Here is a 56,314-nt window from a genome sequence, read left to right on the forward strand (position 1 = left end):
GCCCGGTTACATTCCGAACCCGGAAGCTAAGCCTTTCAGCGCCGATGGTACTGCAGGGGGGACCCTGTGGGAGAGTAGGACACCGCCGAACAATCTTTCAGGACCCCTGGTCCCAGCGTTCACGCTGGAACCAGGGGTCCTTTGTTTTTCCCCGAAATTCTGAAACGCGCGCCGGTGCGCCGGCTGCGCGAGAATGACTGCAGTACCCGAAGACAGGAGTCACGTCGATGTCCACCAACTCTCCCGACCACCGTCCGGAGCGCGACCCGCGCAACCGGGACGGCGGCGACCGGGGCGGCTTCCGTGGTCCGCGCCGTGACGACAACCGTGGCGGTGGCTACCGCGGCGGCCGCGACGACCGCCCGCCGTTCCGTCGCGATGACCGTCAGGACGACCGCGGCGGCTTCCGTCGCGACGACCGTCGTGACGACAACCGTGGCGGTGGCTTCCGTGGCGGCGACAGCCGTGGTGGCGAGCGCCCCCCGTTCCGTCGTGACGACAGCCGTGGTGACAACCGCGGTGGTGGCTTCCGCCGCGATGACAATCGTGGTGGCGAGCGCCCCCCGTTCCGTCGTGATGACAACCGTGGTGACAACCACGGTGGTAGCTTCCGTGGCGGCGACAGCCGTGGTGGCGACCGTCCGCCGTTCCGTCGTGATGACCGTCAGGACGACCGCGGCGGCTTCCGCCGGGACGACCGTCCGTCGTTCCGCCGCGATGACAATCGTGGTGGCGACCGTCCCCCGTTCCGTCGTGACGACAGCCGTGGTGACAACCGCGGTGGTGGCTTCCGCCGCGATGACAACCGTGGTGGCGACCGTCCGCCGTTCCGTCGTGACGACCGTCAGGACGACCGCGGCGGCTTCCGCCGTGACGACCGTGGTGGCGACAACCGTGGCGGTGGCTTCCGCCGGGACGACCGTCCGTCGTTCCGCCGTGACGACAGCCGTGGTGGCGACCGTCCCCCGTTCCGCCGCGATGACAGCCGTGGTGGCGACAGCCGTGGTGGCGAGCGCCCCCCGTTCCGTCGTGACGACAGCCGTGGTGACAACCGCGGTGGTGGCTTCCGCCGTGACGACAATCGTGGTGGCGAGCGCCCCCCGTTCCGTCGTGATGACCGTCAGGACGACCGCGGCGGCTTCCGCCGGGACGACCGTCCGTCGTTCCGCCGCGATGACAATCGTGGTGGCGACCGTCCCCCGTTCCGTCGTGACGACAGCCGTGGTGACAACCGCGGTGGTGGCTTCCGCCGCGATGACAATCGTGGTGGCGACCGTCCTCCGTTCCGTCGTGATGACCGTCAGGACGACCGTGGTGGCTTCCGTCGCGATGAGCGTCGTGACGACAACCGTGGCGGTGGCTTCCGCCGGGACGACCGTCCGTCGTTCCGTCGTGATGACCGTCAGGACGACCGTGGTGGCTTCCGCCGGGACGACCGTCGTGACGACAACCGCGGTGGCGGCTTCCGTCGCGACGACCGTCGCGATGACAACCGTGGCGGCGGTTACCGCGGCCGTGACGACCGCCGGGACGACAACCGTGGCGGCGGCTACCGAGGCCGTGACGACCGTTCCTCGTACCGCGGTGGTGACCGCCCCGACCGTGGCGGCGACCGTCCGCCGGTCAAGCGGCTGCCGATCCCCCCGGAGGTCACCGGTGAGGAGATCGACCCGGACGTACGCCAGGAGCTGATGAGCCTGCCCAAGACGCTGGCCGAGGACGTCGCCCGCAACCTGGTCATGGTCGCCCAGAACATCGACGAGGACCCGGAGAAGGCGTACGACTACTCCCGTGTCGCGCTGCGGCTCGCCTCCCGTGTCGCCGCCGTCCGCGAGGCCGCCGGCTTCGCCGCGTACGCGACGCAGAAGTACTCCGAGGCGCTGGCCGAGTTCCGGGCCGCGAAGCGGATGACCGGCGGTGTCGAACTGTGGCCCGTCATGGCCGACTGCGAGCGCGGTCTCGGCCGGCCGGAGCGGGCGCTGGCGATGGCCGGTGAGCCCGAGGTGCAGAAGCTGGACAAGGCCGGGCAGGTCGAGATGCGGCTCGTCGCCGCCGGTGCCCGCCGGGACATGGACCAGCTCGACGCGGCCATCGTGACCCTGCAGAGCCCCGAACTCGCCTCCAACGCCCACCACCCGTGGACCGCGCGACTGCGTTACGCCTACGCCGACGCGCTGCTCGCGGCCGGCCGTGAGGTCGAGGCGCGGGAGTGGTTCGCGAAGACGGCGGAGGCCGACAAGGACGGCTCCACGGACGCCTCCGACCGGCTCGCCGAGATGGACGGCGTCGAGTTCGTCGACGCGCTCGACGACTCGGAGGACGACGAGCAGGGCACCGACGCCGACCAGGCGGACGTGGTCGAGGCCGCCGACGAGGACGCTGACGCCGACTTCGACGAGGACGAGGACGACGCCGAGCCGGTCGTGAAGGCAGAGAAGGCCGAGAAGGCCGACGACGCCGACAAGGCCTGATGGCCTGATGTCCCGTAGGGGCATGCGTGCGTGAGCACGTGAGCGCGTGAACGAGTGAAGGGCGGCACCCCCAGGGGTGCCGCCCTTCGCCGTTTCCGGACTGTTCGCCGGCTCAGTCGAGTGCCAGGCTCCGCAGCACCAGGCCCGTCGCCGGCTTCGGGCCGAAGGAGGTCGACTTGCGGGGCATCGTGACGCCCTGGCGGGCCAGGTCCCGGACGACCTCCTCCTTCACCGGGTGCATCAGGACCGCCGTACCGCCGCGCCGTTCGGCCTGGGCGACGGCGGCGGCCGCGTCGTGGATGTAGGAGATGTCCTCCGGGTCGTCCGGGATGTGCCACACGTGCTCCAGGAGGGTGGCGTGCAGGACCGTGGCGTCCAGGGTGCGCCAGGCCTCCGGGCGGTCGGTGCGGATGGTGCGGGCGAGCAGCTCCGGATCGGGCCGGTCCAGGAGGTGGAAGGCGCCGTCGCCGGCGAGGACGAAGGCGTTGCCTTCGGCGGTGGCGGCGGCGAGAGCCTCCTGGGCGGCGGACAGCGGCCCGTCGATCCGGGTGACGCGGAAGCCGTCGCCGAGCACGGCCAGGGCCTGGGCCACCGGCAGCCGTTGGAGCAGCCGGTGGATGGCGCGGACCCGCAGCGGATAGCGCGCGGTGTCGACGAGCAGCACCAGGCCGCGGCTCCAGGGGTTGCCGGCCGCGCCGTGCTCGTCGCGCAGCCGCAGATACGTCGCCCAGCGGTGGTGGCCGTCGGCGATGAGGGCCTGGTGGCGGGAGAGCTCGGTGGCGATGGCGGTGAGGTCGGCCGGGTTGGTGACCGCCCAGAGGCTGTGCCGGAAGCCGTCCTCGGTGGTCGTGGAGAGCAGGGGCTCGCGCTCGGCGACCCGGTCGACGACCGCGCCCGCGCCGTCGCCCTCGCCCCGGTAGGTGAGCAGCAGCGGATCGAGATTGGCGGCGGTGGAGCGCATGAGCGCGGCGCGGTCGGCGACGACGTGCGGCATGACGTCCTCGTGCGGCAGGACGATGCCGTCGGCCGGGTCGGAGAGTTCGAGGGCGCCGATCAGACCGCGCTGGAGCAGACCGTCGCCGCGCTGCTCGTACACGTACAGGGCGGGCTCGGGGTCCGGGGCGAGGATGCCGTCGGCGAGCCAGCGGTCGAGGGTGACGGCCGCCTTGCGGTGCCGGGTGCCGGCGGTGATGGCCTGCGGAAGGATCAGCCGCACGATGTTGTGGGGGTCGGCGGACTCCAGGTGCAGCAGCCCGTCGGGCCGGACGACGACGTCGTACGGCGGGGAGGTCACGGCGGCCAGACTGCCGACGCGCTCGGGGACGTACCTGAGGCCCCGGAAGGGGCTCAGGCGGAGACCGGGGGCGCGGACATCGTCGGCCGCGTGACCTGAGGTGTTCATCTCGACATCGTAGGCGGTGGGCATGCGCGATGATCGGGAGAGCGGGGATTTCGCACGACGACTTTGAGGAGTACATGACGATGGCGGGACAGGGCCGGGGACGGCGGGACAGGAACCGGCCGGGCGGCAGCGCGGTCGCCCTCGACGAGGCGTACGACACGGCGCTGCTCGACCTGGACGGGGTCGTGTACTACGCGGGCGGCAACGCCGTCCCGCACGCGGTGGAGGCCCTGGGCGCGGCCCGGGCCGGCGGGATGCGGCTCGCGTACGTCACCAACAACGCCCTGCGCACCCCGGACGTGGTGGCGGCGCACCTGACGGAACTCGGGGTGCCGTCCGAGCCCGCCGATGTGATCACCTCGGCGCAGGCGGTGGCCCGGCTGATCGCCGACGAGGTGCCGCCCGGCTCGCGGATCCTGCTGATCGGCGGCGAGGGGCTGCGGGTGGCGCTGCGCGAGCGCGGCCTCGTGCCGGTGGAGTCGGCGGATGACGACCCGGTCGCGGTGGTGCAGGGGTACGGCGGGCCCGAGTTGCAGTGGGCGCGGTTCGCGGAGGCGAGTTACGCGGTGGGGCGCGGGCTGCCCTGGTACGCGTCGAACACGGACCGGACGATTCCGGGCGCGCGCGGGATCGCGCCGGGCAACGGCGCGGCGGTGGAGGTCGTCCGGATGGCCACGGGTGCGGAGCCGAGGGTGGCGGGCAAGCCGCTGCCGCCGATGCACCGGGAGACGGTGCTGCGGACCGGCGCCCAGCGGCCGCTGGTGGTGGGGGACCGGCTGGACACGGACATCGAGGGCGCGTTCAACGGGGAGGTGGACTCGCTGCTCGTCCTCACCGGGGTGACGGACGTGGCGCAGCTGCTCGCCGCGGTGCCCGAGCACCGGCCGACGTACGTGGCGGCCGACCTGCGTGGACTGCTCACGGCGCAGCCCGGGGTGACGGAGGTCCAGGGGTCGGAGGCCCAGGGCATGGCCGGGGCGTTCGCGTGCGGGGGCTGGACGGCGTCGGTGGGCGGGGGAGTGCTTCTCCTCGATGGCGCGGGCGAGGACCTGGATCCGCTGGACGGGGTACGGGCACTGTGCGCCGCCGCGTGGACCGAGGCCGGCGCCGGGGCGTGCGGACTGGACGCGGGCAAGGCTCTGGAGCGGCTCGGACTCGCGTGACGCGCGACCTGTGACGCGTGACGCGTGACGCGTGGCGGGTGACGCCTGGCGTACGGGGTGGGGTGCGGGCGGACGGACGTACGGACGTGCATGGGCACGGACGTATGGATCTGGAGGCCGTACCCCCGCGTCGTGAATGCAGGGTAGGCTAACCTAACTTCGTGTTGGTCGAGAGTTCCTCCCGTACGAGCGCGGAGCCGGTTTCCCCTGCCCCGACGCCACCGCGCCGCACCGCCCTGCGCGCCGCCGGACTGGTCGGGGCCGTCGGCGTCCTGCTGCTGGTCTGCGTCCTGAGCGTCATGATCGGCGCCAAGCCGGTGCCGCTCGCCGATGTCTGGCACGGCCTGTTCCACCCCACCGGGACCGGCAACGACATCGTCATCCGGGACGTCCGCCTCCCGCGCACCCTCCTCGGCCTGCTCGTCGGCCTCGCCCTCGGCCTGTCCGGCGCCGTCATGCAGGGCCTGACCCGTAATCCGCTCGCCGAGCCCGGTCTGCTCGGCGTCAACGCCGGCGCCGCCGCGGCCGTCGTGTCCGCGATCTCCTTCCTCGGCGTCACGGACGCCGACGCGTATGTGTGGTTCGCGTTCGCCGGCGCCGCCGTCGTCTCCGTCGTCGTGTATCTCCTCGGCGGCAGCCGCAGCGCCACCCCCGTACGCCTCGCGCTCGCCGGGACCGCGGCCACCGCCGCCCTGTACGGCTACGTCAACGCCGTACAGCTGCTCGATTCGGCAGCCCTGGACCGGCTGCGTTTTTGGACCGTCGGCTCGCTGGCCTCCGCCAACACGGACACCGTCGTCCGGGTCGCCCCCTTCATCCTCGTCGGCGCCGCCCTCGCGCTGCTCATCACGCGGCCCCTGAACGCCATGGAACTGGGCGACGACACCGCCCGCGCGCTGGGCGCGAACCTGAACCGCACCCGGATCGTCGCCATGGCGGCCGTCACCCTGATGTGCGGCGCGGCGACCGCCGCGTGCGGCCCGATCGTCTTCCTCGGCCTGATGGTCCCGTACCTGGTCCGCGCGCTCACCGGCCCCGACATGCGGTGGATCCTGCCGTACGCCGCCGTGCTCTCGCCGGCCCTGCTGCTCGGCGCGGACGTCGTCGGACGGGTCGTCACCCGGCCCGCCGAACTTCAGGTCGGCATCATGACCGCGCTCCTCGGCGGCCCCGTCTTCATCCACCTCGTCCGCCGCAAGAGGATGGCCCGGCTGTGACCACCAAGACCCTGCGCCCGCGCACCGGCGGCCTGTCCGTGCGGTACGCGCCGCGCACGCTCGTCTGCCTGCTCGGCCTGCTCCTCCTCGCCCTGGCCGCCGCGATCGTGCTCATCGGAAGCGGCGACTTCCCGGTCGCGCCCCGTGACGTGGTCGCCACCCTGTTCGGCGGCGGCACCGAGGTACAGCGGTTCGCCGTCATGGAACTGCGGCTGCCGCGCGTCCTCGTCGCCGTCTTCACCGGCGCCGCGCTCGGCATCGGCGGCGCCGTCTTCCAGTCCCTCTCCCGCAACCCGCTCGGCAGCCCCGACGTGATCGGTTTCGGCCAGGGCTCCACCGTCGGCGCGCTCACCGTCATCGTCCTCTTCCAGGGCAGCGCGTGGGCGGCGGCCGGCGGCGCGGTCGTCGGCGGACTCGTCACCGGCGCCGTGATCTACCTGCTCGCCTGGAAGCGCGGGGTGCACGGCTACCGGCTCGTCCTCGTCGGCATCGGCGCCGCCGCGATGCTCACCGCCGTCATCCACTACCTCCTCACCAAGGCGCGGCTCGCCGACGCGACCCGTGCCGTGGTGTGGATGACCGGGTCGCTCGACGGGCGCGACTGGGCCCAGTTCTGGCCGCTGTTCGGCGTCAGCTGTGTGCTGCTGCCGCTGCTCCTCGGACAGGGGCGGGCGCTGCGGATGCTGGAGATGGGTGACGACGCCGCCCACGCGCTCGGGGTACGGGTCGAGCGGACCCGGCTCCTGCTGATGGGCGCGGCGGTACTGCTCGTGGCGGTGGCCACGGCCGCCGCCGGACCGATCGTCTTCGTCTCGCTCAGCGCCCCGCAGCTGGCCCGCCGGCTGACCCGCGCGCCCGGGCCGAACCTGGCCGCCTCCGCCTGCATGGGAACGGCCCTGCTGCTCGTCGCCGACTGGACCGCCGCCCACGCCTTCGGCGAGCGGCAGCTGCCGGTGGGTGTCGTCACGGGTGTCCTTGGCGGCTGCTACCTGCTGTGGCTGCTCGTCAGCGAACGGAAGGCGGGACGCATATGACCAACCGGAACATCGTCGACGGCAAGGACAAGGGCAAGGCAACCATGGGCAGGGACGGGCACGGGCACGGGATCGAGCGGGAACAAGGGCAGGGGCAGGGCCGGGGCCAGGGGGCGGCGCGGCTCCGTGCCGACGGCGTCACGCTCGCGTACGACCAGCGGGTCATCGCCCGCGACCTGAGCGTCGAGATCCCCGACCGTTCCTTCACCGTGATCGTCGGCCCCAACGCCTGCGGCAAGTCCACTCTGCTGCGCGCCCTGTCGCGGATGCTGAAGCCTTCGCGGGGGCGGGTGCTCCTGGACGGGCAGGCCATCCACACGATGCCCGCGAAGAAGGTCGCCCGCACGCTCGGGCTGCTGCCGCAGTCCTCCCTCGCCCCGGACGGCATCACCGTCGCCGACCTCGTCGCCCGCGGCCGCTACCCGCACCAGAGGCTGCTGCGCCAGTGGTCGCCCGAGGACGAGCGGATCGTCGAGGAGTCGATGGCCGCGACCGGGGTCGACGGGCTGGCCGGACGGTTCGTCGACGAGCTGTCCGGCGGCCAGCGCCAGCGGGTCTGGATCGCGATGGCCCTGGCCCAGCAGACCCCGCTGCTGCTGCTCGACGAGCCGACGACCTTCCTCGACATCCAGCACCAGATCGACGTCCTCGACCTGTGTGCCGAGCTCCACGAGACCCAGGGCCGCACGCTCGTCGCGGTGCTCCACGACCTCAACCACGCGGCCCGGTACGCCACCCACCTCATCGCCTGCCGGGACGGCGAGGTCGTCGCCGAGGGCCCGCCCGGCGAGATCGTCACGGCCGCGCTCGTCGAGCACGTCTTCGGGCTGCGCTGCCAGGTCATCGAGGACCCGGAGACGGGTACCCCGCTCGTCGTCCCGGCCGCCCGCCGCGCGCGGGCGGAGCTGAAGGTCTGACCGAATTCGGTACGTCGGGACATCAGTGGATCTGGTGGACCGGCAGATCCGGTAGCCGGAAAGTCCGAGCCTTTACCTGAGCCTGAGCCTGAGACGTGGTCTCTTCGGTGAGGCGGCAGCCGAGGGTGCGGTCGAGGGCGGCGGCCCCGCGCGCCGTACCCCCCGCGAGGGAAGACCGGTCGTGCGGGAAGACTGTCCGAAAGTCTGCTTGGTACCGCGCGGCACCCCGTGATCGTCGCCCTCGCCGCCGACCGTACCCCGGCGCTTTCGCGATAGCGTCGGAGCATGAGCGACGCGACCCCCGAAGCCCCGCGCCCGGCGGAGCCCGCGCACCCGGACGGACGGGGCGAGGGCCCGGACGAGGCCGCCGGCGCCCCCGGCGAGGGCCCCCACGAGGACCCCCGGGAAGACCCGTACGAGGCCGCCGGACCCGCGCCCCTGGGGGTCGGACGGACCCCCACCGGGCGGCCCGCCGTCGACGCGCTCCTCGACCGGCTCGCCGCCGCGGACCACCTCACGGCGGACGGACACCTCGGCGTGTACGAGGATGTACACCGGAGCCTGCGCGCCGAGCTGACCGCGCTCGACGCACCGCGGGCCCCCGCACCACCCCGTCCGTACGACAACAGGAGCTGAACCGAACGTGGCAGGACCGGCACGCCGCCGTCTGGACGCCGAGCTGGTACGGCGCAAGCTCGCGCGCTCGCGCGAGCACGCCAGCCAGCTGATCGCCGCAGGCCGGGTGACCGTCGGCAAGACCGTCGCCACCAAGCCCGCCACCCAGGTCGAGACCGCGGCGGCCATCGTCGTCGCCGGCGACGACAACGACCCCGACTACGTCTCGCGCGGCGGCCACAAGCTGGCCGGCGCCTTCGCGGCGTTCGTGCCGCTGGGCCTCGTCGTCGAAGGCCGGCGCGCGCTTGACGCGGGCGCCTCCACCGGCGGCTTCACCGACGTGCTGCTGCGCGCGGGCGCCGCCCAGGTCGTCGCCGTCGACGTCGGCTACGGGCAGCTGGCCTGGTCGCTGCAGAGCGACGAGCGGGTCGTCGTCAAGGACCGCACCAATGTGCGCGAGATGACCCTCGACGACATCGACGGCGTGCCCGCCGACCTCGTCGTCGGCGATCTCTCCTTCATCCCGCTCGGTCTCGTGCTGCCCGCGCTGGTCGCCTGCACCGCGCCCGACGCCGACCTGGTCCTCATGGTCAAGCCGCAGTTCGAGGTCGGCAAGGAACGGCTCGGCACCGGCGGGGTCGTGCGCAGCGCCGAGCTGCGCGCCGACGCCGTGAAGAACGTCGCCCGGCAGGCCGGCGAACTCGGGCTCGGTGTCCTCGGCGTCACCGCCAGCCCGCTGCCCGGCCCGTCCGGCAACGTCGAGTACTTTCTGTGGCTGCGGGCCGGGGGGCCCGCCCTCGATCCGGCGGACGTCGACCGCGCCGTGGCGGAAGGACCTCGTTGACCACACCCTCGAGCACATCCACCGAATACACCCCTGACACCGCATGCGTCCCTGACACCGATGACGTCCCTGACGACGGCCGGGAGCGCGGCGAGCCGCACGGCCGTACCGTCTTCCTGCTCGCGCACACCGGCCGCCCGGCCGCCGTGCGCAGCGCCGAACTCGTCGTCCTCGGCCTGCTGCGCTGCGGCATCGGGGTCCGCGTGCTGGAGGCGGAGGCCGCCGATCTGCCGCTGCCGCCGTCCGTCGAGAGGGTGCCGGAGGGCTGCCCCGACGCGCTCGACGGCTGCGAACTCCTCGTCGTCCTCGGCGGCGACGGCACCCTGTTGCGCGGCGCCGAACTCTCCCGCGCCTCGGGCGTGCCGATGCTCGGCGTCAACCTGGGCCGGGTCGGTTTCCTCGCCGAGGCCGAGCGCGACGACCTCGACAAGGTCGTCGACCGGGTCGTCACCCGGGCGTACGAGGTCGAGGAGCGGATGACCCTCGACGTGGCCGTCTTCCAGAACGGCGACGTGCTGCACCGCGACTGGGCGCTCAACGAGGCCGCCGTACAGAAGGTGTCCCCGGAGCGGATGCTGGAGGTCGTCCTCGCCATCGACGGCCGGCCGGTGACCGGCTTCGGCTGCGACGGGGTGATCTGCGCGACGCCGACCGGGTCGACCGCGTACGCCTTCTCGGCCGGCGGGCCGGTGATCTGGCCCGAGGTCGAGGCGCTGCTCATGGTGCCGATCGGGGCGCACGCCCTGTTCGCCAAGCCGCTCGTCACCACCCCCGAATCGGTGCTCGCGGTCGAGGTCGAACCGCACACCCCGCACGGTGTGCTGTGGTGCGACGGCCGCCGTACGGTCGAACTCCCGGCCGGAGCCCGGGTCGAGGTCCGGCGCGGTGCCGTCCCGGTCCGGTTGGCCCGGCTGCACCATGCCTCCTTCACCGACCGGCTGGTGGCGAAGTTCGCGCTGCCGGTCTCCGGCTGGCGGGGCGGCGCGCCCCGCTGACCTCGGCCGGTCTCGGCCGGTTTTTCCGGGCGGGGTCTGGGCGGCGGGGCTGTGCGCCCTGCCGACGCGGACCGGGAAGCCGCTGTTCCGTGGCGGCTTCCCGGTCCGGCCCGGTCCGTTACCTGGCCGGAATCCGCCATTCCGCCGCGACCTTCCGGTCCGCCCGGCCCCCGGCTCCGCCGGAACCTTTCGTTCCGGTGGAGCCGGTCAATCCGGCTCCACGTATTCGCGGCCCACCTCCGCCCCGCCCACCTGCGGTTTCACCGCCGGGGCGGGGCTGCGTGGCACCGGGGTGGGAAAACCTCGTATGGTCGGGGACGTGCTGGAGGAGATGCGGATACGGTCACTCGGAGTCATCGACGACGCGGTTGTCGAGCTGTCGCCCGGTTTCACCGCGGTGACGGGAGAGACCGGTGCGGGCAAGACCATGGTGGTGACCAGCCTGGGGCTGTTGCTCGGCGGGCGCGCCGACCCGGCCCTGGTGCGGATCGGCGCCGGGGCCGCCGTCGTCGAGGGCCGCATCGCGCTGCCCCCGGGCGCGCAGGCCGCCGTGCGCGCCGAGGAGGCGGGCGCCGCGCTGGACGAGGGCGCGCTCCTCGTCACCCGTACCGTCTCCGCCGAAGGCCGCTCCCGCGCCCATCTCGGCGGCCGGACCGTGCCCGTCGGGCTGCTGGCCGAACTCGCCGACGAACTCGTCGCCGTCCACGGCCAGACCGATCAGCAGGGCCTGCTCAAGCCCGCCCGGCAGCGTGGCGCGCTCGACCGGTACGCGGGCGAGGCGGTCGCCGGACCGCTGGCCGCGTACGGCGTGGCGTACCGGCGGCTGCGGGCCGTCACCACCGAACTGGACGAGATCACCACCCGGGCCCGGGAGCGGGCTCAGGAGGCCGATCTGCTGCGCTTCGGCCTCGGCGAGATCGAGGCGGTGGAGCCGCGCGCCGGGGAGGACGCCGAGCTGGCCGCCGAGGCGGAGCGGCTCGGCCACGCCGAGGCCCTGGCCTCGGCCGCGGCCCTCGCGCACGCCGCGCTCGCCGGGCAGCCCGAGGACCCCGAGGCCGTGGACGCCACGACGCTCGTCGCGGGCGCCGGCCGGGCCCTGGAAGCCGTACGGTCGCACGACCCGGCGCTCGACGCGCTCGCCGAGCGGATGGGCGAGATCTCCATCCTGCTCGCCGACGTGGCCGGTGAACTCGCCGGATACGCCGACGATCTGGACGCCGACCCGCGCCGGCTCGCCGCCGTCGAGGAACGGCGCGCGGTGCTCACCCAGCTCACCCGCAAGTACGGCGAGGACATCGCCGCCGTCCTCGCCTGGGCGGAGCAGAGCGCGTCCCGGCTCACCGAACTCGACGGCGACGACGAGCGGATCGGCGAGCTGACCGCCGAGCGCGACCGGCTGCGCGACGAGTTGTCCGTACTCGCCCAGCTCCTCACCGACGCGCGGACGGAGGCGGCCGAACGGTTCGCCGAGGCCGTCACCGCCGAACTGGCCTCGCTCGCCATGCCGCACGCGCGGGTCTCCTTCGCCATCGGGCAGACCGAGGACCCCGAGGGCGTCGAGGTGGGCGGCCGCCGGGTCGCCTACGGGCCGTCCGGCGCCGACGAGGTCGAACTGCTCCTCGCCCCGCACCCGGGCGCCCCGCCTCGCCCGATCGCCAAGGGCGCCTCGGGGGGCGAGCTGTCCCGGGTGATGCTGGCGGTCGAGGTCGTCTTCGCCGGGACGGACCCGGTGCCGACGTATCTCTTCGACGAGGTCGACGCGGGCGTCGGCGGCAAGGCGGCGGTCGAGATCGGCCGCCGGCTCGCCAAGCTGGCGAAGACCGCGCAGGTCGTCGTCGTCACCCACCTTCCGCAGGTGGCGGCCTTCGCCGACCGCCAGCTGCTCGTCGAGAAGACCCACGACGGCTCGGTCACCCGCTCCGGTGTCACCGTCCTGGAGGGCGAGGACCGGGTGCGCGAACTGTCCCGGATGCTCGCCGGGCAGGAGGACTCGGAGACCGCGCGGGCGCACGCCGAGGAACTGCTCGCCACGGCCCGGACGGCGGACGCCTGATGCGGCTCACGACGGACCTCACGACACCGCTCTCGACGGGACTCACGACACCAATCGCGACAGGCCTCTCGGCGGGCCTCGCGGCGCGGCTCTCGACACGGCTCTCCGGTGCGGGGCGGGCCGCCCGCTTCGTCACCGCGTTCGCCGCGACCCGCGCCGCGCACCGGGCGATGAGCCCTCGGCCGCCGGGTGCCCCGGCGAGCTGGGAGCACGTCAACCACGCCGGCCGCACCGTCTCCGCGCTGGCCGGCGCCGCCGCGGCCGGCGGCACGGCCCTCGCCGCCCTCCCGGTGGCGCCCGCCGTGCTCGCCACCGCCGCCGGGGCCGTCTGTGGACGGTACGACGATCTGCGCGGTGACGAACGGCGCGGTTTCCGGGCGCATCTGTCGGCGCTGCGGGGCGGCGAGGTGACGAGCGGGGCCGTCAAGCTGCTCGGTGTCGGCGCCGCCGGGCTGGTGGCCGGAGCGCTGCTCAAGGACCGGCCGGTGGACAAGGTCCTCGCCGGGGTCGTCGTCGCGGGCACCGCGCATCTGGTCAATCTGGTCGACGTCCGTCCGGGGCGGGCGGGCCTGCTGGTCCTCGGGCTGGGCGCGCCGGGTCTGCTGCGCGGCTCGCTCGCCGCCGCGCCGATGGGAGCCGCTGCCGCGGTCCTCGCCGACGACCTCGCCGGGCGCGAGATGCTCGGGGACATGGGCGCGCACGCGCTCGGGGCCGCCCTGGGCACCGCGATCGCCTCGGCCAACGGGCGGTTCGGGCTCGCCGCGCACGCGGCCGGTCTGGTTGTGGCGGCGGCGTACGGGGACCGGGTCAGCGAGGTCGCACGCACGCTCGATCTCACTCGTGTGAGTGAATCCGGGGTCTGAGTTACGGCCGTGGACAGGGCCAGACCGCCTCTTCGGTGCCGGAACGCGCGTACGGGCTGGCATCCTTGAGCGCGTGACTCAGCTCCGTACGGTCCAAGTGCTGGGCGGTGGCAGCGCGGGAAGTGGCGCGCACGTCAGATCACTTGCCTCGGGGCTGGTGGCGCGGGGCGTGCGGGTGACCGTGTGCGCGCCGCCCGGACTCGACCATGTCTACGACTTCCTGGGCGCCGGCGCCGACGTCGTCCCGGTGCCGAGCGTGGCGGCCCTGCGCAACGCCTGCATCGGCGCCGACGTCGTGCACGCGCACGGCCTCAACGCCTCGGTGCGGGCCGCGCTCGCGCTGTCCGGCGGCCCCGAGCCCGGCACCCCGCTGGTGACCACCTGGCACACCCGCGGCCAGGCCGAGGGAGCCCGCGCCGGTCTCGTACGGATCCTGGAACGAAGGACCGTACGCGCGGCGGCCGTCGTGCTCGGCACCTCCTCCGAACTCGTCGACCGGGCCCGGCGGCGCGGCGCCCGCGACGCCCGGCTCGCGCCGGTGACCATACCGGCCGCGCACGCCCCGGTCTGTCTGCGCGACGGCCGGGCGCGGGCCGAACTCGGCGCCGTGGAGCGGCCGTTGCTGATCGCGGTCGGTGCGCTGCGGCCCGGGCGCGGCTACCGGACACTGCTCGACGCGGCCCGGCTGTGGCGGGACCTGGACCCGATGCCGCTCCTCGCCATCGCGGGGGAGGGTCCCGAACGGGCCGGGCTGCAGCGGCGGATCGAGACGGAGGACCTCCCCGTCCGGCTCCTCGGGCGCCGTGACGACATCGCCGAACTCCTCGCCGCCGCCGATGTCGCCGTCCTGCCGTCCCGCTGGGAGGCCCGCTCGCTGCTCGCCCAGGAGGCGCTGCGGCTCGGGGTGCCGCTGGTCGCCACGGCCGTCGGCGGTGTCCCCGAGCTGGTGGGCGACGCGGCCGAACTCGTCCCGTACGGGGACTGCGAGGCACTCGCCGACACCGTTCGCGCGCTCCTGGACGACGCCGACCGGCGGCTCGACCTGGCGGCGGCGGGGCGCGTCCAGGCGCGCGGCTGGCCGACGGAGGACGAGACGATCGCGCACGTCCTGAGCGTGTACGACGAGCTGACCGGGCGCTGAGGCCCGCGCCGTACGCGGGTCTGTGCCGTACGCGGGTTCGCGCGCTGTACGAGGGCCGGTGCTCCGTACGAAGGCCCGGGGGCCCGCACCGGCCCGGGCGGCCCGTGGGCCGGGCCCGGCCTCCGGTGCCGCGCGGCGGGACCGGGGCCCGGGGACGACTTCTCCGTCAGTTCGTGTGCCGTCTGGCCCGCAGCGCCAGGCTGAGGGCCAGCACCGTCTGCGGGTCGTCCAGGTCCGTGCCGAGGAGTTCGGAGATCCGGGCCAGGCGGTTGTAGAGGGTCTGACGGTTGAGATGCAGCTCGCGGGCGGTCTCGGCCTTGCGGCCCGCGTGCGCCAGATACGTCTCCAGGGTGGGCAGCAGCGGCGGCCGCGAGGTGCGGTCGTGGTCGCGCAGCGGGCCGATCGCGCGGTCCACGAAGGCGGCGAGGTCCGGGTGGTCCCGCAGCCGCCACAGCAGCAGGTCGGTGTCCAGGCGCCGGGCGTCGTACCACGGCCGGTCCGACAGGCCCTGGGCCGCCGTCGCCGTCTCGGCCGCGTGCCGCAGCCCCGCCGAGGCCGCCGCCCAGCCGCCCGCGACACCCACCACGACGACCGGCGGGGCGACGCCCGCGCGTTCGAGACCGGCCCGCTCGACCCCGGCGCGCAGCGCCGCCGCGACCCGGTCCGCGACCGCCGTACGTTCCGACTCGGCGCGCAGCCCGAGCAGCAGCGGCACCCGGCCCTCCACCGGACGCACCCCGAGCAGCACCGGCACCCCGACGGCCCCGAGCTCCTCCAGGACGGCGCGGGCGAGCAGCGCCCAGTTGCCCGAGGCGGCGAGTTCCGGGGCGAGCCGCATCACGACCGGCAGCAGCGGGCCGTCGCCGGGCCGGAAGCCCAGCACCCGGGCCTGGGCGGGGGCGTTCTCGGCCGTGACCCGGCCCTCGGCGAGGTCGGTCAGGAAGTCGCCCCGGCCGCGCGCCGCCAGCTCCTCCTCCTGCCGGGCCTGCATGAGGACGACGGCGAGCAGCCCGGCGGCCCGCTCGGCCGCCATCCGGTGCAGCGGTGTCAGGGGGGAGGAGACGGCGAGCAGCACCAGCCGGGCGCGTACGGAGGACGCCCCCGGCCCGCCGCCCGGCACGTCCACGAGGACCGCGCCCGTCGGCGGCCCGGACTCGCGCGCCGCCCGCTGGCCGCGCAGCCCCTCCCACACCTGGAGCGGGTCGGCGGGCGCGGATCCGGTGCCCGCCGCGTACAGCAACTGGCCGTCCGGAGTCTCCAGGAACACCGGATTGAGCGAGAAGTCCGCGAGGATCCGCAGCACCTGCGGCACCCCGCCGCCGTCGAGCAGCGCCTTGGTGCAGGTGCGGTGGACCTCCCCGGCCCGGCGCAGCAGGGCGTAGTGGCCATTGACGATCTCGGTGTGGATCTCCTCCGTCACGACGACGAAGGCCACCTCGCGGTGCAGCTGGACCAGGGGCAGTCCGGCCGTCCTGGCCGCCTCCACGACGGTGGCCGGCAGCCGGGTGAACCGCGACCCCAGCTCCACCACGAGCGCGGCGATGCCCCGCTCCGCGAGCCGCCGCACGAACGCCCGCTGCTCGGCCGGCCGGGTGCCGAGCCCGAGCCCGGTGGTGAGCAGCAGTTCGCCGCCCTTGAGCAGCGAGGCGATGTTCGGCGTCTCGCCCGCGTGCACCCAGCGCACCGTACGGTGCAGCCGGTCGGCGCCCGCCACGACCTCCGGAAGCCCACCGCGCAGCCCGGGCAGCTCCAGCGCCCGCTGCACGGTGATCCCGCCCTGACTGTCCATGGAGCCGGACGCTACCTGTGGTTCGCTTCCGCGTCACGTCTCGGAATCGTCTCGACATGCCCAGGTCAGGCGCGGGTCCGCCACGCTTCCGACCCGCGCCCGACGGTGGTAACGGGTGCCGGAAGAGGCACGGCCGGGGGCCGGACGCGTGCCCCCGTGCCAGGCCCCCCACCCCCGGACCCCCACGCCGGTCAGCCCCCGTACGCCCCCGAAGCCGTCAGCCGCAGGGCCGTGTCGATCAGCGGGACGTGGCTGAAGGCCTGGGGGAAGTTGCCCACCTGGCGCTGGAGGCGGGCGTCCCACTCCTCCGCGAGCAGGCCCAGGTCGTTGCGGAGCGCCAGCAGCCGTTCGAAGAGCTTGCGGGCCTCGTCGACCCGGCCGATCATCGCCAGGTCGTCGGCCAGCCAGAACGAGCAGGCGAGGAACGCGCCCTCGTCGCCCTCCAGACCGTCCACGCCCGCCTCCGCGCCGGCGGTCGGGTAGCGCAGGACGAAGCCGTCCTCCGTGGCGAGCTCGCGCTGGATCGCCTCGATCGTGCCGATGACCCGCTTGTCGTCCGGCGGCAGGAAGCCCATCTGCGGGATCAGCAGCAGCGAGGCGTCGAGCTCCCGCGAGCCGTACGACTGGGTGAAGGTGTTGCGCTCCGGGTCGTAGCCCTTCTCGCAGACGTCCCGGTGGATCTCGTCGCGCAGCGCGCGCCAGCGCTCCAGTGGTCCCTCGGCGTCGCCCGACTCGATCAGCTTGATCGTGCGGTCCACCGCCACCCAGGCCATCACCTTGGAGTGCGTGAAGTGGCGGCGCGGGCCGCGGACCTCCCAGATGCCCTCGTCGGGCTCGTTCCAGTGGGTCTCCAGGTACTTGATCAGCCGGACCTGGAGCGTGGAGGCGTAGTCGTTGCGGGACAGCCCGGTCATGTGCGCCAGGTGCAGGGCCTCGGTGACCTCGCCGTACACATCGAGCTGGAGCTGGTCGGCCGCGCCGTTGCCGATCCGGACCGGGCCGGAGTTCTCGTACCCCGGCAGCCAGTCCAGCTCCGCCTCGCCGAGCTCCCGCTCACCGGCGATCCCGTACATGATCTGGAGGTTCTCCGGGTCGCCCGCGACCGCGCGCAGCAGCCAGTCCCGCCAGGCACGGGCCTCCTCGCGGTAGCCGGTGCGCAGCATGGAGGAGAGGGTGATCGCCGCGTCCCGCAGCCAGGTGTAGCGGTAGTCCCAGTTGCGGACGCCGCCGATCTCCTCCGGCAGGGAGGTGGTCGGCGCGGCGACGATGCCGCCGGTCGGCGCGTACGTGAGCGCCTTCAGCGTGATCAGCGAGCGGACCACCGCCTCCCGGTAGGGGCCGTGGTACGTGCACTGCGCGACCCACTCGTCCCAGAACTCGGCGGTCGCCTCCAGCGAGCCGTCCGGGTCCGGCAGCGACGGCGCCTGAAGGTGCGAGGGCTGCCAGGAGAGGGTGAAGGCGATCTTCTCGCCCGGGGTGAGCGTGAAGTCCGAGTACGTGGTGAGGTCGCGGCCGTGGGTCTCGGCCTCCGTGTCGAACCAGACCGAGTCGGGCCCGGCGACGGCCACCGTACGGTCGCCGACCTTGTGCACCCACGGCACCACCCGCCCGTAGCTGAACCGCATCCGCAGCGAGGAACGCACCGGCACCCGGCCGCTGACCCCCTCGACGACCCGGATCAGCTGCGGGGCGCCCGAGCGCGGCGGCATGAAGTCGGTCACCCGGACGGTGCCGCGCGGGGTGTCCCACTCCGATTCCAGGATGAGCGAGTCGCCCCGGTAGCGGCGCCGGTCGGCGGGGGCGGGGGGCGTCCCCTCGGCGCCCGCCGGGCCGATCCGCCAGAACCCGTGCTCCTCGGTGCCGAGCAGCCCGGCGAAGACGGCGTGCGAATCGAAGCGGGGCAGGCAGAGCCAGTCGACACTGCCATCCCGGCAGACCAGGGCGGCGGTCTGCATGTCTCCGATGAGTGCGTAATCCTCGATGCGCCCGGCCACGTGCTTTCACTCCAGACAGAACGGCCACCTCCGCCGCCCCGCGGCACGGGGCGACGACGACAGGTCAGACGGCGGGTCGGCGGTCAAGGGACCGTTGACGGGTCTTGATTACCAGATTGGAGGCACCGCCCAGGCGGCGTTCCGGGGAAGGAGCCGGGGCGGCGCGCGGCCCGCCGGGCCCGGTGGTGGGTTTCCGAGCAGGATATGGCGGTGCCGGCGACCGGGGAGGCCGGGGGAACGGGATACCGGGACGATCACGAAGACTGCTCCGATCGGGTGAACGGTCTTGACTGAGGGAACCGGACGGGGATGGGCGGGAACCGGCGAGGAGCGGCGAGCGGGGACGTGTGACGGAGGTCCCCCGGCGCCCGTCCGCCGCGCCGGCCGGGCGGTGGCCCCGCCCCCGCCGCTTCCGTCCGCGTGCCCGCACCGCGGTGGTTTCATTCCGTTTTCATGCGGTTCCGGAGCCCGTAAAGCAGCAGTACCGCGCCCCGGCGGCGCCCGCACCCCGGCCCGCGGCGGCCCTCGCGCGCCCCGCTCCCGCGTGTGGCCGGAAGCGGTCTCCCGATGTCGCTGATACCCTGGTACCCCGTGGACCGGTGGTTGACGGCGAGAGCCGAGGACACCGAAACCGCAGCGACGGCGACCCCGGAATCCTTCCGGAGCGAACGCCGGTACGCACCCTCCAGAACGCGACCACGGGAGCCCCCTCTTGGCGATGCCGCCCAAAACCACGACGACCAAGCACATCTTCGTCACCGGGGGTGTCGCCTCCTCCCTCGGCAAGGGCCTGACCGCATCGAGCCTGGGCGCGCTCCTCAAGGCCCGCGGTCTGCGGGTCACGATGCAGAAGCTCGACCCCTACCTCAACGTCGACCCGGGCACGATGAACCCCTTCCAGCACGGTGAGGTGTTCGTCACGAACGACGGCGCCGAGACCGACCTGGACATCGGCCACTACGAGCGCTTCCTCGACGTCGACCTCGACGGCTCGGCCAACGTCACCACCGGCCAGGTCTACTCGCAGGTCATCGCCAAGGAGCGGCGCGGCGAGTACCTCGGTGACACCGTGCAGGTCATCCCGCACATCACCAACGAGATCAAGTCCCGGATCCGCCGCATGGCGACCGACGACGTCGACGTCGTCATCACCGAGGTCGGCGGCACGGTCGGCGACATCGAGTCGCTGCCGTTCCTGGAGACCGTCCGCCAGGTCCGTCACGAGGTCGGCCGCGACAACGTCTTCGTCGTGCACATCTCGCTGCTGCCCTACATCGGCCCCTCCGGCGAGCTGAAGACCAAGCCGACCCAGCACTCGGTCGCCGCCCTGCGCAACATCGGCATCCAGCCGGACGCCATCGTGCTGCGCGCCGACCGCGAGGTCCCGACCGCCATCAAGCGCAAGATCTCGCTGATGTGCGACGTCGACGAGGCCGCGGTCGTCGCCGCGATCGACGCCAAGTCGATCTACGACATCCCGAAGGTGCTGCACGCCGAGGGCCTGGACGCCTATGTCGTCCGCAAGCTCGACCTGCCGTTCCGTGACGTGGACTGGTCCGTCTGGGAGGACCTCCTGGACCGCGTCCACAACCCGGAGCACGAGGTCACCGTCGCGCTCGTCGGCAAGTACATCGACCTGCCCGACGCCTACCTGTCGGTCACCGAGGCCATGCGCGCCGGCGGCTTCGCCAACCGCGCCCGGGTCAAGGTCAAGTGGGTCACCTCCGACGACTGCAAGACCCCGACCGACGCCGAGAAGCACCTCGGCGACGCCGACGGCATCCTGATCCCCGGCGGCTTCGGCGACCGCGGTGTGGCCGGCAAGGTCGGCGCGATCCGCTACGCCCGTGAGAACAAGGTCCCGCTGCTCGGCATCTGCCTCGGCCTCCAGTGCATCGTCATCGAGGCCGCGCGCAACCTGGCCGACATCCCGGACGCCAACTCCACCGAGTTCGACCCGGCCACCGCGCACCCCGTCGTCTCGACGATGGAGGAGCAGCTGGCGTACGTCGAGGGCGCGGGCGACCTGGGCGGCACCATGCGTCTCGGCCTGTACCCGGCGAAGCTCGCCGAGGGTTCGGTCGTGCGCGAGGCCTACGCCGACGAGCCGTACGTCGAGGAGCGCCACCGTCACCGCTACGAGGTGAACAACGCGTACCGCGCGGAGCTGGAGAAGAAGGCCGGTCTGGTCTTCTCCGGCACCTCCCCGGACAACAAGCTCGTGGAGTTCGTCGAGTACCCGCGCGACATCCACCCCTACCTGGTCGCCACCCAGGCGCACCCGGAGCTCAAGTCCCGCCCGACCCGCCCGCACCCGCTCTTCGCGGGGCTGGTGAAGGCGGCCGTCGAGCGCAAGACGGGCAAGCCGGCGCAGTAGCGGTCCGGTATTAACGTTGCCGGGGTGCGGGTCCTTCACGGGATCCGCGCCCCGGCTTTCGTATACGCGGGCGGCAGGCCACGCCCACCGCGGACATCTGGAAGGACGACCGATGCAGGTGCAGGACACCCCGGAGGAGTGGCGGATCACCGCCACCACCACCCCGTTCACCGGCAACAAGACGAGTGTCCGCACGGACGACGTGATCATGCCGGACGGCACGGTCGCCCGCCGCGACTACCAGGTGCACCCCGGTTCCGTCGCGGTCCTCGCCCTCGACGAGCAGGACCGGGTCCTGCTGCTCAAGCAGTACCGGCACCCGGTGCGGCAGAAGCTGTGGGAGATCCCGGCGGGTCTGCTCGACGTGCCCGGCGAGAACCCGCTGCACGCCGCGCAGCGCGAGCTGTACGAGGAGGCCCACGTCAAGGCCGAGGACTGGCGGGTCCTCACCGACGTCTACACCACCCCCGGCGGCTGCGACGAGGCCGTACGGATCTTCCTGGCCCGCGGGCTGTCGGAGGCGGAGGGCGAGCGCTTCGAGGTCTCCGAGGAGGAGGCCGATCTGGAGTACGCGCGCGTGCCCCTCGCGGACCTGGTCCGCGGCGTCCTCGCCGGCGAGCTGCACAACAACTGTCTGGTCGTCGGTGTCCTCTCCTTGTCGGCCGCCCGCGCGGCCGGGGCGCTCGACTCGCTGCGCCCGGCGGACGCGCCCTGGCCGGCCCGGCCCTTCGAGGCGTAGGACGGCCCGGGGAGCACAGACTCCCCGGCGGGGCGGCGGAGGTCAGGCGGCCGGGCCCGCGGTGCGACCGCGGCCCGTGCCCGTGCGGTGGATGTCCCGGGCGGCGAGGGCGATCATGACGGCGGGGACGAGGATGTCGGCCGCCAGGATGCCGCCGGTGTTCCCGGGGGCGTGGTCGCCGTGGGCGAACCATTGGTGGACGTGACCGATCGCGGCTCCCCACAGGAACGCGGCAGCCGCGAGGCCGCTGGTGAGACGCTCGCGGGGCGAGGCCGACGCGCCGCGGAAACCCAGTACGGCGAGGCCGAGGTTGGCGAAGGCGATCTCGAACTGGAACGGCGAGTGGGCGAAGCCGATGGCGTCGGCCATGCCCTCGGGGTCCGCCAGGAACGAGACGGTGATCCACAGGCTTCCGAACCCAAGGGCGCCCACGGCCCACCAGCGCTGCCAGATCTCGGCCGCCGGCCGGCCCGGGCCGCGGCGGCGGCAGCTCAGCATCGCTCCGAGAGCGGGCACGACCATGAAGAGCAGCGGGAAGGTCGTCTGCACGGCATAGGGGAAGTGGCCCATGACCCGAGTGTGCGCCGTATCCCCGCTCGCCGAGAGTCCAGAGAGTCCAGGCCCGGAGAGCCGGCGGGTCCAGGAGACCAAGCCGCGCGACCCGGCCCCCGCCTCAGTCCCAGCCCCAGCCCGCTCCCGCGCCGTTCCCGGTCCCGGGTGACGCCGGTGCCCTCCGTCCGGCCCTGTCCATACGGCCGTACGGACGCGGTCCTTCACTCCACACCAGTCTGACAATCTGCTGATCCGATTGAGGGATCCACCCGCCGCGCTCCGCCCGGTCCACCACCTGGGCTGAACTACGCTCGGGATCGCCCGTGCGGAGCCCCCGCGGGCAGTGGTGCCCAGGTGGACGGGAGCGTGGCCCGTGACGGATCAGGCGGTGGCGGCGGTCGGCCCGCGGTTCTACGGCCGTCAGCGGGAACTCAAGGCGCTGACGGCCGATATCGGACGCACCGGGCTCGACACCCTCACCGGTCGCAAGGTTCCGCGTGCCCGCGTGCTGCTCATCGCCGGGCAGCCGGGCTCCGGCCGGACCTCGCTCGCCGAGGAGCTGGCCGGCTCGCTCGCCGACGGCTACCCGGACGGCGTGTTCCGGGTCCGGCTCACCGAGCCCGGCGGGGACCCGGTGCCCACCGCCCGGGCCGCCCGCGAACTGCTCGACGCGCTCGGCGTCGCCGAGCCCCCCGGCGCCGCCGAGGACGAACTCACCGCGCTCGTCCGCGAGGCCTTCGCCGGGCGCCGCGCGCTGCTCCTGCTCGACGACGCCGTCGACGCCGAGCAGGTCGACCCGCTGCTGCCCGACAACCCCGACGTCCTCGTCATCGGTGTGGCCCGGGGCCCGCTCACCGGCATCCCGGACGTCCGGCCCTGCACCCTGGGCGGCCTCGACTCCAAGTCGGCCATCGAACTGCTCACCTCCTATACCGGCACCGTCCGGGTCACCGTCGACCCGCAGGCCGCCGAGAGCCTGGCCGAGGAGTGCGGCGGGCTGCCCGGCGCGCTCGTCCTGGCGGGCGGCTGGCTCGCCACCCGCCCGCGGGCCTCCGTCGCCGACTTCGCCAAGCGGCTGCGCGGCCAGAGCGGCGACGGCCCGGTCGCCCGTACCTTCGCCCTGCTCCACGACGCGCTGCCGCAGACCGCCGCTCGGATACTGCGTCACCTGAGCCTCGCCCCGCTCGGCCGGGCCGACGCCCACACGGCCTCCGCGCTCGCCGGCTGCTCCGTCTCCACCGCCCGGACCACCCTCGCCGACTTCGCCGCGCTCGGTCTCGTCCGTCAGACCCCCGCCGGGGACGGACAGTACGACGTGCCCGGACATCTGGTGCCGTTGCTCAGGGCCGGCCTCGCGGAGCACGACCGGCCGGCCGAGGTGCAGCTCGCCCGGGCCCGGATGCTGGAGCGGACCGTACGGCTGCTCCAGTCCAGCCGCGCGGTCACCGAGCCCGAGGACTCCCCGGCCCGCCGCAAGCTGGAGGGGCTGCCCCGCGCCCTGCGCTTCACGGACGAGGAGGAGGCCGCCGAGTGGCTCGCCGGCCGCCGCCCGGTGCTGCTCGCCTCGGCCCGACTGGCCGTCGCCGACGGGGAGTTCGACACACTGGCCCGGCGGCTGATCGCGGCTTTGGTACGGGCGCTGGCCGCGCACCGGGGTGCCGAGGCCGCCGCCCCCGATCTGTACGGGCTGCACCGTCTCGTCCTGGACGTGGCCGAGCGGCACGAGCTGCACCGCGAGCGGGCCGCGGCCCTGCTGAACCTGGCCGACCTGGACGCCCGGACCGGACGTACCCAGGAGGCTCTGCTGCGATATCGGTCGGCATTGGACGCCGGTAGGGTGGCAAATGATCCGTACGCGACCGGTCGGGCGATGGAATCCGTAGCCGGCGCGTATCAGGAGCTGGGAGACTGGCAGCGGGCCGGCGACTGGTACGGGCGGGCCCTGGCCCAGCGGCTGGCTCGTGACGAGCGGGCCGACCAGGCCCGGCTCTACGGCCGGATCGGCGCCGTCCACACCTACGCGGGCCGCTACGGGGAGGCCCTGCGCAACTGGCGGGCGGCCGCCGCGGGCTATCGGCGGTTGGCCGATCTCCCGGGCTACGCAAGGGCGTTGAGCGAGGCGGCGCGGGTTCAGGAGTACGCGGGCCGCCCGCAGGAAAGCCTGCGGACCTGCGAGGAAGCGGTCGACTGGGCCCGCCGGGCGGGGGACGAGCGGCTCCAGGCGGCGCTGCGGCTCCGGCTGGCGGACACGCTGGACCGGCTCGGTGACCCGACGGCGGCGGGTCTGCACAGGTCGGCGGCCGACAGGCTCCTTGGAATCGAAGGCTCCGCCTACGAAATCCGCAGTGCTTGTGAAGAAGATTAGTACTTTGAAAGGCTAGACAGAAGGAACTCCTTCATTAGACTGGGTGCGTCGCGTTGAAGCGCGGTCTGTCCCGGTGTGCTGCGTTGCCTCCGGGTATGTATGGCTGTGTCCCACAGTCCGTCCGGGCCGTGGGCGCGCCACCCCCAGGCAGTACCCCGCAGTACCCCCCTCTGCAGTCCCCCGCAGATTTCCTGTTTATCCCCTGATTCAAGGACCGTGATCGACGATGAAGGTCGGCATCCCCCGCGAGGTCAAGAACAACGAGTTCCGTGTGGCCATCACCCCGGCCGGCGTCCACGAGCTCGTCCGTAACGGCCACCAGGTCTTCGTCGAGCAGAACGCCGGTGTCGGCTCCTCCATCACGGACGAGGAGTACGTGGCCGCCGGTGCCGAGATCCTCGGTACCGCCGACGAGGTCTGGGCCACCGCCGACCTGCTGCTCAAGGTCAAGGAGCCGATCGCGGAGGAGTACCACCGCCTCCGCAAGGACCAGACGCTCTTCACCTACCTGCACCTGGCCGCCTCCAAGGAGTGCACGGACGCGCTGCTCGCCTCCGGCACCACCTCCATCGCCTACGAGACGGTCGAGACCGCCACCCGCGCGCTCCCGCTGCTCGCCCCGATGTCCGAGGTCGCGGGCCGCCTGGCCCCGCAGGTCGGCGCCTACCACCTGATGCGCCCGACCGGCGGCCGCGGTGTGCTGCCCGGCGGCGTCTCCGGCACCCACGCCGGCAAGGCCGTCGTCATCGGTGGCGGTGTCTCCGGCTGGAACGCCACCCAGATCGCCGTCGGCATGGGCTTCCACGTGACCCTGCTCGACAAGGACATCAACAAGCTCCGCGAGGCCGACAAGGTCTTCGGTTCCAAGGTGCAGACGCTCGTCTCCAACGCTTTCGAGCTGGAGAAGGCCGTCGTCGAGGCCGACCTCGTCATCGGCGCCGTCCTCATCCCGGGTGCCAAGGCCCCGAAGCTGGTCACCAACGAGCTCGTCGCCAAGATGAAGCCCGGAAGTGTCCTTGTCGACATCGCGATCGACCAGGGCGGCTGCTTCGAGGACTCGCACCCGACCACCCACACCGAGCCGACCTTCCCGGTCCACAACTCGGTCTTCTACTGCGTCGCCAACATGCCGGGCGCGGTTCCGCACACCTCCACCTACGCCCTCACCAACGCCACGCTGCCCTACATCGTGTCGCTGGCGAACAACGGCTGGGTCGAGGCGCTGCGTCGCGACGCCGCGCTGGCCAAGGGCCTCAACACCCATGACGGCCAGGTCGTTTACCAGGGTGTCGCCGAGGCGCACGGCTACGAGCACACCGAGCTGAGCAGCCTCCTGGGCTGACGTCCCGCCGGCGCCGGGGGTCAACCCCGCCGTCAACCTCACGCATCGGGCCGGACCTTGTCGAGCAAGGTCCGGCCCGATGTGCGTCCGGCCCCGCCCGGCGGTGGGACGACTCGCCGCGAAGGTGACTCTTCAACCGTTTCGCGCACCCCCGAAAATCGTGGTTCACCGCCCGCGCACCCTTGACAGAAAGGTGTTCGGTTGCCGACACATCGGGCCGGGTCCGGCGGATTGTGTTGCTGCGGACCGGTGACACGCCATAGAGTCGCCAACCGTCGGCATGGTGCCACGCTGACCTATCGATAAATGTTCCTGGTCACATCCAAGGAGGTAAGACGACTTGTGAATGAGTCGACATTTACTCCCGGGGGTGGCGCGCCAGGGGCCCCGATCGGCTCCGTCGCGGTGCGGACCTTCGCGACGCACCAGCCCATGACGACAGCCCATACGATGAAGATGACGGACGGCCTACACGTGAACGCCACGGCCGGCAACGAGATGGGCCGAGAGTCCACCCACTTCGCCGCCTACGACGAGGTGCCCGAGGGGCACTTCTACGACCCCGACGCCGAGTACGAGCCTGACCCGGAGTACGCGGCCACCCTCGCACCGGACGCTGCCCGTCAGCGCCGCGAGCGGATCGGCCCGACCGGACGTCCCCTGCCGTACTTCCCGATCCCGGGCCCGCTGACCGACCACGGTCCCGCGAAGATCATCGCGATGTGCAACCAGAAGGGCGGCGTCGGCAAGACCACGTCGACCATCAACCTGGGCGCCGCGCTCGCCGAGTACGGCCGGCGGGTCCTGCTCGTCGACTTCGACCCGCAGGGCGCCCTCTCGGTCGGCCTCGGCGTCAACCCGATGGAGCTCGACCTCACCGTCTACAACCTGCTCATGGAGCGGGGCATGTCGGCGGACGAAGTGCTGCTCAAGACGGCCGTGCCCAACATGGACCTGCTGCCGAGCAACATCGACCTGTCGGCCGCCGAGGTCCAGCTGGTCAGCGAGGTCGCGCGCGAGTCGACGCTCCAGCGGGCGCTGAAGCCGCTGATGAACGACTACGACTACATCGTGATCGACTGTCAGCCCTCGCTCGGCCTGCTGACCGTGAACGCCCTGACGGCCGCTCACAAGGTCATCGTGCCGCTGGAATGCGAGTTCTTCGCGCTGCGCGGCGTGGCCCTGCTCACCGAGACCATCGAGAAGGTCCAGGAACGGCTCAACCCCGAGCTGGAGCTCGATGGCATCCTCGCCACCATGTACGACTCCCGTACGGTGCACTCGCGCGAGGTCCTGGCGCGCGTCGTCGAGGCGTTCGACGACCACGTCTACCACACCGTCATCGGCCGGACCGTGCGCTTCCCGGAGACCACCGTCGCGGGCGAGCCCATCACCACCTACGCCTCGAACTCCGTGGGTGCCGCCGCCTACCGCCAGCTCGCCAGGGAGGTGCTCGCCCGGTGTCACGCCGAGTGAGTCTGCCCGGCGCCGACGAACTGTTCCGTACGACCGGGGGGACGTCGCTGACGTCCTCCACGCCGCGCCGGACCGTTCCGGCACCGGCCGGTGAGAGCGACTCGGCCGCCGCGGCCGCGCCGTCGGCCGCCGAGGGCGGGGCGGAGCACTCCCCGGCCGAGGCCGAGACCGCCGAGCCGCGCGCCCGGGAGACCGGGAACCCGGGCCAGGTCGCGCCTGTCGGTCCCGCCGCCGCGGCGGCGAAGTCCGCGCCGCCGGCCGCCGGCCAGCCCCAGCCCCGCCGCCGGGGCCGTACCGCCGCCAACCGCCGCCCGAGCGGACGCGAGCGCCACGACGAGAAGATCACGGTCTACGTCTCCGCCGAGGAACTGATGGACCTGGAGCACGCCCGGCTGGTGCTGCGCGGCGAGCACGGTCTCGCCGTCGACCGGGGCCGTATCGTCCGCGAGGCCGTCGCCGTGGTCCTGGCCGACCTGGAGTCCCGGGGCGACGCGAGCATCCTCGTCCGCCGTCTGCGCGGCCGCTGACGGTACTCTGCGGCCTGCCGCACCCCCGCTCCACCAGGATCCTCATGCCGCCACCCCCCGATGAAACGTCCCGCCTGTCCCGCCGCCGCGCGCTCGACCGCGGTCCGGGGACGGCGCGGGCCGGGGAACCGGCGTCCCGGGAGCCGGTCCAGCGGGACCCGGCACGCCGGGAACGCGTGCGTACCGCCGGGGAAGCCGGCGCGGGGGCGGGCGCCATGGACATCCCGTACGTCATGGACGTGCCGGGCGGCTCTACGGGCCGCACGGCGGCCTCCGAGGCTCCTGGTGCCCCCGAGACGTCCGAGGCCGCAGGCGCGCCCACCGACGCGCCCACCGACGCCACCGCGGACGGCCCGGCCGAGGGCGGCCGGGGCGGCGACGGGCGGTTCACCGTACGTCTCGCGAACTTCGAGGGCCCCTTCGACCTCCTGCTCCAGCTGATCGCCAAGCACCGGCTGGACGTCACCGAGGTCGCCCTGTCGCAGGTGACCGACGAGTTCATGGCGCACATCCGGGCCATGGGCCCGGACTGGGACCTCGACCAGACCACCGAGTTCCTCGTCGTCGCCGCCACCCTGCTCGATTTGAAGGCCGCCCGGCTGCTGCCGGTCGCCGAGGTCGAGGACGAGGCGGACCTGGCGCTCCTGGAGGCCCGCGACCTGCTGTTCGCGCGGCTGCTTCAGTACCGCGCGTACAAGCGGATCGCCGAGATCTTCGCCGACCGCTGGGAGACGGAGGGCCGCCGCCACCCGCGCACCGTCGGCCTGGAGCCGCACCACGCGGAGCTGCTGCCCGAGGTCGTCCTCTCCATCGGCGCCGAGGGCTTCGCGAAGCTCGCCGCCAAGGCGATGCGCCCCAGGCCCGCGCCCCAGGTGTACGTCGACCACATCCACGCGCCGCTGGTGAGCGTGCGCGAGCAGGCCGGGGTCGTCGCCGCGCTGCTGCGCGAGCGCGGCGTCCTGACCTTCCAAGAGCTGGCCGAGAACGCCGGCGACACCCTGACCGTCGTCGCCCGCTTCCTCGCCCTCCTGGAGCTGTACCGCGAGAAGGCCGTGGCGCTCGACCAGGAGACCGCGCTCGGCGAGCTGACCGTCTCCTGGACCGGCGGCGAGCGGGACCCCTCCCGTGCCGTGACCGACGAATTCGACCAGGAGGCCGCACCATCGGCGCCCACAGCCCTCTGAGCGATCCGCGCGAGCGGACCGAGACGAGCGAGACGAGCGAGACGAGCGAGACGAGTGTTCCGGGCGGTCCGGCCGCTTCCGGCGGTCCCGTCGCGCTCAAGCCCGCCCTCGAAGCCGTCCTCCTGGTCGTCGACGAGCCCGTCACCGAGGACCGGCTGGCCAAGGTCCTCGGCCGCACCCCGCGCGAGATCGGCGACACTCTGCGCGAGCTGGCCGACGAGTACACCGCCTCCGGGCGCGGCTTCGAGCTGCGCCTGGTCGCCGGCGGCTGGCGCTTCTACACCCGCCCCGCGTACGCCGCCGCCGTCGAGGCCTTCGTCCTGGACGGCCAGCAGGCCCGGCTCACCCAGGCTGCCCTGGAGACCCTGGCGGTCGTCGCGTACCGCCAGCCGGTCAGCCGTTCCCGGGTCTCCGCCGTCCGCGGAGTGAACTGCGACGGGGTCATGCGCACCCTGCTCCAGCGCGGTCTGGTGGCCGAGGCGGGCACGGAACCCGAAACAGGTGCGATCCTGTACAGGACGACGAACTACTTCCTGGAGCGGATGGGCCTGCGCGGCCTGGACGAGCTGCCGGAACTCGCGCCCTTCCTCCCCGAGGCGGAGGCGGTCGAGCCGGACTCCCTGGAGGGCGTACCGTCGTTCGATCCCGACGCGGACGACAGCGTCGGTCAGCCGGACGAGAAGACGACGGAAGTTTGATGCGAAGCAGCAGCGGCAGGAACAGCGGAAACAACGGCGGGAGCCGTGGTGCCAAGAGCGGCGGCCGCGGCAACTACCGGGGAGCCGGTAACCAGCGCGACGAGCGGGGCCAGGGCCAGAGCCCGGGCGCCGGGCGTCCGCGCCGGGCCCGCCCGGAGGAGCGGAGCTATGACGTCTCCATGCCCTCCGACGAGCGGCGCGGCGGCGGCACCGGCGGCACCGGCGGCGGCGACCGCCGGGGCCGTGGCGACGCGGCCCGCGGTGGCGCCAAGGGCGGTCCCCGCCAGTCGCCGAAGCGGGGCGGCGGCCGTACGGCCCCGGCGCGCTCGCGCGAGTACGAGACCCGGGCCGAGGAGCGCAACCGCGAGCGCTACGCGGACAAGCCCCAGATCAAGACGCCCAAGACCTTCCCGGGCGCCGAGCAGGAGGGCGAGCGCCTGCAGAAGGTGCTGGCCCGCGCCGGTTACGGCTCGCGCCGTGCCTGCGAGGAGCTGATCGAGCAGGCCCGTGTCGAGGTCAACGGCGAGATCGTGCTGGAGCAGGGTCTGCGCGTGGCGGAGAAGGACGAGATCCGGGTCGACGGTCTGACCGTCGCCACCCAGTCGTATCAGTTCTTCGCCCTCAACAAGCCGGCCGGTGTCGTCTCCACCATGGAGGACCCCGACGGCCGCCAGTGCCTCGGCGACTACGTCACCAACCGCGAGACCCGGCTCTTCCACGTCGGCCGGCTCGACACGGAGACCGAGGGCATCATCCTGCTCACCAACCACGGCGAGCTGGCCCACCGTCTGACCCACCCCAAGTACGGCGTGAAGAAGACCTACCTGGCCGCCATCACCGGCCCGCTGCCCCGCGAGGTCGGCAAGATGCTCAAGGACGGCATCCAGCTGGAGGACGGCTACGCGCGCGCCGACCACTTCCGGGTCGTCGAGCAGACCGGCAAGAACTACCTGGTCGAGGTCGTGCTCCACGAGGGCCGCAAGCACATCGTGCGCCGGATGCTCGCCGAGGCGGGCTTCCCGGTCGAGAAGCTGGTCCGTACCGCGTTCGGTCCGATCGCTCTGGGTCCCCAGAAGTCGGGCTGGCTGCGCCGGCTCAGCAACACCGAGGTCGGCATGCTGATGAAGGAAGTCGGCCTGTAGACATCGCCGCCTGAGGCCCGCCTTCGGCGTGCCTTTCGTACGACGGCCCGTGGCCGTCCCCTCTTCGTGAGGGGACGGCCACGGGCCGTTCGGCGTTCCTTGGGTCGGCGGAGCCGTCCGTCACTTCGGGTCGCGGTCGTACAGGGCCTTCGACCAGCGGTAGCCGAGGACGGTGAGACCGAGGCACCAGGCGACGGCGATCCAGCCGTTGTTCCCGATTTCGGTGCCGAGCAGCAGACCGCGCAGGGTCTCGATGGCCGGGGTGAAGGGCTGGTACGCGGCGATCGGCTGGAACCAGCCCGGCATCGCGTCGATCGGCACGAACGCGCTGGAGATCAGCGGCAGGAAGATCAGCGGGAGGGCGTTGTTGCTCGCGGCCTCGGCGTTCGGGCTGATCATGCCCATCCCGACGGCGATCCAGGTGAGGGCCACGGCGAACAGCACGAGCAGTCCGAAGGCCGCCAGCCACTCCAGGAGGGTGGCGTCCGTGGAGCGGAAGCCGATGGCGACCCCGACGGCGCCGACGAGCACGACGCTGAGGACGGCCTGGACGACGCTGCCGATCACATGCCCGGTGATCACGGAGCCGCGGTGGATGGCCATGGTGCGGAAGCGGGCGATGATGCCCTCGGTCATGTCGTTGGAGACGGAGACCGCGGTGCCGACCGTGGTGCTGCCGATGGTCATCAGGAGCAGACCCGGGACGAGGTACGCGATGTACACGGAGCGGTCCGGGGTGCCGTCGGCGATGCCCGCGCTCATCACGTCGCCGAAGACGTAGACGAAGAGCAGCAGCAGGACGACCGGCGTCAGCAGCAGGTTGAGGGTCAGGGAGGGATAGCGCCGGGCGTGCAGGAGGTTGCGGCGCAGCATGGTGGAGGTGTCGCGTACGGCGAGGGAGAGGGAACTCATCGGGCGTCCTCCTGGGCGTGCGGCCGGTCCTGGGACGGGGCCTGGATCCGGGCGGTGGGGTCGTTCGGGCGCGGGCCGGCGCCGTCGTCGGTGAGGGCGAAGAACACGTCGTCCAGGTCGGGGGTGTGGACGGTCAGCTCGTCCGCCTCGACGCCGGCGGCGTCCAGCCGGTCGAGGACGGCGCGCAGTTCGCGCGGGCTGCCGTCGCTCGGGATCCGCAGCACCAGCGCCTCGTCGTCCCGGGCGGCTCCGCGGAGCCCTTCGGCGGCCCGCCGGTAGGCGGCCGGGTCGGAGAACCGGAGCCGGACGTGTCCGCCGGGGACGATCCGCTTGAGTTCCTCGGCGGTGCCCTGGGCGACGATCCGGCCGCCGTTCAGGACGGCGATGCGGTCGGCGAGCTCGTCGGCCTCCTCCAGGTACTGGGTGGTGAGGAAGATGGTGACGCCGCCGGAGACCAGCTCGCGGATGATGCCCCACATGGCGTGGCGGGAGCGCGGGTCGAGTCCGGTGGTCGGCTCGTCGAGGAAGATGATCCTCGGGCCGCCGACGAGGGTCATGGCGATGTCGAGACGCCGCTTCATGCCGCCGGAGTAGGTGGACGCGGGCTTCTTCGCGGCCTCGGCGAGGTCGAAGCGGGCCAGCAGCTCGGCGGCGGTCCGCCGGCCGTCGCGCTTGGACAGATGATGCAGGTCGGCCATGAGGAGCAGGTTCTCCTCGCCGGTGATCAGCCCGTCCACGGCGGAGAACTGCCCGGTGACGCCGATCGCGGCGCGTACGGCCTGCGGTTCGGCGGCGAGGTCGTGGCCCGCGACCCGGGCCTGCCCGCCGTCGGGGGTGACGAGCGTGGAGAGGATCTTGACGGCGGTGGTCTTGCCCGCGCCGTTGGGGCCGAGCAGGGCGAAGACGGATCCGGCCGGGATGTGCAGGTCGACGCCGTCGAGGACGGTCTTGTCACCGTACGACTTGCGCAGGCCGGTGGCGGTGATGGCGGCGGACGCGGCGGTGGCCGGCGGTCGGCCGTCACTCTTTCTAGGCGTGGGCATGACAGGCGAAGCCATGGGGTCCTCCGGTCGGGGGATCGGGTAACAGACGGGGTGGAGCGGGGCGGGGGTGTCCCGGGGGCGGGCCCGGGACACCCGGGTGGCGCGCGGTCACGAGGTCAGGCCCTGGCGCGGCGGATGTCGATGGTGCCGTAGCGGGTGCGGGCCCGGACCTTGACGGTGTCCTCGGTCTTTGTCGGGGCGCCGGCGGAGGAGAGCGCGTTGCGCACCGCGCCGTGGCCCGAGTCGACGTCGAGCCAGGCGGCGGTGCCCTCGCGGATGCCGATGTCGATGGCCCCGTGCGCGGTCTCCAGGTGGACCGAGCCCCGAGCCACCTCGCCCACCCGCAGAGTGCCGTGGGCGGTGGTGGCGGTGACGGAGCCCTCGGCGCGGCGGATGTCGATGTCCCCGTTGGCGCCGCTGACGCGCAGTTCTCCGTGGGCGGCCTCGACGGCGGTGGCGCCGTGCGAGTTCTTCAGGACGGCGGCGCCGCCGAGGGTCCCGACGCGCACGCTGCCGGAGCTGGTGGAGATGTCGGCCGGGCCGTCGACGCGGCCGACCGTGATCGAACCGTGGGAGGCGGCCAGGGTCAGCGGGCCGGTCTCGTCGAGGCGGACGTCGCCGGACGAGACCTTCACGCGGACGTCGCCGAGCCGCCCCTCGCCCAGCACCTGGGTCCAGGAGCCGTTCATGTCGACGTGCGAACCGGCGGGCAGGTCGACGGTCACCTCGACGACGCCGGTGCGGCCGAGCAGGCTGGGCTTGGGCGTACGGACGGTCAGGACGCCGTTGGCGAACCCGATCTCGGTCTGCTCGGCGGACCGCACGTCCAGCTCCCTCTTCGGGGAGCGGGGACGCACCTCGACGACGGTGTCGGTGCGGTCGCCCGCCGTGAACTGGATGGAGCCGGCGTCGACGCGGGCGGTGACCGAGATCGCCGCGGGGGTGTCGAAAGTAGGCATGGCTGTCCCGTCCTCATGGGTCTTCAGGGCGTCCCCGCTGGTGGGACGTGGTGGGTGAAGGAGTGGTGCGGGTGGCGCGCGAGCTGAGGGGCCGATGGATCGAGGGGGCGGGCCGGGTGGGCGGTCAGCGCACCCAGCCGGTGAAGCTGTTTCCGACGTTCCGGCTCTTCTCCGCCGGGCGGGGCCCGCCGCCGTCGACCGCGCCCGACACGGCCCGGACCAGCCAGGCGTTGACCGACAGGCCCTCGCGGCTCGCGGCCTCCTCGGCGCGGGCCTTGAGACTCGCCGGCAGGCGCAGGTTGACGCGGGCGGTGGCGTCCTCGTCGCCCTCGGCGGGCGGCTGCGTCCGGGGCGGTTCGGCGGGGGCGGCGACGGCCTCGGTGGGGCCGGGTCCGGTGCCGGCGGGCGGCAGCGTCACCACGAAGTCGGGGTCGAGTCCGCGCAGCCGTACGTCGACCGAGCCGGGGGCGAGGTCACGGGTGATCTCGTTCATCGCGGCGGAGAGCACGTGGAGCATGGTCAGACGGGTCGCCGACTCCAATGGGGCGGTGAGCCGCTCGGCCAGCTCGCGGGCTTCGTCGCCGCCGGCCTCGGCGGCCACCGCGAGTTCGCGGCGGAGATTCTCGACGTACGGGGTGAGGTCCATGGCGCCATCATGGCACCACTTTGGCGTCACGCGCAAGGGTGGATGGCGCCCTGTGTCGCGTCAGGGGGACGGTAGTCATCTGACCTGGGGAAATGAGATGAAGAAGGTGGAGGTCGTGGGGGTGCCGCGAGGGATTCGGTCGGCTGGGGCGGGTTGGGGTGGCGCCAGGTGGCACCTCGTGGCGCCAAGTGATGCCGGATGGTGTCACGGATGGTGTCAGGTGGCGCCATGGGTGGTGCTGTGAGGTGCCACGCCCGCCCCGGCCCGCCCGGTCGCCCCTTGAGGCGCCCGAGCCGGGGCATTCGCCCTTGAGGTCGCGGCGCGCATCCATTTATAGTCAGGCTGACTCTTAAGGAGGCGGGCATGAGCCTCGCGCACATCCTGGACCCGCTCCAGCAGCCGCTCTTCACCCTGCTCGGCACCCCGGTCAGCTGGACCGAGGTGCTGGGCTTCGGAAGCGGCGCCCTCTGCGTATGGCTCGTCGCCCGTCAGCACCTCGCCAACTGGCCGATCGGCATCGCGAACAACCTGTTCTTCGTTCTGCTCTTCTCCCAGAGCGGGCTGTACGCCGACGCCGGCCTCCAGTTCGTCTTCATCGCCCTCGCCGCGTACGGCTGGTGGACCTGGACCCACGGGGGTGGACCAGGCTCCGACGCGCTCCCGGTACGGCGCACCAGCCGTACCGAGTGGATCCTGCTGCTCGCGGCGGGGGCGGTGGCGACCCTCGCGCTCGCCCTGTTTCTCGACCGGGTCACCGACTCGACCGTCCCCTTCTGGGACGCCCTGACCACGGCCCTGTCCCTGACCGCCACCTACGGCCAGTGCGAGAAGCTCCTGGAGTCCTGGTGGCTGTGGATCGCCGCCGATGTGGTGTACGTGCCCCTCTACGCGTACAAGGGGCTCTACCTCACCTCGTTGCTGTACGTCGGCTTCATGGCGCTCTGCGTCCTCGGCCTGCGCGGCTGGCGGCGCGACCTGGCCGCCGCCGAGGCCGCCACCGGTGCCGAAGACGGCGCGCCCCTCACGGCAAAGGCCCGCTCATGACCACGCCCACGCCCCGCTACGGCCACGGCCTCGTGCTCGGAAAGTTCTATCCGCCGCATGCCGGCCACCACCACCTCGTCCGCACCGCCCGCGCCCGGTGCGACCGGCTCACCGTGCTGGTCTGCGCCTCCGCCGTCGAGTCCGTCCCGCTCGCCGACCGGGTCACCTGGATGCGCGAGGCGCACCCCGACGCGCTCGTCGTCGGCACGGTCGACGACACACCCGTCGATGTCCACGACCCCGAGGTGTGGGACGCGCACATGCGGATCTTCCGCGCCGCCGTCCCCGAACCCGTCGACGCCGTCTTCACCTCCGAGGCGTACGGCGAGGAACTGGGCCGCCGCTTCGGCGCCGTGTCCGTCAGCGTCGACCCCGGCCGGACCCGCCACCCCGTCTCCGGCACCGCCGTCCGCGCCGACCCGGTCGCCTGCTGGGACCAGCTGGAGGCCCCCGTACGGGCCGCGCTCACCCGGCGCGTCGTCGTCCTCGGCGCCGAGTCCACCGGCACCACCACCATGGCCCGCGCCCTCGCCGACCACTACCGGCGGCGCGGCGGCGTGTGGGCGGACACCCGCTGGGTCCCCGAGTACGGCCGCGAGTACAGCGAGCTCAAACTCGCCCGGCTGCGCGCCGAACGCCCCGGCGCCGACTGGTCCGACGTCACCTTCCACACCACCGACTTCCCCGTCATCGCGCTGCGCCAGGCCGAACTGGAGGAGGAAGCGGCCCGCGCCGGCTCGCCCGTGCTCTTCTGCGACACCGACGCCTTCGCCACCACCATCTGGCACGAGCGCTATATGGGCACCGCCAGCGCCGCCACCGGCGAGGTCGCCGCCCGCGGCACCCAGCACCTGTGGCTGCTCACCGACCATCACGGGGTCGCCTTCGAGGACGACGGTCTGCGCGACGGGGAGCATTTGCGGCCCTGGATGACCGCTCGCTTCCGCGCCCAGCTCGCCCACACCGGCCGCCGTACCGTCGTGCTCACCGGCCCCCACGAGGAACGCCTGGCGACCGCCGTCGCCGCCGTGGACGCGCTGCTCGCCGAGGGCTGGCACTTCACCGACCCGCTTCCGGAGCGCCGATGACATCACCTCAGCCGCCTCGGCCGGCCCAGGACTCTTCACCGCTGCCCACCCCACAGCCCCCGCGCCCTTCCCCGGCCGCACCCGAGGGCTACGACAAGCACGCCTTCGAACCGTTCGCCGTCACCGCGGACCTCGCCGTCCTCACCGTCCGCGCGGGCACCCTGCACGTCCTGCTCGTCGAACGCGGCCAGGAACCGTACGCCGGTTCCTGGGCCCTGCCCGGCGGCTTCGTCCTGCCCCACGAGTCCGCCGAACAGGCCGCCCGCCGCGAACTCGCCGAGGAGACCGGCCTGTCCGGCGCCACCGCCGCCCGCCTCCACCTGGAACAGCTGCGCACCTACAGCGAGCCGGACCGCGACCCCCGGATGCGGGTGGTGTCCGTCGCGTTCGCCGCGCTCGTCCCCGACCTGCCCGAACCGCGCGGCGGCGGCGACGCGGCCCAGGCCCGCTGGCTGCCGTACGACCGGGCCCGCCCGCTCGCCTTCGACCACGACCGCATCCTCGCCGACGCCCGCGAGCGCGTCGGGGCCAAGCTCGAATACAGCTGCCTCGCCACTGCCTTCTGCCCGCCCGAGTTCACCCTCGGCGAGCTGCGGCAGGTGTACGAGACGGTCTGGGGCGTCCCGCTCGACCGCCCCAACTTCCGGCGCAAGGTCCTCGCCACCCCCGGCTTCGTCCGGCCCGTCGAGGGGCCCCCGCGCCGCACCGGCGGACGGGGGAAACCGGCCGCTCTCTACCGGGCGGGCGAAGCCACGGCGCTGCACCCGCCCCTGCTGCGTCCGGAAGGACGAACGGAAGGACGAACGGAAGGACGAACGGAATGACGACCGGAGCGACGAACGGAGCGGTGACGGGGATGACGGCCGAAGCGACGAACGGAGCGGTGCCGGGGGTGACGGCCGAAGCGACGAACGAAGCGGTGCCGGGGGTGATGGGGATGACGGGCGGACAGGCGGCCGGAGGGGCGCACACGGCGAGTCCGGCCGTGGCGAAGAAGCGGGCCGCCGAAGGCACCCTCGTCGGTCTCGCCCTCGGCGACGCGCTGGGCTTCCCCACCGAGTTCCTCGCCGTGGAGCGGATCATCGCCTCCTACGGGCCCTGGCGGGAACTGAAGCCGCGGGTGACCCGGGGCGTCTCCCGTATCACCGACGACACCCAGATGACCCTCGCCTTCGCGCGCGGCATCCGCACCGCCATGAGCGACGGCGAGCTGACGCCCGCGCGGCTCGCAGAGGCCGTACGGGAGGAGTACGTCGACTGGTACCGCTCGCCCGAAAACAACCGCGCCCCGGGGAACACCTGCCTGACCGCCTGCGGCCTGCTCATGACCCACCGGCCCTGGCAGGACGCCAGCCAGATCGGCTCCAAGGGCTGCGGCGCCAATATGCGCGTGGCGCCCATCGGGCTCGTCCCCGGGCTGAGCGACGACCAGCGCTCCGGCGCCGCGCAGCTCCAGGCCGCCCTCACCCACGGCCACCCCACCGGCCTCGCCGCCTCCGATCTGACGGCCCGGGCCGTGTACCTCCTCGCGCAGGGCGCCGACCCGGCCGGGCTCGTCGGGCAACTGCGCGCGTACGCCTCAAAGAACCGTTCCCGCTACCGCGAGGACTGGCTCGGCGACCTGTGGACCCGTTCCCAGGACCCCGACCCCGTCCACTTCATCCGGCGCGGCTGGGACGAGTGCCTGGCCGTCCTGGACCGTCTGGACACCGCGCGGCGCACCGCCGACCCCGAGGCAGACCCCTGTCTGTGCACCGGTGACGGCTGGATCGCGGAGGAGGCCCTCGCCACCGGCCTGCTCGTCTTCCTCCTCTTCCCCGACGAGCCGCTGACCGCGCTGCGCCGCGCTGCCTGCACCCGCGGCGACTCCGACTCGATCGCCGCCCTCACCGGCGCGTTCGCGGGCGCCCACCTGGGCGCCGGAGCCTGGCCGGGGGAGTGGGCGGATGCCATCGAACACGGCGAGGAGCTGCGGGCCCTCGGCGCGTACTGGGACGCGTGACGCCTACGAAAGACGCATGAGGCGGGACGCGCCGGCACTCACGCGGTACGGGCGAGGGGCAGCGGGTCCCGCAGCGCCGAGGCGCGGCGGGTCCGGAGCAGGAAGTCCTCCACCAGGGCCCGGTCCGGCTCGGCGGGCAGCGGGCTGGTCTCCAGCGCCCGGTCGGCCTCGTCCTGGAGCCGGTTCATCCAGGTCTCGGCCTCGGCCCAGGAGACCTCGCCGCGCTTGACCGCGAGCAGCCGCTCCCGGTCGTCGCCGACGTCGATGCGCAGCTCCCCGGTGCGCAGCAGATCGCGGCAGCTCGCGAGGAGCCGCAGCAGATGCATCGCGTGCTTCCAGCGCGGCGCCCCGTACTGCCGTACGTCGGCGTCGAGCTTGCGGCGCTGTCCCGCCGCGTACCGGACGAAGGTGCCGTGCGCATGGCGGGACAGGAAGGCGTCGCGCAGCGCGAGGAGCTCGCGACCGGTGGCATCGGCGTGCTCGACGAGGGGGGAGTGCAGACACTCCAGGACGTTGGGATTGTTGCGCAGCGCCAGCTCGCAGAACCGTTCCAGCTCCCAGCTGAACTGCTCGGCGGCCGGACCGTCCACATGCGTCGGCGGCTTCTCGAAGCGCCAGAACAGCGGCGTCGGGGCGAGGAACACACCCCGGCGGTCGATATCGCTGTCCCCGGTGGCCAGCCCGAAGGCGCGCGAACCCATCACACAGGCGTAGACCGTGTGCTCGTGCACCAGTTCCTCGGGAGTCATGCGCGCCACACTAAGTCGGTTCCGCCCGGCGGGCCCGGAATTTCCGGGCCCGCCGCCCCGCCGCCCCGCCGCCCCGCCGGGCGGACCGGGCCGGCCGTACCCGGGCGTGCTCAGGCGCGGACGATATTGCCCCCCGAGACCTTGATCGCCTCGGCCGGCAGCGGGCGGGGCGCCGGGCCCGCCGTCACCACCCCGTCCGTGATCCGGAACCGCGAACCGTGGCACGGGCACTCGATCAGGCCGTTCGCGATCCGGTTGACCGTGCAGCCCTGATGCGTACAGATCGCCGAGAACGCCTTGAAGTCGCCGGCCACCGGCTGGGTCACCACGATCTTCCGGTCCTTGATGATCTTCCCGCCGCCGACCGGGATCTCGGAGGTGCGGGCCAGCAGCGCGCCCGAGTCCCCGTCACCGGAGCCGCCGTCGCCGGCACACCCGGTCACGAACACCGCGCCGACCGCGCCGGCGGCGGCCAGCGCGGTCCGGCGGCTCGGGCAGCACGGCGGGGCCGCGTCCGGCGCGGTTCCGGACGCCATCGCGGCCGGCGTCGAGGGCACGGTCTCGGATGTCTGCGGGCTCTTCGGGCTCACTGGGCTCTCCATGCCGCCCAGCTTGGCCCGCACCCGCCGCGCCCCGGCCGCAACACGCTACGACCGGGGGACCAGCTCCCTCGCACGGCCGTCCGCGTCCCGCCGTACCTCCAGGACCTCCGTCACCGCCTCCCGCTCGACCGGCCCGTACAGATGCGGGAACAGCACGCCCCGCGACTCCTCCCAGCGGACCTCCGCGCCCAGCCGCGCCTCGTCGAGCACCAGGACCAGGAGCGGCCCCGGCACGTCCCGGTAGTACGCGTCGGCGATCGCCAGCGCCGTCGCCTCGTCCGGCGAGCAGTGCGTGAAGCCCTCCTCGGCGAGCGACGGCGGCGCGTAGGGGCGGTCGGGACCGGCGGACCAGTCGTCCAGGGGTACGAGGTGCAGCAGCATGCATACGTTTCTACCGCCCCCACCCGATCCACCGCCCTCCGCCCTCGCCCCGGTGGCGGCGCACCGGGCCGTCTCGGAGGGCGGGCACCGGCGCGCCCACCCCGGACGGCTGACTAGGCTGGCCGGAGCGCCACGCGGAGCCACCGGCACCGGGCCCCCGGATCGGCCACCCGGCCACCCGGACCCCCGGCACGGCTCCTCGCGCGCGCCGCCCCCGGACCTGCCCCACGCGCAAGGACATCGCCCAGTGAGAACCGCGCTCGTCATCGGAACCGGTCTGATCGGCACCTCGGCGGCGCTCGCGCTCGCCGCGCGTGGCGTCACCGTGCACCTCCGCGACCACGACCCCGCCCGCGCCCGCACGGCCGCCGCTCTCGGCGCCGGCACGGACGCGGCCCCCGAGGGACCGGTGGACCTGGTCCTCGTCGCCGTACCGCCCGCGCTCACCGCCCGCACACTCGCCGAGGCGATGCGCGGCGGTATCGGCCGTGGCTACCTGGACGTCGCCAGCGTCAAGGGCGGCCCCCGGCGCGAGCTGGAGCGGCTCGGCCTCGACCTCACCCCGTACATCGGCACCCACCCCATGTCCGGCAAGGAGCGCTCCGGGCCGCTGGCGGCCGGGGCCGACCTCTTCGAGGGCCGGCCGTGGGTGCTCACCCCGACCCGGGACACCGACACCGAGGTCCTCAACCTCGCCCTGGAACTGGTCGCGCTCTGCCGCGCCGTCCCCGTCGTCATGGACGCCGACGCCCACGACCGCGCCGTCGCACTCGTCTCGCACACCCCGCAGCTCGTCTCCTCGATGGTCGCGGCTCGGCTGGAGAGCGCGGACGAGACGGCGGTACGGCTGTGCGGCCAGGGCATCCGCGACGTCACCCGGATCGCCGCCTCCGACCCCCGGATGTGGGTGGAGATCCTGTCCGCCAACCCCGGTCCCGTCGCCGACGTCCTCGCGGGCGTGGCGGCCGACCTGGACGAGACGGTACGGGCGCTGCGCGCGCTGGAGTCCGGCGACGAGGAGGGCCGCCGCGCGGGCGCCTCGGGTGTGGCGGACGTCCTGCGCCGGGGCAACGCGGGCCGTGCCCGGGTCCCCGGCAAGCACGGCGCGGCCCCCGCCGCGTACGAGACGGTCGCCGTCCTCATCAGCGACCAGCCGGGCGAGCTGGCCCGGATCTTCGCCGACGCGGGCCGCGCGGGTGTGAACGTCGAGGACGTCCGTATCGAGCACGCCACCGGCCAGCAGGCCGGTCTGGTGCAGCTGATGGTGGACCCGTCGGCGGCCCCGGTGCTCGGCGAGGCCCTGCGCGAGCGGGGCTGGGCGCTGCGGACGAGCTGACCTGCGCGACCGGCAAGGTCGGCACCGCACAGCCGGCACGACCGTCGCCGGGGATCTCATGGGGACCTCACCAGGACCTCACGGGTACCTTGCCCAGCCCCCGGCGACGGCTCTCGGCGGGCCCCGGCACGAAAGGAAGGGGCCCGCTGGACCGAACGGGTGCGGGGGACTCGGTAACCTTGGGGGAGTCCCCGCACGTCCGCCGGGGTCTGCCGCTCACCCAGGAAGGTGTTCCCCACCGTGGAAACCGTGATCGTCGCCATCGACGGCCCCTCCGGCACGGGCAAGTCGAGCACATCGAAGGCGGTCGCCGCCAAGCTGGGCCTGAGCTACCTCGACACCGGTGCCCAGTACCGGGCCATCACCTGGTGGATGATCAGCAACGGCGTGGACGTCCAGGACGCCGAGGCCGTGGCCAACGCGGCCTCGAAGCCCGTCATCGTGTCGGGCACCGACCCGTCCCGGCCCACCATCACCGTCGACGGCCTCGACGCCTCCGGGCCGATCCGGACCGAGGAGGTCACCTCCAAGGTCAGCGCCGTCAGCGCGGTCGCCGAGGTGCGGACCCTGATCACCGAGCTGCAGCGGTCCATCGCGCGCGGCGCCGAGCGCGGCATCGTCGTCGAGGGTCGTGACATCGGCACCACCGTGCTGCCCGACGCCGACCTGAAGATCTTCCTCACCGCGTCGCCCGAGGCCCGCGCCGCCCGCCGCTCCGGCGAGCTGAAGGGCACCGACGTCGCGGCCACCCGGGAGGCCCTGGTCAAGCGCGACGCCGCCGACTCCTCCCGCAAGACCTCCCCGCTCGCCAAGGCCGGCGACGCGGTCGAGGTGGACACCACCGAACTGACCCTCGACCAGGTCATCGAGTGCGTCGTGACCCTGGTGGAGGAGCGGCGCAGCGAGGCGGCCGCCCGGTGACCGAGCCCTCCGCGAAGGGCGCCGCCGTCGGCCGCCGCATCGGCATAGGCCTGATGTACGGCCTGTGGAAGCCGCGCGTCCTCGGCGCCTGGCGGGTCCCGGCCAAGGGCCCCGTCATCCTCGCCGTCAACCACGCGCACAACATCGACGGCCCCATGCTCATGGGGACCGCCCCGCGGCCCGTCCACTTCCTCATCAAGAAGGAAGCGTTCGTCGGCCCGCTCGGCGGCTTCCTGGAGGGCATCGGGCAGCTCAAGGTCGACCGCTCCGGCGCCGACCGCACGGCCATAGGCAACGCCCTCGGGGTCCTGGAGCACGGCGGCGTGCTCGGGATCTTCCCCGAGGGCACCCGGGGTGACGGCGACTTCGCGTCGCTGCGCGCCGGACTCGCGTACTTCGCGGTACGCAGCGGGGCGCCGATCGTCCCGGTCGCGGTGCTGGGCAGCACCGAGCGTCCCGGGCGGCTCGTCAAGGCCCTGCCTCGGCTGCGCAGCCGCGTCGACGTCGTCTTCGGCGATCCCTTCGAGGCCGGGGACGGCAGCGGCCGGCGCACCCGCAAGGCGCTGGACGAGGCCACCCACCGCATCCAGGAACGGCTCACCGGCCATCTGGAAAACGCCAGGCGCCTCACCGGGCGCTGAGCGACACTCTCAGTAGTGCTCAGTAGTGGGCCCCGGCGACGGGGACCCACCGACCACCAAGATCAAGGAACGGACTTCATGAACGACCAGCACGACCACGGGGCACTTGGCGACGCCGAGTACGCGGAGTTCATGGAGCTCGCCGCGGAAGAGGGCTTCGACCCGGAGGAGATCGAGGGCGCGATCGAGCAGGCCGGCCACGGCCCGCTTCCCGTCCTCGCCGTCGTCGGCCGCCCCAACGTGGGCAAGTCGACCCTGGTGAACCGGATCATCGGCCGCCGCGAGGCCGTCGTCGAGGACCGCCCGGGCGTCACCCGCGACCGGGTCACCTACGAGGCCGAGTGGGCCGGCCGCCGCTTCAAGGTCGTCGACACCGGCGGCTGGGAGCAAGACGTCCTCGGCATCGACGCCTCCGTCGCCGCCCAGGCCGAGTTCGCCATCGAGGCCGCCGACGCCTGTCTGTTCGTCGTGGACGCCACCGTCGGCGCCACCGACACCGACGAGGCCGTCGTCAAGCTGCTCCGCCGCGCCGGCAAGCCGGTCGTCCTGGCCGCCAACAAGGTCGACGGCCAGTCCGGCGAGGCCGACGCCGCCACGCTGTGGTCGCTCGGCCTCGGCGAGCCGTTCCCGGTCTCCTCGCTGCACGGCCGCGGCACCGGCGACCTCCTCGACGCGGTCCTGAAGGCGCTGCCCGAGGCCCCCGAGCAGTCCTTCGGCAAGGCCCTCGGCGGCCCCCGCCGCATCGCGCTCATCGGCCGTCCGAACGTCGGCAAGTCCTCCCTGCTCAACAAGGTCGCCGGCGAGGAGCGGGTGGTCGTCAACGAGCTGGCCGGCACCACCCGCGACCCGGTCGACGAGCTGATCGACCTGGGCGGCGTGACCTGGAAGTTCGTCGACACCGCCGGTATCCGCAAGAAGGTCCACCTCCAGGCCGGCGCCGACTACTACGCCTCGCTGCGCACCGCCGCCGCCATCGAGAAGGCGGAGGTCGCGGTCATCCTGCTCGACACGACCGACTCCATCTCGGTGCAGGACCAGCGGATCATCACGATGGCCGTCGAGGCCGGCCGCGCCATCGTCATCGCGTACAACAAGTGGGACGAGCTCGACGAGGAGCGGCGCTACTACCTGGAGCGCGAGATCGAGACCGAGATGCAGCAGGTCTCCTGGGCGCCCCGGGTCAACGTCTCCGCGAAGACCGGCCGCCACATGGAGAAGCTGGTCCCGGCGATCGAGACCGCGCTCGCCGGCTGGGAGACCCGCGTCCCCACCGGCCGTCTGAACGCCTTCCTCGGCGAGCTGGTCGCCGCCCACCCGCACCCGATCCGCGGCGGCAAGCAGCCCCGCATCCTGTTCGGTACGCAGGCGGGCACCAAGCCGCCCCGGTTCGTCCTCTTCGCCTCCGGCTTCCTGGAGGCGGGCTACCGCCGCTTCATCGAGCGCCGGCTGCGCGAGGAGTTCGGCTTCGAGGGCACCCCGCTGCACCTGTCGGTGCGGGTGCGGGAGAAGCGCGGCAAGAAGAAGTAGTCATCCGGGGGACCGCGTGAGGCGGTCCCCCGGGTACGGCCGAGGGCCGGGGCGTCGTCACGACACCCCGGCCCTCGGCCGTACTCCGCCGCTGTCCGTGTCGTACCGGCACGGCGCGGACAGCGGCGGGGTACGGAGCGGCGGTACGGCTCAGCCCCCGGCCCCGGTGCCCGGCGGCAGCGCGTACGCCGACCAGCCGCGCCCGGCGCCGGTGCCCGCCCGGGGCATCGCCCCCGGCCCCGTGCCCATGGCCGTCGCGCCCGGGACGCCGTGGGCGCCGCCCGGCCTCGTACCGGCGGGCGGCATGGCGCCAGGGCCCTGGCCCCGGCCCGTGCCGAAGGAGCGGAAGAGCAGCTCCTCCTCGCCGCTGCGGTCGCCCGGCAGGGTGCGGAAGGCGCGGCGGAACTCGGCGATCAGGGCGTCGAAGATCGGGGTCGCCGAGAACGCCGGGAACCCTGGTGCGCCCTCGCGGGCGGGACGCATGCCAGGGATGGGGGCGAGGCCGGGATTCGGGTACGGCTGCGGAAACGGGTCGTATGTGTGCACATATCTGCCAACGACCCCGGCGTCCAGGGGATGCGGGCGGCGCCCGGAATGAGGGTGCCCGGAAGGATCGGGCGGAGCGGCCCGCCAAGGCCCCGCGCCGTCCCCGCGCCGGCCGTCCCCGTTCCCGTACCCGCCGTTCCCGTGCCCGCCGTCCCCGAATCCGGCGTACCCGTACCCGTGTCCGTCCGCGCGCGGTGCGGGCCCCTCGCTCCAAGGCCCGCCGGCGGCCGGCACGGGTGGCTCGCTCATGTGCCGGCCAGCGGCATCGCCGCGGCCACCAGGCAGCCGTTGGCGGCGGCCTTCTCCAGGGCGTCGCGCAGCAGGTCCTCGCGCGGCTGCTGGCCGATGGCGCCCACCGGCGCCGCGAACACCAGCACGGTGTGCGACTTGTTGGCCGCCGTCCGCCAGCCCTCGGTGACCTGGAGCGGCTGGTGCGCCTGCCACCAGGCGACCTGGCCCGTGCCGGTCATGCCGGGCTGCAGGACCGAGTGCAGCCGCCCCATGGCGACCAGGACCGACCAGCCGGGCAGCGGCGCGGGCTTGATGTTGACGTCGATGACGGGCTGGAAGCCCTGTTCGACGAGCAGCGTCAGGAACTCGTCCGTCGTGCCGTTCGTGCCGGGGCGGGCGACCGGGGCGGTGGGCTCGACGACGAGCGCCGGGTGCAGCTCGCCCCCGATCAGCACCAGCCCGCTGGTGACCCCGAGGACGGCCTGCCGGGGGTGCTCGACGGCGAGCGACTCCGCGGCGTCGGCCGCCGTGATCGAGGCGACCGCGCCCTGGAGCTGTTCCTCGGCGACCCGGACCACCTGGGACTGGATACAGCCGGCGTGCGCGAAGGCGAGCACGGCCGTCTCCTCGCCGACGAACAGCACGGTGCTGGTCCGCTCGCGCTCGGAGTCGCCGGGCGTACGGCAGGAGGTGCAGTCGTAGCTGCCCGGGGCGTTCTCGCCGGCGAGCAGCCGGTCGGCTTCTTCGTCGCCGATCTCGGCGCGTACGTCCTCGCTGACGTCGAGCATGCGCGGCACGGGGGGCTCCCTGGACTCTTCGCGTGGCGACGCCAGGGCGACTCCCGGGCGTCTCATGACGAGTTCAACGGGGAAGGCTCGGCCGGGGTCACGGCGGGAAGCCGCCAAGTTGTTCGGGGCGTGATCCGTGCGGTCCGGGACGGCTCCGGGCGGCCGCGGCCCGCCTTCGCCGGTACCGCCGCGCCGCCAACTCTCCTGTGACGGGCGGGGAATGACGGCGGGGCCCGGCTACAGTCGCCAGGACCACACACGTTCACCCAGGGGGACCGGCTCGTCCATGCGTGTTTCTTTCCTGCTCCATAACGGCTACCACATCGGTGGCACGATCCGGGCGACCTTCACGCTCGCCGCCGAGCTGGCGGCCCGCCACGAGGTCGAGATCGTCTCGGTGTTCCGCCATCGCGACAAGCCGCTTCTCGGGGTTCCCGACGGGGTGACCCTGCGTCATCTCGTCGACATCCGGAAGGACAGTCCCGATTACGACGGGGAGCACCCCGACTTCCACCGTCCCGCCCGGGTCTTCCCGCGCGGCGACGGCCGCTGGAAGCAGTACAGCGCCCTCACCGATGCCCGGATCGGCGCCCATCTCGCCTCCGTCGAGGCCGACGTGGTCGTCGCCACCCGTCCCGGGCTCAATGTGCAGCTCGCCCGGCAGGCCCCGCGCGGCCCGGTGCTGGTCGGGCAGGAGCATCTGATCCTCGACGGGCACAGCTACCGGCTGCGGCGCGACATCCGCCACGAGTACGCGCTGCTCGACGCCGTGACCACCGTCACCGAGGCCGACGCCCGCTCCTACCGGGCGCTCGGGCTGCCCGGCGTACGGATCGAGGCGGTGCCCAACAGCGTGCCCGCGCCGCGCGTGCCGCCCGCCGACCCCGCCGCGAAGATCGTCGTCGCGGCCGGCCGGCTCACCCCGGTCAAGCGATACGACCTGCTGATCGACGCCTTCGCCGCGGTGGCCGCCGCTCGCCCCGACTGGCGCCTGCGGATCTACGGCACCGGCGACGCCTCCGACAATCTGAAGAAGACCCTGGCCCGGCAGATCGAACGGCTCGGCCTGGGCGAGCACGTCCACCTCATGGGGACCGCGCACCCGATGGAGCCGGAGTGGGCCAAGGGCTCGCTGGCCGCCGTCACCTCGCGGCGCGAGTCCTTCGGCATGACCATCGTCGAGGCGATGCGCTGCGGGCTGCCGGTGGTCTCCACGGACTGCCCGTACGGCCCGGCGGAGATCATCGAGGACGGCGTCGACGGCCGGCTCGTCCCGGTCGACGACACGGCCGCGGTGTCGGCCGCGCTGCTCGCCCTGATCAACGACGACGAGGCCCGCGCGCGGGCCTCGAAGGCGGCCCTGGTCGCCTCCGAGCGTTTCGACCCGGCGCGTACGGCGGTCCGGCACGAGGAGATCTGGGCCGGGCTCGCCGCCGCGAGCGGTTCCCGCCCGCGCGCCCACGCTCCGGCCCGGGCCACGCTGCACCGTGCCGGGGGCGCCGTTCTCGATCTGGTCTACACGGCGAAGTCCAAGGTGGGGGCGCTGGTCCGGCGCTTGCGTTGAGCGCGCCATGGGGGAACTGTGGTGATCTTGTGAATACGGCACCGCGGGGGACGTGGAATTCGCCGCCGGGAGCGTGCGGAAGGAATTCGGGGGCAGGTTTTTCCCGGCACCTGAATTTCCGGGTAAACGGCCGGAATCCGACCTCGCGGACGTACTTGGTGAAGAGCGCGGCCATGTCAAACATATGTCGGGAAGCTGTGACACAAGCGTGACCGGCAAGGGACTAACGTGAGCTGTATGACACTCGAACACGCACCCGAAACGTATGTGGGACTGCCCGTCGAGGAGGCCGAGCGGCTCGCCAGGATCCGCGGCTGGAGCATCGTCCGGATCCTGCCGCCGGGCGCGGTCGTCACGATGGAGTACATGGAAGGCCGGATCGACTTCGAGGCGAAGGACGGCGTCGTCACCCGCGCCTGGCGCGGCTGAGCGGCCGAGGAATCCGGGGGCCGGCCGGTGGATCCCGGTCCGGCCTGCCCCGGTCCGCCGGACGTGTCCCGGCCCGGATCCGGCCCGGGCGGGAATGAGGGGAGGGCCCCGGCCGGTCGGCCGGGGCCCTCCCCTTGTTACGTCCGTCCGCGCGGGCTCAGCCGCCCGTCGCCGGCCGCGAGTGCGGCGGACGGCGGCTGCCGGCCGGGCCGGACGGGCCGCGCTCCGAACGCACCGCGTGATGGGCGGAGTGGGTCGGGTGCGCGGCGGGGTGATGGGCGCGCTGGGCGGCCAGCTGTGAGCCGGGCAGGCCCGCGCCGCGGGCGGCGGCCGTGCCGCGCCCGCCGCCGGCGGCGGCAGTGGCGGGCGCGCGTACCGGCTCCCCGTCCGCCGCCGGGCGCGGCGGGAACAGGCCGGGCACCGGCCTCCCGGTCGCCACGGGCAGCGAGGGCACCAGGCCGCGACGGGACCGCAGCTGCTCGCGCAGCCGGTCGCGCAGGGCCAGGATCCGCGCCTCGACGACCGCGATCACCGGCTCGCACCAGGGCAGTGCGAGCAGGATGACCAGTCCGGCGGCCCAGCCGAGCAGGACGTCGCTCAGCCAGTGCGTACCGAGGTAGACGGTGGTCAGACCGACCCCGAGCGCGACCACGGCCGACAGGGCGGAGAGATACCGCCGGGCTCTCGGGGTGGTCGCCAGATAGGCCAGGATGCCCCAGGTCACGACCGCGTTCGCGGTGTGCCCGGACGGGAATATGTCGCCGCCCGCGAACAGCTCGGCGGAGCCGACCTGCGTCGCGTAGTGGGGACCGGCCCGGCCGAGTCCGAGTTTGACCGCTCCGACCGTGACGTTGAGCAGGAGCAGGGCGGCGCCGAGGGAGAGCAGCGGGCGCAGGGTGTGCTGGCGCCAGGAGCGCCAGCCCAGCCAGGCCGCCACCATGACGGCCGTCGGGCCGCGCTGGCCGAGGACGACGTAGTAGTCGAGGAAGGCGTGCAGCTCCGGCCACTGCTGGTAGGGCCGGAAGAGCATGATCTTCCAGTCGAGGGTCACCAGCCAGGTCGACAGCATGACGGCGACGACGATGACCAGATAGAACGCCGACGTCCCGCCGAAGAGGGCGAGACGCGTCCAGGTCATCCGCGGGACCTCTATCTTCGGCGGTTCCGGCTCCCGGTCCAGCCGGGCAAAGATGTCGGTACGCACCCAATCGACGTTACAGGGAGTGAGTGGCGACCTTGGTCGTTCCGGTGTCTTCGTGATGACGATGTGATGTGGAGTCCCTCTCGCGTGGGGGTCACTTCCCGCCTGCCGTCCGAAAATCCGATGACCTTGCACCCATTTGCGGGATGCATGATTTCCGTAAGTCTGTTTGACGGGTCGATGAATTCACGGATCGGGAGATCGCGCGGAATTCGGTGAAGGGGTGCCGGGCGGCCCGAGTGGCGTACGCCACACCCGAGCCCGGCCGGGGTGAGACCCTGGCCACGCGCTCGGAGGTTGAACTCGCGTACGCTGACGGCTCACTCGCCCGTCGATGCCGGGCCGCCCCGGGGGTCCCACGGTTCCCGGACGGTGCCCGCCGAGCGCGAGGGCTTCACTGGGAGGTACATGCATGGCGCGGACGATCACGGCCGGAAAGCGTCGGACGAGTCCCCTCGGCCGCGGCACCGGCGGTGGCACCGGGCAAGAGAGCGGGCCGGGGACCGGGCGTACCGCCGGACCGGGAGCCGGCGGGCCCGGTGAAGCGGACGGACCGAAGGGACCCGGCGAACCGGCTGGATCCGACAGGTCCGGTGGGTCCAGTGGACCCGGACGCGGTGCCTCCGGCGGGTGCGTCGCCGGCCCCGGCACCAATCGCTGGGTGGTCCTCCTCGTCCTCTGTGTGAGCCTGCTGCTCGTCGCGCTCGACTCGACCGTGCTGCACGTCGCCGTGCCCTCCCTCACCGAGGACCTGCGGCCCAGCTCCACCGCCCTGCTGTGGATCGTCGACGCCTACCCGCTGATCTGTGCCTCGCTGCTGATCCTCTTCGGCACCCTCGGCGACCGCATCGGCCGCAGACGGGTGCTGCTCCTCGGCTACGCGCTGTTCGGCATCGCCTCGGCGGTCGCCGCGCTCGCCACCGTCCCCGCGGTGCTCATCGCCGCACGCGCGCTCCTCGGCGTCGGCGGCGCCATGATCATGCCCGCCACGCTCTCGCTGCTCCGCGCGGTCTTCCCCGACCGGCGCGAGCGCGCCACGGCCATCGGCGTCTGGACGGCGGTCGCCGCCGTCGGCGCCGCCACCGGACCGGTCCTCGGCGGCTTCCTCGTCGAGCACTATTGGTGGGGCTCGGTCTTCCTGATCAACATCCCGCTGATGGCGCTGATCCTGCCCGTCGGCCGGCTGCTGCTGCCCGAGTCGCGGGGCGGCTCCGACGGACCCTGGGACGTCCTCGGCGCGCTGATGGCGGCGGCCGGTGTGCTCGGCGCGGTCCTCGGCGTCAAACGGCTCGGCGCGGGCGACACCCTGTTCGAGCTGCCGACCGCCGGCCCGCTGCTGGCCGGCGCCGCGCTCCTGGTGCTCTTCGTCCGGCGGCAGAAGCGGCGCGCCCACCCGCTGATCGATATGCGGCTCTTCGGCCGGGCGGCCTTCACCACCTCGGTCGGCTGCATCGTGCTCGCCATGCTGGCGCTGGTCGGCCTGGAGCTGATCGCCGTCCAGTACCTCCAGCTCGTCCTCGGCCTCAGCCCGCTGGCGACGGGCCTGCGGCTGCTCCCGCTGACCTTCGCCGCGATGGCGGCCGGCGCGACCGGCTCGTACACCCTGCGCCAGCTCGGCCCGCGCCGGATGGTCGGCTGGGGCTTCGTCCTGACCGCCGGCGCGGTGCTGCTGCTCGTGCTGATGGGCCAGGACGACCGGCCGGTGCTGCTCACCGCCGGCTTCGTCCTGCTGGGGTTCGGACTGCAGACCACGCTCTTCTCGGCGTACGAGTCGATGCTGAGCGAGGCCCCGGCACAGAGCGCGGGCGGCGCGGCGGCGATCGGCGAGACGTCGTACCAGCTCGGCGCGGGCATGGGCATCGCGCTGCTCGGCAGCGTCATGAACGCGGCGTACGCGCCCGGTGTCACCGGACTGACCGGGGTCCCGGACTCCGCCGCGCGGGCCGCCGCGAACTCGCTCGGGGAGGCCTACCAGGTCGCCGCCCGGCTCGGCGGTACGGCGGGGGAGACCCTGCACCGGGCGGCCCGGCACGCTTTCGTGCACGGTCTGCACGTGACGCTGGTGGTGAGCGCGGGGCTGTTGCTGCTCGGCGCGCTGATGGCGCTCCGCCTGCCGCGGGTGATGGAGTGCCCGCCGGTCGAGGCCGGGGAGCCGGACACGGTCCCGGGGCCGGGGCCGGGGTCGGGTTCGGATCAGCGGACCGGCCTGGAAGCGCCGGCCGCGGGCCCGCTGCCCATCCCGGCCGGCCGTACCCCCGTCGAACCGGCTGCCGGGGTGCGCCCGGGGTGCTGACACGGCCTCCGCGACGAGGCCGGGAAGTCGGAAAGCCGGAAAGCCAGGGAGTCGGGGCGGTCCGCACCGATCGCGGGGACCCCATGAGGTCCATGGGGTCCCCCGGCGGAGCCAGGGGGAGAAAAGCCGCGCGGTGAAGGCTAGCTCTGGTTGAAGAAGCCGCCCTGGCCGCGGCCGATGGCCTCGCCGCTGACGATCTGGGTGTCGGCGGGGGTCAGCAGGAAGACCCGGGTCGCGACGCGCTCGATCGATCCCCGCAGGCCGAAGGTGAGGCCGGCGGTGAAGTCGACGACCCGCTTGGCGTCGTCGGGCTCCATGGCGGTCAGATTGACGATGACCGGTACGCCGGCCCGGAAGAGCTCGCCGATGCCCCGGGCGTCCCGGAATCCGTCGGGCGAGATGGTCGCGATCCGACGGCCCCGGTCCTGCGCCGTGTCGGACGCGACCTGGACGCGCGGGTCCGTGACCCAGGCGTCGTTGCTCTCGGCACCGTCGGCGTACTCGTCGTCGTAGTAACGCTCGTCGTGGTCCTCGACGAGCCCCAGCCAGGCACTGGCCTTGCGCACCGATCCCATGGACGCCTCCTTTCAGCGCGGTCACTCGTGGTTCCGCGATCCCTATCGTCGTCCATGATGCGGATCGTGCGCCAAGTGGATAGTCGGCGCGCAGGGGATTCGTGACGGTACTGGTGCACAACGACAAGCCCTGCTTCTGGCGTTTCGTCAGTTATTTTGCGGTATGCGGGGCCTGACAGGGGGTTGACCGAGACCGTGCAACTCAAATGATGAAAGTCGGGCCGTAAGGGTGACGACACGGGCGTTCGGGTGACCGAAACTCCCCGATACGATGCCGGACGCCGCCGCGCGGATCTCGCGCGCACGCTCACGGGGGAGTCACTTGTTCGGAATAGTCAGGCCCTGCACGCACCGTCTCACCGAGGGACTGAAGACGGAGTGGATGGCCCATCTCTGCGGACTCTGTCTGGCGCTCCGCGCCGATCACGGGCAGTTCGCCCGGGTCGTCACCAATTACGACGGCCTGATCGTCTCGGTGCTTACGGAGGCCCAGACCGGCCGGACCGGCGCCGGGAGGCGGACGGCCGGCCCCTGTCCGCTGCGCCAGATGAAGACCGCGCCGGTGGCCCGGGGCGAGGGCGCGCGGCTTGCCGCCGCCGTGTCCCTGGTGCTGGCGTCGGCGAAGATACGGGACCACGTCGCCGACCGGGACGGGCTGCTGGCCCGCCGCCCGGTGGCCGCGGCCGCCAGCCGGGTGGCCCGCTCCTGGGACCGGGCCGGCGCCCGCACCGGGCGGGAGGTCGGCTTCGACACCGCCGTACTGGTCGACGCGGTCGACCGGCAGTCCGGGATCGAGGCGCTGGCGGGCCCGGGCACCTCGCTCCTGGTCGTCACCGAGCCGACGGAGACCGCCACCGCCGCCGCCTTCGCGCACACCGCCGTCCTCGCCGGCCGCCCCGGCAACGCCGAGCCCCTCGCCGAGGCCGGCCGGCTCTTCGGGCGCCTGGCCCACCTCCTGGACGCCGTCGAGGACCAGGACGCCGACGCCGCCGCCGGCTCCTGGAACCCGCTCACCGCGACCGGGACCTCCCGCGAGGAGGCCCGCAGACTCGCCGACGACGCGCTGCACGGCATCCGGCTGGCCCTGAAGGACGCGGAGTTCGCCGAGGGCCGCCTGGCTCATGTGCTGCTCGCCCACGAGCTGCGCAACTCCGTCGACCGCGCCTTCCGGACGACGACCTGCTCGCACGGCGCGCCGGGGCCCGGGGCCACCGGGTCCGGGCCGCTGCCGGGCAACCCGTACGCGCCCCAGGGGCCGGGGCCCGTGCCCGGCAATCCGTACGCCGTCCCCGGTCCCGGCGGCCCCGCCGGTCCGGGCGGACCGTACGACCCGGGTCCGGGCGGCCCCGGGGGCCCCGGCGGGCCGCTGCCGCCCGAGCCGCCGAACCGCGGTCGTGGTCTGCTGGCCGGCTGCGCCGTCTGGCTCGGCCTGGCCTGCACCTGCCAGATGTGCTGCGGTACGTACGAGGACCCGTGGAGCCGGCAGCGCCGCGAGGGGCTGTGCGCGAATGCCGACTGCGGTGCCTGCTGCGATTGCTGTGACTGTTGCGGCAACTGCTCGGACTGCGGCTGCTGTGGCGACGGCTGTTGCTGCGACGGCTGTGACGGGTGCGGCTGCGACTGCTGACGCGGGGACGGACCGTCAGGCCCCCGGCACCGGCGCCGCGGGGGCCGGTGCCGCGGGGGCCGGTGCCGCGGGGGCCGGGCGCCGCAGGGCGTACACCGTGACCGGGTTGCCGAACAGCTCGTCCTCGCGCAGCGGGGCGAAGCCGAGCCGCTCGGCCACCCGCGTCGAGGGCGTGTTCCCGGGGCGGATCATGGCGGTGAGATACGGCGCGTACGCGGCGTCCAGCGTCCGGAACCCCCACTCCACGCAGGCCCGGGCCGCCTCCGTCGCGTAACCGTGCCCCCAGGCCTCGGCCCGCAGCGTCCAGCCGATCTCCACCTCGTCGAACCGCTCCCAGAAGTTCAGCCCGCAGCGGCCCAGGAACTCGCCGGTGGAGCGCAGTTCGACGGCGCACAGGCCGTGGCCGCGTTCGGCCCACTGGCGCTCGATCGCGGCCAGCCGCTCACGCGCCCGCGCGTGGGTGTAGGCGCCGACGAAGCGGTTCACCCGTTCATCGGCGTGGAGGGCGACGAACGCGTCGGCGTCGTCGGCCCGCAGGGGACGCAGGGTCAGTCGTTCCGTCTCGATCATCGCGCCACCGTACAAGCGCCCCGCTCGCCCGCCCCGGGGCTTTTGGCGGAGTGGCCGGGGCCGATCCGCCGGGCCTCCTCCGGGGCGGGAACAGGTGTGTGGAAAGGTGACTCACCATGAGCACGGACGCGTCCCAGGGACGGCAGGACTGGCAGCACTGGCACGAGCAGCGCACGGCGGCGGTCGCCTCGTCGTACGGGCCGCTCTCGCTGACCGGCACGTACTGGCTCTCGGACTTCCCGGACGGACGGATCCCGTCCGTGCCGGGCGACTGGCGGGCGGACGGCGACGAGGTGGTGCTCACCCCGGACGTCGGGGCCGTGGAAACCGGGGAGGGTGCCGGGGCCGAGGGCGCGCTCACGGTCGACGGCGCGCCCCTGACCGGCCCGGTGCGGCTGACCGCCGATCACGCCCCGGTCCACGAGTCCCGGGTGGCGTCGGGCGGCCGGCGGCTCGTGGTGATGCGCCGTGAGGGGGAGTGGGCGGTGCGGGACTTCGACCCGGACTCGGCGGCGCGGCGCGCGTTCCGGGGCATCGAGGCGACGCCGTACGACGAGAGCTGGGTGCGATCCGGGGTGTACCGGCCGTACCCCGAGGACCGTCATGTCCGGGTGGAGAACGCCGACGGCAAGGAGCGCGGCCTCGGGCTCGCCGGGGAGCTGGTCTTCGATCTGCACGGTGCCGAGCACAGTCTTCAGGTGGCCGTCGAGGGCGACGGCACGCTGTGGGCGGTCTTCGCGGACGCCACCAGTGGACGGGACAGCTACCGGTTCCGGTTCCTGCGGCCGGCCGCGCCGGCGGCGGACGGTTCGGTGATCGTGGACTTCAACCGGGCGCTGCTGCCGCCGTGCGCGTTCGCATCCCACTTCATCTGCCCTTTCCCGCCGCCGGGCAACACCCTGGACACGGCGGTGGCGGCGGGCGAGCGGCGGGTGCGGGAGAGCTGAGCGCCCCCTGTCCCGGGTGGCTCGCGCAGCTCCTCCGGAACGCGGTCCGGAGCCCGGGTTCGCAGGTGTGTCGAACCCGGGGGAAGGGATGCGGGCCGCCCGGTCGCGTCTTTCCCCGTGGGCGGACGGGCCGTGCGGGCGGTCTTGTGCGCTCCGGTTTTCCGGGCCACTATCCCGGGGTGTGACCTGTCAGGAACACGTCATCCCCACGGTGTCGTGTCCCGACTCCCGTACCGCGTACGACGGTCGACGGCCGTGCGGCCCGAGGCGTCCTTGGGGGCGCCCTTCTCGTACGGCCCGAGACCTCCCCCACAGCGCCGGCCCTCCGGGCCGCGCCTCACGGGTCCGACACCCCACTGCGGACCCCCGATTCCCCTCTGGAGGAACGAGAAGTGAGGATCACGCGCACCACCCCCACACGGACCGTCCGTCTGCTCGCCGTCGCGGCCGGTCTCGCCGCCGCCGCGGCCATCGCGGTCCCCGCCGCGAGCGCCACCCCCACCAAAACCTTCAGCGCCGCGCAGCTCGACGCCGTCGACGACGCGGTGCTCGGCGCCGACGTGGCCGGTACCGCCTGGCGGGTCGACCCGGCGACGAAGACGGTGGTCGTGACCGCCGACTCCACGGTCTCGCAGGCGGACCTCGCCAAGATCAAGGACCGGGCCGGCGCCAACGCGGGCGCGCTGCGCATCGAGCGCACCGAGGGCGTGTTCAACAAGCTGATCTCCGGCGGCGACGCCATCTACGCCAGCAGCTGGCGCTGCTCGCTGGGCTTCAACGTCAAGGACAGCG

50 protein-coding genes, 1 rRNA gene and 1 pseudogene (1 of these 52 cut by a window edge) are annotated in these 56,314 nt (G+C 73.4%); 36 read left to right on the forward strand and 16 right to left on the reverse strand.

Annotation, left to right across the window (positions count from 1 at the left end):
* From rrf to ACGFRB_RS27575, 3 genes and pseudogenes are all read left to right on the forward strand, one after another.
* A 5S ribosomal RNA gene (rrf, locus tag ACGFRB_RS27565) occupies positions 1-91 on the forward strand; the annotation flags it as partial.
* Positions 92-227: 136 nt separating this feature from the next.
* A pseudogene (locus ACGFRB_RS27570) lies at positions 228-1,400 on the forward strand (hypothetical protein); the annotation flags it as partial.
* A 291-nt stretch (positions 1,401-1,691) separates the two neighbouring features.
* Positions 1,692-2,471 (forward strand): hypothetical protein, encoded by a 780-nt coding sequence (locus ACGFRB_RS27575; protein WP_393247003.1) that lies wholly within the window; start codon positions 1,692-1,694, stop codon positions 2,469-2,471.
* A gap of 112 nt (positions 2,472-2,583) precedes the next feature.
* On the opposite strand, the gene ACGFRB_RS27580 is transcribed toward ACGFRB_RS27575, so the two are convergent.
* Complete coding sequence (locus tag ACGFRB_RS27580; protein WP_363012238.1) at positions 2,584-3,873, reverse strand: DUF1015 domain-containing protein; 1,290 nt, start codon at positions 3,871-3,873, stop codon at positions 2,584-2,586.
* 74 nt (positions 3,874-3,947) lie between these two features.
* On the opposite strand from ACGFRB_RS27580, the gene ACGFRB_RS27585 reads away from it, so the two are divergent.
* The 10 genes from ACGFRB_RS27585 (at position 3,948) to ACGFRB_RS27630 (ending at position 14,715) form a co-directional block, all read left to right on the forward strand.
* A complete protein-coding gene (locus ACGFRB_RS27585; protein WP_393246848.1) occupies positions 3,948-5,036 on the forward strand; it encodes an HAD hydrolase-like protein in 1,089 nt (362 codons plus the stop codon).
* Between the two features lie 161 nt (positions 5,037-5,197).
* On the forward strand, positions 5,198-6,253 hold the full coding sequence (locus ACGFRB_RS27590; RefSeq protein WP_393246850.1) for a FecCD family ABC transporter permease: 1,056 nt from the start codon (positions 5,198-5,200) through the stop codon (positions 6,251-6,253).
* The gene (locus ACGFRB_RS27595; protein ID WP_393246852.1) at positions 6,250-7,287 is read left to right on the forward strand and encodes a FecCD family ABC transporter permease; all 1,038 of its coding nucleotides are present in this window, start codon (positions 6,250-6,252) and stop codon (positions 7,285-7,287) included. The genes ACGFRB_RS27590 and ACGFRB_RS27595 overlap by 4 nt, the downstream gene beginning before the upstream one ends.
* Positions 7,284-8,204 carry an ABC transporter ATP-binding protein gene (locus ACGFRB_RS27600; RefSeq protein WP_393246854.1) on the forward strand — a complete coding sequence of 307 codons (921 nt, stop codon included), beginning with the start codon at positions 7,284-7,286 and terminating at the stop codon, positions 8,202-8,204. Before ACGFRB_RS27595 ends, ACGFRB_RS27600 begins: the two co-directional genes overlap by 4 nt.
* Positions 8,205-8,489: 285 nt before the next feature.
* On the forward strand, positions 8,490-8,840 hold the full coding sequence (locus ACGFRB_RS27605; protein WP_393246856.1) for a hypothetical protein: 351 nt from the start codon (positions 8,490-8,492) through the stop codon (positions 8,838-8,840).
* Positions 8,841-8,847: 7 nt separating this feature from the next.
* A complete protein-coding gene (locus tag ACGFRB_RS27610; protein ID WP_363012243.1) occupies positions 8,848-9,663 on the forward strand; it encodes a TlyA family RNA methyltransferase in 816 nt (271 codons plus the stop codon).
* A gap of 116 nt (positions 9,664-9,779) precedes the next feature.
* Positions 9,780-10,658 (forward strand): NAD kinase, encoded by an 879-nt coding sequence (locus ACGFRB_RS27615; protein ID WP_393247005.1) that lies wholly within the window; start codon positions 9,780-9,782, stop codon positions 10,656-10,658.
* 307 nt (positions 10,659-10,965) lie between these two features.
* Complete coding sequence (gene recN, locus ACGFRB_RS27620) at positions 10,966-12,711, forward strand: DNA repair protein RecN (protein ID WP_393246858.1); 1,746 nt, start codon at positions 10,966-10,968, stop codon at positions 12,709-12,711.
* Complete coding sequence (locus ACGFRB_RS27625) at positions 12,711-13,574, forward strand: hypothetical protein (protein ID WP_393246860.1); 864 nt, start codon at positions 12,711-12,713, stop codon at positions 13,572-13,574. The genes recN and ACGFRB_RS27625 overlap by 1 nt, the downstream gene beginning before the upstream one ends.
* Positions 13,575-13,647: 73 nt before the next feature.
* A complete protein-coding gene (locus ACGFRB_RS27630) occupies positions 13,648-14,715 on the forward strand; it encodes a glycosyltransferase family 4 protein (RefSeq protein ID WP_363012248.1) in 1,068 nt (355 codons plus the stop codon).
* 166 nt (positions 14,716-14,881) lie between these two features.
* On the opposite strand, the gene ACGFRB_RS27635 is transcribed toward ACGFRB_RS27630, so the two are convergent.
* Entirely contained in the window at positions 14,882-16,504 is a 1,623-nt protein-coding gene (locus tag ACGFRB_RS27635) for a PucR family transcriptional regulator (RefSeq protein ID WP_393246862.1), read from the reverse strand.
* Between the two features lie 191 nt (positions 16,505-16,695).
* Entirely contained in the window at positions 16,696-18,498 is a 1,803-nt protein-coding gene (locus tag ACGFRB_RS27640; RefSeq protein WP_363012250.1) for a glycoside hydrolase family 15 protein, read from the reverse strand.
* Positions 18,499-19,216: 718 nt separating this feature from the next.
* Between ACGFRB_RS27640 and ACGFRB_RS27645 the strand changes: the two genes are divergently transcribed.
* A complete protein-coding gene (locus ACGFRB_RS27645) occupies positions 19,217-20,875 on the forward strand; it encodes a CTP synthase (RefSeq protein ID WP_393246864.1) in 1,659 nt (552 codons plus the stop codon).
* Positions 20,876-20,987: 112 nt separating this feature from the next.
* Positions 20,988-21,614, forward strand: a complete 627-nt coding sequence (locus ACGFRB_RS27650) for an NUDIX domain-containing protein (protein WP_361238853.1) — start codon at positions 20,988-20,990, stop codon at positions 21,612-21,614.
* 42 nt (positions 21,615-21,656) lie between these two features.
* Here the strand turns inward: ACGFRB_RS27650 and ACGFRB_RS27655 are convergent, their stop codons facing one another.
* A complete protein-coding gene (locus ACGFRB_RS27655; protein ID WP_393246866.1) occupies positions 21,657-22,184 on the reverse strand; it encodes a DUF6790 family protein in 528 nt (175 codons plus the stop codon).
* A gap of 355 nt (positions 22,185-22,539) precedes the next feature.
* Here ACGFRB_RS27655 and ACGFRB_RS27660 point away from each other — a divergent pair, with 355 nt between their 5' ends.
* From ACGFRB_RS27660 to ACGFRB_RS27690, 7 genes are all read left to right on the forward strand, one after another.
* Complete coding sequence (locus ACGFRB_RS27660) at positions 22,540-24,531, forward strand: tetratricopeptide repeat protein (RefSeq protein ID WP_363012254.1); 1,992 nt, start codon at positions 22,540-22,542, stop codon at positions 24,529-24,531.
* 226 nt (positions 24,532-24,757) lie between these two features.
* A complete protein-coding gene (gene ald / locus ACGFRB_RS27665; RefSeq protein ID WP_393246868.1) occupies positions 24,758-25,873 on the forward strand; it encodes an alanine dehydrogenase in 1,116 nt (371 codons plus the stop codon).
* A 450-nt stretch (positions 25,874-26,323) separates the two neighbouring features.
* Entirely contained in the window at positions 26,324-27,349 is a 1,026-nt protein-coding gene (locus ACGFRB_RS27670; RefSeq protein ID WP_345492490.1) for a ParA family protein, read from the forward strand.
* Positions 27,334-27,876: a hypothetical protein gene (locus ACGFRB_RS27675; protein WP_393246870.1), complete on the forward strand. Its 543-nt coding sequence runs from the start codon at positions 27,334-27,336 to the stop codon at positions 27,874-27,876. Before ACGFRB_RS27670 ends, ACGFRB_RS27675 begins: the two co-directional genes overlap by 16 nt.
* A 44-nt stretch (positions 27,877-27,920) precedes the next feature.
* Positions 27,921-29,060, forward strand: a complete 1,140-nt coding sequence (locus ACGFRB_RS27680; RefSeq protein ID WP_393246872.1) for a segregation and condensation protein A — start codon at positions 27,921-27,923, stop codon at positions 29,058-29,060.
* A 122-nt stretch (positions 29,061-29,182) separates the two neighbouring features.
* On the forward strand, positions 29,183-29,758 hold the full coding sequence (gene scpB, locus ACGFRB_RS27685) for an SMC-Scp complex subunit ScpB (protein WP_363012275.1): 576 nt from the start codon (positions 29,183-29,185) through the stop codon (positions 29,756-29,758).
* On the forward strand, positions 29,758-30,900 hold the full coding sequence (locus ACGFRB_RS27690) for a pseudouridine synthase (protein WP_393246874.1): 1,143 nt from the start codon (positions 29,758-29,760) through the stop codon (positions 30,898-30,900). Before scpB ends, ACGFRB_RS27690 begins: the two co-directional genes overlap by 1 nt.
* 120 nt (positions 30,901-31,020) lie before the next feature.
* Here ACGFRB_RS27690 and ACGFRB_RS27695 read toward each other — a convergent pair whose 3' ends face one another.
* The 4 genes from ACGFRB_RS27695 to ACGFRB_RS27710 all read right to left on the reverse strand — a co-directional run bounded on the left by ACGFRB_RS27695 (position 31,021) and on the right by ACGFRB_RS27710 (position 34,460).
* On the reverse strand, positions 31,021-31,812 hold the full coding sequence (locus ACGFRB_RS27695) for an ABC transporter permease (RefSeq protein ID WP_363012259.1): 792 nt from the start codon (positions 31,810-31,812) through the stop codon (positions 31,021-31,023).
* Positions 31,809-32,855 (reverse strand): ATP-binding cassette domain-containing protein, encoded by a 1,047-nt coding sequence (locus ACGFRB_RS27700; RefSeq protein WP_393246876.1) that lies wholly within the window; start codon positions 32,853-32,855, stop codon positions 31,809-31,811. Before ACGFRB_RS27700 ends, ACGFRB_RS27695 begins: the two co-directional genes overlap by 4 nt.
* Before the next feature lie 116 nt (positions 32,856-32,971).
* Positions 32,972-33,814, reverse strand: coding sequence for a DUF4097 domain-containing protein (locus ACGFRB_RS27705; protein ID WP_393246878.1), 843 nt, complete (start codon positions 33,812-33,814; stop codon positions 32,972-32,974).
* Between the two features lie 124 nt (positions 33,815-33,938).
* Positions 33,939-34,460: a toxin-antitoxin system HicB family antitoxin gene (locus ACGFRB_RS27710; protein WP_393246880.1), complete on the reverse strand. Its 522-nt coding sequence runs from the start codon at positions 34,458-34,460 to the stop codon at positions 33,939-33,941.
* Between the two features lie 363 nt (positions 34,461-34,823).
* Between ACGFRB_RS27710 and pnuC the strand changes: the two genes are divergently transcribed.
* The 4 genes from pnuC to ACGFRB_RS27730 all read left to right on the forward strand — a co-directional run bounded on the left by pnuC (position 34,824) and on the right by ACGFRB_RS27730 (position 38,594).
* Positions 34,824-35,504 (forward strand): nicotinamide riboside transporter PnuC, encoded by a 681-nt coding sequence (gene pnuC / locus ACGFRB_RS27715; protein WP_393246882.1) that lies wholly within the window; start codon positions 34,824-34,826, stop codon positions 35,502-35,504.
* Entirely contained in the window at positions 35,501-36,592 is a 1,092-nt protein-coding gene (locus ACGFRB_RS27720; RefSeq protein ID WP_393246884.1) for an AAA family ATPase, read from the forward strand. The genes pnuC and ACGFRB_RS27720 overlap by 4 nt, the downstream gene beginning before the upstream one ends.
* Positions 36,589-37,416, forward strand: a complete 828-nt coding sequence (locus ACGFRB_RS27725; RefSeq protein ID WP_393246886.1) for an NUDIX domain-containing protein — start codon at positions 36,589-36,591, stop codon at positions 37,414-37,416. Before ACGFRB_RS27720 ends, ACGFRB_RS27725 begins: the two co-directional genes overlap by 4 nt.
* 113 nt (positions 37,417-37,529) lie before the next feature.
* Entirely contained in the window at positions 37,530-38,594 is a 1,065-nt protein-coding gene (locus tag ACGFRB_RS27730; RefSeq protein WP_393247008.1) for an ADP-ribosylglycohydrolase family protein, read from the forward strand.
* A 38-nt stretch (positions 38,595-38,632) separates the two neighbouring features.
* On the opposite strand, the gene ACGFRB_RS27735 is transcribed toward ACGFRB_RS27730, so the two are convergent.
* From ACGFRB_RS27735 to ACGFRB_RS27745, 3 genes are all read right to left on the reverse strand, one after another.
* The gene (locus ACGFRB_RS27735) at positions 38,633-39,343 is read right to left on the reverse strand and encodes a DNA polymerase beta superfamily protein (RefSeq protein WP_393246888.1); all 711 of its coding nucleotides are present in this window, start codon (positions 39,341-39,343) and stop codon (positions 38,633-38,635) included.
* Positions 39,344-39,453: 110 nt separating this feature from the next.
* A complete protein-coding gene (locus tag ACGFRB_RS27740) occupies positions 39,454-39,879 on the reverse strand; it encodes a Rieske (2Fe-2S) protein (RefSeq protein ID WP_393247010.1) in 426 nt (141 codons plus the stop codon).
* Positions 39,880-39,990: 111 nt separating this feature from the next.
* Positions 39,991-40,326, reverse strand: coding sequence for a DUF952 domain-containing protein (locus ACGFRB_RS27745; protein WP_393246890.1), 336 nt, complete (start codon positions 40,324-40,326; stop codon positions 39,991-39,993).
* Between the two features lie 247 nt (positions 40,327-40,573).
* On the opposite strand from ACGFRB_RS27745, the gene ACGFRB_RS27750 reads away from it, so the two are divergent.
* The 4 genes from ACGFRB_RS27750 (at position 40,574) to der (ending at position 44,751) form a co-directional block, all read left to right on the forward strand.
* Positions 40,574-41,662 (forward strand): prephenate dehydrogenase, encoded by a 1,089-nt coding sequence (locus tag ACGFRB_RS27750; RefSeq protein ID WP_363012268.1) that lies wholly within the window; start codon positions 40,574-40,576, stop codon positions 41,660-41,662.
* Between the two features lie 228 nt (positions 41,663-41,890).
* A complete protein-coding gene (cmk, locus tag ACGFRB_RS27755; protein WP_393246892.1) occupies positions 41,891-42,583 on the forward strand; it encodes a (d)CMP kinase in 693 nt (230 codons plus the stop codon).
* On the forward strand, positions 42,580-43,224 hold the full coding sequence (locus tag ACGFRB_RS27760) for a lysophospholipid acyltransferase family protein (RefSeq protein ID WP_361228061.1): 645 nt from the start codon (positions 42,580-42,582) through the stop codon (positions 43,222-43,224). The genes cmk and ACGFRB_RS27760 overlap by 4 nt, the downstream gene beginning before the upstream one ends.
* A 78-nt stretch (positions 43,225-43,302) precedes the next feature.
* On the forward strand, positions 43,303-44,751 hold the full coding sequence (gene der, locus ACGFRB_RS27765) for a ribosome biogenesis GTPase Der (RefSeq protein WP_363012270.1): 1,449 nt from the start codon (positions 43,303-43,305) through the stop codon (positions 44,749-44,751).
* Positions 44,752-44,901: 150 nt separating this feature from the next.
* On the opposite strand, the gene ACGFRB_RS27770 is transcribed toward der, so the two are convergent.
* Together ACGFRB_RS27770 and ACGFRB_RS27775 are read right to left on the reverse strand one after the other, a co-directional pair.
* The gene (locus ACGFRB_RS27770) at positions 44,902-45,234 is read right to left on the reverse strand and encodes a hypothetical protein (RefSeq protein ID WP_363008826.1); all 333 of its coding nucleotides are present in this window, start codon (positions 45,232-45,234) and stop codon (positions 44,902-44,904) included.
* Between the two features lie 308 nt (positions 45,235-45,542).
* Positions 45,543-46,325: a hypothetical protein gene (locus tag ACGFRB_RS27775; protein WP_363008824.1), complete on the reverse strand. Its 783-nt coding sequence runs from the start codon at positions 46,323-46,325 to the stop codon at positions 45,543-45,545.
* A 277-nt stretch (positions 46,326-46,602) separates the two neighbouring features.
* Between ACGFRB_RS27775 and ACGFRB_RS27780 the strand changes: the two genes are divergently transcribed.
* Complete coding sequence (locus ACGFRB_RS27780) at positions 46,603-47,880, forward strand: glycosyltransferase (protein WP_393246894.1); 1,278 nt, start codon at positions 46,603-46,605, stop codon at positions 47,878-47,880.
* Between the two features lie 237 nt (positions 47,881-48,117).
* Positions 48,118-48,309, forward strand: a complete 192-nt coding sequence (locus tag ACGFRB_RS27785) for an I78 family peptidase inhibitor (RefSeq protein ID WP_361227987.1) — start codon at positions 48,118-48,120, stop codon at positions 48,307-48,309.
* A 157-nt stretch (positions 48,310-48,466) separates the two neighbouring features.
* Here ACGFRB_RS27785 and ACGFRB_RS27790 read toward each other — a convergent pair whose 3' ends face one another.
* Complete coding sequence (locus ACGFRB_RS27790) at positions 48,467-49,513, reverse strand: phosphatase PAP2 family protein (protein ID WP_393246896.1); 1,047 nt, start codon at positions 49,511-49,513, stop codon at positions 48,467-48,469.
* A 658-nt stretch (positions 49,514-50,171) separates the two neighbouring features.
* On the opposite strand from ACGFRB_RS27790, the gene ACGFRB_RS27795 reads away from it, so the two are divergent.
* Positions 50,172-51,803: an MFS transporter gene (locus ACGFRB_RS27795; RefSeq protein ID WP_393246898.1), complete on the forward strand. Its 1,632-nt coding sequence runs from the start codon at positions 50,172-50,174 to the stop codon at positions 51,801-51,803.
* A gap of 140 nt (positions 51,804-51,943) precedes the next feature.
* Here the strand turns inward: ACGFRB_RS27795 and ACGFRB_RS27800 are convergent, their stop codons facing one another.
* Positions 51,944-52,378 carry a cell division protein SepF gene (locus ACGFRB_RS27800; protein WP_363008816.1) on the reverse strand — a complete coding sequence of 145 codons (435 nt, stop codon included), beginning with the start codon at positions 52,376-52,378 and terminating at the stop codon, positions 51,944-51,946.
* Positions 52,379-52,700: 322 nt separating this feature from the next.
* On the opposite strand from ACGFRB_RS27800, the gene ACGFRB_RS27805 reads away from it, so the two are divergent.
* Complete coding sequence (locus tag ACGFRB_RS27805) at positions 52,701-54,005, forward strand: DUF5685 family protein (protein WP_393246900.1); 1,305 nt, start codon at positions 52,701-52,703, stop codon at positions 54,003-54,005.
* A gap of 15 nt (positions 54,006-54,020) precedes the next feature.
* Here the strand turns inward: ACGFRB_RS27805 and ACGFRB_RS27810 are convergent, their stop codons facing one another.
* Complete coding sequence (locus tag ACGFRB_RS27810; RefSeq protein WP_393246902.1) at positions 54,021-54,575, reverse strand: GNAT family N-acetyltransferase; 555 nt, start codon at positions 54,573-54,575, stop codon at positions 54,021-54,023.
* 116 nt (positions 54,576-54,691) lie between these two features.
* Between ACGFRB_RS27810 and ACGFRB_RS27815 the strand changes: the two genes are divergently transcribed.
* Together ACGFRB_RS27815 and ACGFRB_RS27820 are read left to right on the forward strand one after the other, a co-directional pair.
* Entirely contained in the window at positions 54,692-55,522 is an 831-nt protein-coding gene (locus ACGFRB_RS27815) for a DUF1684 domain-containing protein (RefSeq protein ID WP_393246904.1), read from the forward strand.
* Between the two features lie 392 nt (positions 55,523-55,914).
* Positions 55,915-56,314 carry the 5' end (the start) of a S1 family peptidase gene (locus ACGFRB_RS27820; RefSeq protein ID WP_393246906.1) on the forward strand. The gene runs 491 nt beyond the window's last position, so 400 of the gene's 891 nt are visible here — the first part of the coding sequence; the start codon lies at positions 55,915-55,917; its stop codon lies beyond the right edge, outside the window.

The organism is Streptomyces sp. NPDC048718, assembly GCF_043198875.1.
GTDB lineage: Bacteria > Actinomycetota > Actinomycetes > Streptomycetales > Streptomycetaceae > Streptomyces.

What these genes read in the sequence shown, in the direction of transcription:
- ACGFRB_RS27575 (WP_393247003.1), top strand. Translation starts at nt 1,692, where the DNA reads ATGAGCCTGCCCAAGACGCTGGCCGAGGACGTCGCCCGCAACCTGGTC.
- ACGFRB_RS27580 (WP_363012238.1), bottom strand. Translation starts at nt 3,873, where the DNA reads ATGAACACCTCAGGTCACGCGGCCGACGATGTCCGCGCCCCCGGTCTC.
- ACGFRB_RS27585 (WP_393246848.1), top strand. Translation starts at nt 3,948, where the DNA reads ATGACGATGGCGGGACAGGGCCGGGGACGGCGGGACAGGAACCGGCCG.
- ACGFRB_RS27600 (WP_393246854.1), top strand. Translation starts at nt 7,284, where the DNA reads ATGACCAACCGGAACATCGTCGACGGCAAGGACAAGGGCAAGGCAACC.
- ACGFRB_RS27605 (WP_393246856.1), top strand. Translation starts at nt 8,490, where the DNA reads ATGAGCGACGCGACCCCCGAAGCCCCGCGCCCGGCGGAGCCCGCGCAC.
- recN (WP_393246858.1), top strand. Translation starts at nt 10,966, where the DNA reads ATGGTCGGGGACGTGCTGGAGGAGATGCGGATACGGTCACTCGGAGTC.
- ACGFRB_RS27625 (WP_393246860.1), top strand. Translation starts at nt 12,711, where the DNA reads ATGCGGCTCACGACGGACCTCACGACACCGCTCTCGACGGGACTCACG.
- ACGFRB_RS27635 (WP_393246862.1), bottom strand. Translation starts at nt 16,504, where the DNA reads ATGGACAGTCAGGGCGGGATCACCGTGCAGCGGGCGCTGGAGCTGCCC.
- ACGFRB_RS27645 (WP_393246864.1), top strand. Translation starts at nt 19,217, where the DNA reads ATGCCGCCCAAAACCACGACGACCAAGCACATCTTCGTCACCGGGGGT.
- ACGFRB_RS27650 (WP_361238853.1), top strand. Translation starts at nt 20,988, where the DNA reads ATGCAGGTGCAGGACACCCCGGAGGAGTGGCGGATCACCGCCACCACC.
- ACGFRB_RS27655 (WP_393246866.1), bottom strand. Translation starts at nt 22,184, where the DNA reads ATGGGCCACTTCCCCTATGCCGTGCAGACGACCTTCCCGCTGCTCTTC.
- ald (WP_393246868.1), top strand. Translation starts at nt 24,758, where the DNA reads ATGAAGGTCGGCATCCCCCGCGAGGTCAAGAACAACGAGTTCCGTGTG.
- ACGFRB_RS27670 (WP_345492490.1), top strand. Translation starts at nt 26,324, where the DNA reads ATGAAGATGACGGACGGCCTACACGTGAACGCCACGGCCGGCAACGAG.
- ACGFRB_RS27680 (WP_393246872.1), top strand. Translation starts at nt 27,921, where the DNA reads ATGCCGCCACCCCCCGATGAAACGTCCCGCCTGTCCCGCCGCCGCGCG.
- ACGFRB_RS27690 (WP_393246874.1), top strand. Translation starts at nt 29,758, where the DNA reads ATGCGAAGCAGCAGCGGCAGGAACAGCGGAAACAACGGCGGGAGCCGT.
- ACGFRB_RS27695 (WP_363012259.1), bottom strand. Translation starts at nt 31,812, where the DNA reads ATGAGTTCCCTCTCCCTCGCCGTACGCGACACCTCCACCATGCTGCGC.
- ACGFRB_RS27700 (WP_393246876.1), bottom strand. Translation starts at nt 32,855, where the DNA reads ATGCCCACGCCTAGAAAGAGTGACGGCCGACCGCCGGCCACCGCCGCG.
- ACGFRB_RS27705 (WP_393246878.1), bottom strand. Translation starts at nt 33,814, where the DNA reads ATGCCTACTTTCGACACCCCCGCGGCGATCTCGGTCACCGCCCGCGTC.
- ACGFRB_RS27710 (WP_393246880.1), bottom strand. Translation starts at nt 34,460, where the DNA reads ATGGACCTCACCCCGTACGTCGAGAATCTCCGCCGCGAACTCGCGGTG.
- pnuC (WP_393246882.1), top strand. Translation starts at nt 34,824, where the DNA reads ATGAGCCTCGCGCACATCCTGGACCCGCTCCAGCAGCCGCTCTTCACC.
- ACGFRB_RS27720 (WP_393246884.1), top strand. Translation starts at nt 35,501, where the DNA reads ATGACCACGCCCACGCCCCGCTACGGCCACGGCCTCGTGCTCGGAAAG.
- ACGFRB_RS27725 (WP_393246886.1), top strand. Translation starts at nt 36,589, where the DNA reads ATGACATCACCTCAGCCGCCTCGGCCGGCCCAGGACTCTTCACCGCTG.
- ACGFRB_RS27730 (WP_393247008.1), top strand. Translation starts at nt 37,530, where the DNA reads ATGACGGGCGGACAGGCGGCCGGAGGGGCGCACACGGCGAGTCCGGCC.
- ACGFRB_RS27735 (WP_393246888.1), bottom strand. Translation starts at nt 39,343, where the DNA reads ATGACTCCCGAGGAACTGGTGCACGAGCACACGGTCTACGCCTGTGTG.
- ACGFRB_RS27740 (WP_393247010.1), bottom strand. Translation starts at nt 39,879, where the DNA reads ATGGCGTCCGGAACCGCGCCGGACGCGGCCCCGCCGTGCTGCCCGAGC.
- ACGFRB_RS27745 (WP_393246890.1), bottom strand. Translation starts at nt 40,326, where the DNA reads ATGCTGCTGCACCTCGTACCCCTGGACGACTGGTCCGCCGGTCCCGAC.
- der (WP_363012270.1), top strand. Translation starts at nt 43,303, where the DNA reads ATGAACGACCAGCACGACCACGGGGCACTTGGCGACGCCGAGTACGCG.
- ACGFRB_RS27770 (WP_363008826.1), bottom strand. Translation starts at nt 45,234, where the DNA reads ATGCGTCCCGCCCGCGAGGGCGCACCAGGGTTCCCGGCGTTCTCGGCG.
- ACGFRB_RS27780 (WP_393246894.1), top strand. Translation starts at nt 46,603, where the DNA reads ATGCGTGTTTCTTTCCTGCTCCATAACGGCTACCACATCGGTGGCACG.
- ACGFRB_RS27785 (WP_361227987.1), top strand. Translation starts at nt 48,118, where the DNA reads ATGACACTCGAACACGCACCCGAAACGTATGTGGGACTGCCCGTCGAG.
- ACGFRB_RS27800 (WP_363008816.1), bottom strand. Translation starts at nt 52,378, where the DNA reads ATGGGATCGGTGCGCAAGGCCAGTGCCTGGCTGGGGCTCGTCGAGGAC.
- ACGFRB_RS27810 (WP_393246902.1), bottom strand. Translation starts at nt 54,575, where the DNA reads ATGATCGAGACGGAACGACTGACCCTGCGTCCCCTGCGGGCCGACGAC.
- ACGFRB_RS27815 (WP_393246904.1), top strand. Translation starts at nt 54,692, where the DNA reads ATGAGCACGGACGCGTCCCAGGGACGGCAGGACTGGCAGCACTGGCAC.